Raw genomic sequence first — 57671 nt, 5'->3', positions numbered from 1 at the left:
AACGCTAGCTTCTGCTATTGTTAGAGTATCAATGCAAACTTTTCAAATGCTTGTTTTATTTTCTGTTAGTCCCTTTATTTATGCAACAATGATTTACGATAATGCATATAGATTTAAAATTTGAAAAAACTTATTTATAAGAAATGTTTTGACAATAATGTGTTTTATAATAGGGCTTAGACTCTTTGAATTTTACGTCTTAATTATCAATAAATGAGATTTGAGGTCTTTTCAAGGAATTTTTGACAAAAATATAATTATTAGTCTTTTTATTATAGGCGGACTTATTGCTTCAACGCAATTAAACAAGTTAGTTTATAAATTTACAAATCAAAATTATAAATTAAAACAGCATTTTGTTCAAACTCAAGATTTGTTTAAAAATGCTAAACATTTTGTAACTAATAAACACGAAAATAGTGTTGAAAATTTACAAAATCTTAACAACGAACCAAAGTATCAATTCAATAAAAAACAAGCTTTTCCAGAATTAAATTTGGATTTGTTTGCGAAGTATAATAATCAATTTAACATAGAATGAAACATAGAAAATAAAGACTATAAGACACCAAAATTAGATTTCCAAGACCATAAATTTTTTAAAATGTACAAGGAAATAAATGCTACAACCTAAGTCGATTAAGAAAAATAAAATTCATATTTTTAAAAACTTTTATTTTTCTGATCTTATAGTTTCTTTTTTAATTTTTGTTATTTCAATTTCACTTGGTTGATTTGTTGTACCAGCTAGCGTACCTTATAGAGATTTAATTTCTATTGGTGTAATTATAGTTTTATTTTCTTTATTAGCTATTTTATTAATTTTTGTACCTACATGAAATATGCGGATTTGACAATTTTTAATTTATTTTTTAAAGTATCTTTTAGAAAATAAAAAATATAAATTTAATAGTCCATCTGCTAACACTTCGAAAATCAATATCTATAAATCTATAGAAAAAAACGGAATTATTAAACTCAAAAAGAAAAATTTGTTATTAAAAGTGATCGAATTTGATGGTAAAAATATTTGAATTCAAAATCAAAATGAAAGACAAATTTTCTTAAATAGTTTTGTAAGTATTTTAAATATTTTGGATTTTAAAATTAGTTTTGTAAAAACTAACAAAAACTTTAATTACGAAACTAATATTGAATCATTAAATAAACAAATTGAAGACTTAATCCAACACAAAGATGTTAAAAACGAAGATTATAATGCTTTTTATAACTATCTTTATAAGTCTTGAGAAGAAATTTCATCAATGAATGTTTTTGAAAGTTATGATCAATATTTTGTAGTACTTTATGCAGAAGATGAAGAAAAATTGCTTCAAAATGAAGAAATAATTATTGATGAATTTGAAAAATTATTTATTTATACACAATCTTTAGATCAATTAAAAACGCTTAAATTTTTACAATCTTTTGTTGGTAAATCAACAGAAAAAGAATTAAGTGAAAAAGACTTTGAAAACTTGGATAATTTGTTAAAAGTAAAAAAAGCACAATTTTTCTTCAATAAGTTCAAAATTGATGATGAATTTTACAAAATTAGCACAATTTCTGAATATTCATTAAATTTAAACATTGCTTGAGCAAATTCATTTTTCAATTGCGATTCTTCCTGAGTGATTTGACATTTAAATCCTATTGAAGAAAGTGATTATGAAAAAATTTTAAATAAAGCTGACAATAATATCAAAACTTCTATGTCGTTCAACAACACTTCAATTTATAGAACAAAAAAGGATTTACAACAAGTTGAAGCATTAAATGAGACTATGCATTTAGTTAACTCAGAAGGGCAAAAACTCTTTGATTCTTCTTTATTTTTCTTGACAAAAAAAGAAAATTGAAATCAGTTAAAAAAAGAATTAGATGCTAAATTATATAAAGAAATTAAACTAGAAAAATGCAAGCCAAACCCTTTACTTTTTAGACAAATGGATGCTTTTCAAAATTTACAATTTGGTGCTAATGAAAAACTTAACGAAAATGTTCAATTTGTATCAAGAAATATTTCTTATAGTTGACCTTTTAGTTTTGAAAAAAATATTGACAAAAATTCATTTATCTTAGGGAAAAACAATCAAAAAGCTGCTATTTTAGATATTTGAAAAAGGGATGAAAAACACACCAACTCAAATTGTGTTTTTTTTGGAACCTCAGGTCAAGGAAAAACAAGCTCAATTAAAAAGTTAATTTTAGATAGTTATATTAAACAAAATGCTTCAGTTTTAATACTAGATCCACAAAGAGAATATACTAGTTTTTCTTCATTTTTGAACACTTCTTTAATAGATTTGTCTTCAAATAATATGTCATTAAATCCATTACAAATAAGTGCATCACTTGTTGACAATCAAAAAAACAATAATTTGTTCTTAATTAATTCGCAAATTCAAATGTTCTTACAATGAATCAAAATTCTAAATGGTAATTTGGATGAAGAAAAAGAACTAATTTTAACTATGGCAATTAAAAATATGTACAAAAAATATGGATTTTATGATTCGAATATTAACTTATTGGAACTAAAAAATCATCAATTTCCAATAATTGATCATCTAATCAGAGAAATTAGACTTCTTGAATTTAAAAATGAACAAGAAGAAAAAATTTATTTTGAATCTAAAATTAAAATTCAAAACTGATTTATTACTAATTTTACAAATAACGGACTTTATCAAAAAATGTTTAATAATCATACAACTATTGATTTTTTAAATAATTTTACAATAATAGATACAAAAACTTTTGTTGAAAATAACTCAGTTGAGTTTGTAAATGCTTCATTTTTCTTGATAATTTTTTTAATTCAAAATAAAATTAACAAAAATTTTATTAACAACAAGAAATTTATTTTAGTAATTGATGAACTTCATAAGTTTATCGATTCTAATAACTTAACAACTCTTAATTTTATTTTTCAAACTACTAAAACAATTAGAAAATTTAATGGTTCTATTATACTTTCTACTCAAAATATAAATGACTTTGCATTATCTAAAGATTTAATTAACAAAACACAAGCAATTTTAAAAAATATGCAATATAAATTCTTTTTACATCTTCCAGGTGATGATATTAAAATGATCAATCAAATATTTAATCCTCTTTCAAACGCAGAAAATGAAGAAACCAACTTATTAAATAAATTTGATAGTCAATTTGTTTTAAATGCAAAAAGAGGACAACTATTATTACTAAGTTCTTTTAATGAGAAAAACTTTTTAAGAGTAAACTACAACGAATATGAAAAGGAGGTAATTTTAAATTAAAAAATTTTTAAAAATAAAGTTTTGATTATTATTACTTGTTAGTTTATTTTTTCCTGTTTTCTTTGCAAGCGCAAACATTAAAGTAATAGATAACAAAACTTCTGTAGAATACAATCCTAGCTTACAAACAGATTTTGTTTATAGAGATAGTAGAAGTTTTGTATCACAAGTAAATTCATCTGCTATTGTAGGTGCATACAGATCAGGTCTGAACTTCAATATTCCTAATTCAGAATTTTATCCAACCATTAAATATCGAAATAACACAAGTTGATGATCTAAAAAAACTGCAAACTATCCTTATGTTATCAAAGGTAATACTTGAACTTATACTGGAGATGTAACAGAAATAGTTTCTGGTTTGTATGGAGCTAAAATCAACATAAATCGTGGTTTGAAAAGATATTATGGTAGATATAAATTCACTTGAGATTTACGAGAATATTATGGCTCAAAAGACAAACCAAGAGGTTTAGAACTTGATGATGGTTCATTTGCAGAAATATATTTTTACAACGTGCCGGTAGATGATATAAATGATGCATTTAAAAATGTAGATATTAATTTTGCACTTTTAAACTCAATTAATCAAACTCCTGCGAACACTATATTTTCAGCAGATGGTAGCAACGGAATTCCTTTAAAAACCCATATTTTTCGTTCTGCACAAAATTATATAAATCAAATTCATAGAGAAATAAAAGCTAAAAAACAAACTATAAATTCTTTTAATATTAAAAACTTAGAGGTCGATATTCAATTTTATTTAACAGCACCTCCTTACCATCATAAAACAGATTGGTTTCCTCATGAACAAAAAAATGAGTTAACTTACTTTAAATTTATAACCAGTTTTGATCTCGAATATACAGCAAAGAAAAATATACAAAAACACCGTGAAAACTTTGCACAAATAAAGAAAATTGAAGACTCTTTTAAGAAAACATTTAAAAATAATTACGTAGAAATAAGTACAGACACAGGAGAAATTAATGGAATTTCTAACATAACAGTTTCTTCAAGAGACAAATCTAACAAATATTATTTTGAAAAAGCACTTAGTAGTTGATGAAATGGCTTAAAGCCAAGTCTTAACACTGATTTTTCTTTAAAATATGAGCTTTCTACTGTAAGAAAAAAAGATGATTATTTTGATTTATTAGTTACTTTTAAAGAACCTGATTTTGATCAAAATGTTTATAAATATGTAATTAAAAATGTGAATATTCGCTACAAAAGCACAGATCTTTTTAAGTCTAAAAATCTACAAGAAAGAATTAAAGTTATTCCTGGAAAAACAATTGATAAAAGAAATTTTTCCAATAAATTAATTGATGATGTTCCTGTGAGAGAAGAAAATGACAAACCACTTTCTCGTGAATATGGTGGAACATGAATTTACGATTCTAATGTTAAAGTTATTTTTAACACAACATTAAAAGAAGACGAAATTTTATATGTAAATGATGAAAAAGTTGATGTTTTAAATCAAAAATTTGAATTTGATTTAAAGCTTATGAATCTTGAAAATACTGAAGAAATATATAAAATTAAAGTTTTAAAATTTGACAAAGAAAATGCAAATTTTGAAAACAAAAAAATAATTTCACAATGACAAATGATTATTAAAATTAAAAATAATCAACCTAAAATGGATATAAAGTGATTTGGTTGACAACCAGATTCAAACCCAAAACAACGTTCTAAAATTGAAGAGTTTTTAAAAAATGAAAAAGGAGAATTTATTTTTGACGAATTAGGTCAAAAAATGAAGAATCCTGATTACGACAAATTAATTGATCCTGTAACTGGAACTAAAAATGAATTAGTTTGAATTGATTTTTCAAATAGTTCTTTGCCTTATGGAACACAGTTTTTACAAGATCCACAGTCAAATAAAGGTCATTTAATAAAAGACACAGATCTTTTTGATCTTGGAATTATTGCTCAAGCTAGTGTTATTGAAAAAGGAGCAAACTTCAAATCTTTTTCTTCGAATTCTTTATTTAAAAGATTTAAAGTAAGAAATGATATTAATAATTTTGACTTTGATTACGATCCACTAATTTTTCCTTTATCTAAAAATGGGCACAATTTTAAAATTAGTGAAATTGAAGAAAATTACTTCTCAAGTGAAGGAATTTGATTATTTTCTTACAAAAATACTAGATCAATGAATTTGTTTAAAATTATTTGAGTAGGTAAAAACAAAAATAATCAATTATTTTCTGAAATTTTTCCTAATATAAAAATTTATAACTTTTGAGATTCTACTCATGGTAAACATTTGGCAGAATACTTAACAGAAAAACAAAATTACAATTTAGATCAAATTAAACAACTTAGTTATGATCAAGTTATTTTGAAATGAAAAGACTATATTAATGATTTTATTTGAAATAATCAAGATAGAAACGTGTATGGAACAAAACAAATTTTTTCAATCAATACAGAAGAAGTTGTAAATACAATAAAGAAAAAAAGAAAGGAAAATGAAGAAAAAAGAAGACAATCTAGTTCTTCTCAACAAGATAATAATTCTCAAGACTCAAACAAATTAAATTCTGATAATTCTTCTAATTCATCTAATAACAATCAGAATAATGAACAAAACACTTCTCCAAATAATGACCAAATAAATAATCCTAATGATACTAACCAAGGAAATAATTTAACTTCAGATAATCCGGGAAATTCTACAAACAATGACCCTAATAATAAAATTCCTTTTCCACCTAGTATTGATGACGTAGAACACTCAAATCGTGAAGAAAATTCTTCAAAGAAAAATGGGACAAATACAAATTCAGGTTCAAATGAATTAGGAAACGATAGTAACCAAATATTAAATACTGAAGATTCAAGTTGAACACCAGAAGAAAAGAAAAAATTATTAGAACAAATTATCCTTAATAATCAAAATATAGACAATCAAGAGGTTGAAATTAGTGAAGATATCGACATTCCTGGGCTTTATAAAATAGAAATTTCTAATTCTAAAGAACTTGATGTAGAAGAAGGAAATGTTCAAACTGAATTTGTTATTTTAGATACTCCTTTAGATTCTGAAGCTAAAGAAAATAAAGAAGAAATAATTCCTAATGTTGATTCAAAAGCAATAAAAAACATAGCAAAAAGAACAACTTTTAAAAAATTTATTTACACTGACTTAAATCAATTTATAAATTTTGAAAATAAAGATAAAATCGATTGAAAAGTAAAATATGATTCCAAATTTATTTTATTTGTTTTTGAATTAATGCCTGAATTTGACAAAAACTTTTATATTGAAACCAAAAACAAGCTAATAAAAATCGACTTAAACTTTCTAGAAAATGACAATACAACAATCCAAGAAACAATCAGAAAAAATATTTTTGAAAACTTTAACCTACAAACTTTAAACATCAATGGATTATTTACAAAAGATAAAATACTTACATTTTTAGAAACAAACATCAAAAATCAAATTAATTCAGAATTTAAACTTGATAGAGATTATTTAATTGAAAACAAGGACATAAAACTCAACGAAATTGAAGACTCTCTTGTAAAAGATAAAAGGTTTTTAAATAATTGAGTTTATTTAAAAGTAAAAGATGTTCAAGATTCTTCTAACTTTAGAGTAATTAAAATTATAAATAAAGTAGAAAATCAACACTATCAAAATCAAGAATTAGATTTAAAAACCATTAAATTAAAAGAATTAATTATTGATTATGAAACTACAAAAGAAGACCAGTTTTTAACAACTATTCAGGATAATTTAAGTGGACAATTAAATAGTCATAAGCTTGTTTTAGAAACTGATTTGAATTTTAAACACATTGAAACTTCACTTGAAATGTTAAAGACTTTTAAAGATGAATTTGTAGAGTTTGTACTTTTTTCAAACCAACTCAATATTAAAAATGAGTTAATTTTCAAAGTTAAGCTAATTAATTTTTCTGGAAAAGTTAAACTTGATTTTTCTAAGATAACATTAGATGACTTAAGTATTAAACTCAGTTCTGAAAATCAGATTATTGAAGAAATTAAAAAATGAGTTAGCTTAAAATTAAAGTTTTTTAACCTTGAGTTAGATAAAGATTATTTTATTGTTTCTCTAAAAGAAAAAGGATTTTTAGCTACATTACTGCAAGAAAAAGATTCTAAAAACATCTTAAACATTAAATTAGAAGCTAAACCAGAAAGCAAAAAAATCCAAGGACAAACACAATTTTATGTCTTTAATAAAGTAACTAATCTATCTGATATTGAACAAATTAGTCTTGAAAATCAAGACAATAAACAAAATAATTTAGTTTGAATTATTCCAATTTGTATCATTGTTAGTCCAATAATAATCTTCTTAATTTTGAAATTATTTAGAAAATACTTATCAGCTAAAAGATTTAAATAATGTATAATTTCGCTTATGAACAAAAATTACGTTTTTTCAGACGTTGATGGAACAATTTACGGTACAGAATTTCAGTTCACTAATGAAACTCAAAAGTTTTTTATAGAAAAAAAATCTGAAATGAATTTTGAAATAATCATAACTACTGGTAATCCTTATATGTCTAGAATTAAAAAATTAGCTGAAGAATTACAAGTAAAATACATAATTTCTTCAAATGGAGCACTTTTTACAGATTTAATTGAAAACAAAGAATATATTATTTCTAGTTTTTCAAAAAAAATTCAAAAACAAGTTTTAAATATTGCAAAAAAACATAATTTGCAAGTAAATTTTTGAAACAATAAAGAATATTTTTGCTTCAATTTTATAGAAAACACTAATTTTTTATTTAATTATGCGTTATTAGATAATTCTGTAGTTAAATTTACAAATACTACTCATGATGACATTTTGAAAATGGAACTTTATGGTAGTGCAAAAAGTCTTGATCTAGCTTATTTAGAATGTAAAGATATAGAAGAAATAAATATTTCTTTTTCTGTGGGTTCTCATATTGAATTAACTACTAAACCAACTTCAAAAGGCTATACTTTAGAATATGTTTGCAAAAATATTTTTCAAGAAGACATTCAAAATGTAATGGCGGTTGGAGATAGCGAAAATGATATTTCTATGTTATCTGTTGTAGGTTATTCTTATGCAATGGCAAACTCAATTCAATATGTAAAAACTTTTGCTAAATACCACACAAGTGCTTATAATCAAGAAGGTGTTGTTATGGCTATAAAAGATTTTTTATATAGAAAATCACAAAGATAACAATAAAAAACACGAAGTTATTCGTGTTTTTTATTGTTATTTAAACTTTGGAAATAACATGAAATTGTTCAATAACTTTGTTAAGTTCTAATTGTTTTAGTAAATCTAATAATTTAGAATTTATAGAAATTCTAAGTGCTATTTCAGAAATATCAAAGCTGAATTTAGCATCTGTTTTTAGTGTTGTTAGTTTTTTAAATAAAAGGATGTTATCCTTGTGTTCTTTTAATTTTTCCTTCATTTTTGAAGGTAATTGATCTAAATTATTTACTAAATTCTCTACTGTTTCATACTCTTGAATTAACGATTTGGCTGTTTTTGGACCAATACCTGGAACACCTTTTATATTGTCAGAACTATCTCCAGATAAAGCTTTAAAATCTGGTATTTGTGCTGGAAATAAATTATATAAATCATAAAAATTATCTACTGATTTTATTAAAAACGAATTGTCTTTGTTTTTATCCACGATATATGTTTGATTAGAAACTAATTGCAATAAATCTTGATCTGAAGAAAAAATAAAAACTTTTGAGTTTCTATCGTGTTCTAAAAAGGTTTTATTCATTGAAGCAATTAAGTCATCTGCTTCGTAGTCAAAATCATCAGACCATTTTAAATTTGCTAAAGTCAAAATTTCTTTTAGTAAATTTAACTGTGAAAATAAAGAATCGGGCGCTTTTTTTCTTCCTTGTTTGTAATCAGGAAACAAACTATGTCTTTCTGTTTGCGAACCTTTATCAAAAGCTATGTAAATATGTGTGGGTCTAAGTTCTTTTATTACTTTAAATAAAGAAAGAAAAAATGTGTGAATAGCATTTGTTTCTTGTCCTTCGCTGTTTTGCATATTGTTTCCTTTAAAATTAAAACTAGCATAAAAAGACTTGAAAATCAACAAATTGCCATCTACTAGTAAAACTCTGTTAGTCATATCTTATTTCCTTTAAATGATTTTGTAATACTAATTTATCTTTTAATTTAATTATTTTAAATTCATAATACTCTTTTTCTCTAACTGCTTCAAAAAAGGTTATTTTGCTTCCAAAAAGTCAAACATCTTTATCAGGTGATTGAAAATCAGTTATTGTGATTTTTTTCATTGACACACCAGTTTTTGAAGTTAAATTTGCTACTTTTTTAACATATAAAATCATTTTATATTCAACATTTGGATATATTTCTGAAAGTAAAACTTCATTTTGTAAATCTTTATTAGACTCTGGCAAACTAAATTGCATTCCTAAAAATTTTGCTTCATTTTCCATAGTTAATTTTATATCATCTTCTTTTTTTTCAAGCTCAAACTTGCCTGGAATCAATGAATAATCACAGTATAAATTTTTATTTTCATCTTCTAAAATACAAATTTTATAAGATTCTGCAGTTGATAAATTAGCTAATAAAGTAGGTATGTTTCCAAAATCGCTAAGTGCACCTGAATTTATTAAAAGTGTGATAATTGTATTAGAAATGTTGATGATTTTCATCCTAATTACAAAATCTAGAAAGTCTTTGTAAGTTCCGTTTTTTTCTCTTTCGTCTAAAATCTTTTGACAAGCAACCGCACCTAGTCCTTTAATCAAAATCAAAGGCAGATAAATTGTTTTGCTTTGTAATTCATAAACAGCTGAAGTTGATGAAATATTAATATTTGGTTTTTTAAACTTCATTTGGGATTGAGCTTCTTTTATAAATTTAGCAATATTGGCTTGAGCACCATCTTCGTTAGTTATTAAATAGGAATAAAACTGCAAAGGAAAATGAGTTTTTAAATATGCCATTTTATAAGCAAGAGTTGCATAAGCTACAGCGTGAGATTTGTTAAACCCATATTCAGCAAAATACTCGATTTGTTCAAATATTTTTTCTAAAATATGTTCTGAATAACCCTTTTTAATTCCACCTTGTATAAAAAGTTGTTTAGCTTCATGTAGTTTTTCTGCTTCTTTTTTTGAAATGGCTCTACGTATTAAATCTGATGTTGCAAAATCAAATCCTGCAATAGTTTGACAAATCTGCATAATTTGTTCCTGATAAATAATAATACCGTAAGTTGAACTTAAAATATCATTATATTCTTGTGAAATTCCTTCATAATTTGCTTCATTTTTCTTTCTTTGCGCATATAAAGGAATGTTTTTTATTGGTCCCGGTCTAAATAGCGAAATAACTGCTACAACATCTTCAATTCCATTAACTCCTACTTTTCTTAAAGTGTTAGCCATACCAGGAGATTCTAACTGGAAAATACCAACAGTTTTTCCTTTAGTTAATAATCTGTTAGTTTCTTCATCAAAAATAGGAATCGTGTTGAAATTAAGTAGAAAATTATGTTCTTGATTTACTGAATTTAGAATTCCTTGAACCACAGTTAAATTTTTCAATCCTAATAAATCGATTTTTAATAATGAAAATTGTTCTAAGAATTCTGCACTAAATTGTGTTTGATTATATTTTTCTTTGGATATTAAAGTTGGTACATAATTATAAATTGGTTTATCTGCAATTACAATTCCGGCTGCATGTGTTCCAGATTGGCGTGGCATTCCTTCTAAAAACTTAGCAATTTCAAAAATTTCTTTATATAAAAATTCTCCATTTTTGTCTTGTTTTTCAACAAAAGATCTAAAATTCGCATTTACTTTGTATGCTTCTTCTAATGTATGTCCAGCGGGTATATGTTTTGTTATTGCTAAAACTTCAGAAGCTGCTATATTTTTGAGTTTTTTTGCAACATCAGAAAATGCCATTTTAGCCCCAAAAGTAGAAAAAGTTATTATTAAAGCTGTGTTTTCATAGCCATATTTTTCTTGAATATACTTAATTAATTTATCTCTTTGGTTATCTTGTACATCGATATCAATATCGGGCATTGAAATTCTTTTAGGATTTAAAAAACGTTCAAAAATCAAGTCAAATTTGAGTGGATTGACTTGAGTTATGTTAAGTAAGTATGAAATTAAAGAACCTGAAGAAGAACCTCTTCCTGGACCTATTAAAATATTATTTTTTCTAGCTCATCTTAGAAAATCTCAGATAATTAAAAAGTAGTTTGAAAACTTTAAGTTTTTAATAACATTAAATTCATAAACTAATCTTTCTTTAAAGCTAGGATATTTTTTAAATTCTGCCTTTTTCTTGGCTACTTGTTTTTCTAAAAGTTGTTGCAAAAACTCAGCTGGATTTAAGTTTTCTTGATTTTTAAAATCAGGAAGTATCATTGTAGCTTTAGGAAAATCTATTTTAATATCTTCTACTAATTCATTGGTTCTTTTAATTATTTCGGGGTGAACTTCTTCTTTTCAGTCTTCAAAATCAATAAAATCTACATTAGTTAGTGGCTGTGAACTATCTGATATTTTATGAAGGATTTTTAAGTATTTTTCTTCATTTGCAAACAAAACATTTCTTGTCTGAACATAAACTGCATTAGCAATTTTCGGATCATTTGCATGAACAAAATAATTTTTAAAATTTAGTCTTTGCTTGCTTTTGCTATATAAACCCAGCTTTGGATGATCGATAACAATTATGTTTTCATTGTCTAAATCAGTAATTTTAATTTCTTCAAAAGACATTTTTTTAGAACTTAAAAAAGACAAATGAAGAAAACCTTCATAATTTTTAGCAATTAAAATAAAACGAAAATTTTGAACTTCTAAATCAAGTCCAATAATAGGATTTATGTTGTTAGCTTTACACTCATTATAGAACTTAGCAACCCCAAACATATTGTCTTTATCGGTTATAACCAAGTGTTTGAGTTGATTTTTTTTGGCAAATTCTATTAAAGAATTAACTTTAATTGTCGATTGTAAAAAGCTATATTCAGTGTTTGTATGTAGATTGATTAATTTTTGCATATTATATTAATTTTATAGAAATAAATAAAAAGAATACTAAATTTAAAAATTTAGTAATTTTTGAAGAAAAAGTATTAAAAATATACTACTTAATTGTATGAATGTCAGTTAAAAGTCTGCTTAATGAGTTTGAAATTTCTTCACTAGCCACTTGTTTTGTATCTAAAAGGTAGCGACTAGAATTTGGAAAATTATCTCTAACAATATCTTTGTACTTGTTCAATGCTTCATTAAATAGTTTTTGATTTGCTGGATTGAATTTTGAGCTAAATGAATAAAATTTATCTTTATAAGATACATAAAAAATTATGTTTTTATCTCCGTTACGTAATAACAAACTATCATTAGTTCCAACTTTTTTAGTATATAAGTCATAAATTAATTTATAAAATAACAATTTTAAATCTTCGTTAATTATTAAAAATGGATTTATATCACTTGGTTTAATTTCGTTATTTTTGAAATTATTTACAATTAATTTTTGATTTGCTTTGTCAGAATATTTATAAACTAAAGGAATTAAAGAATTAGTAGCTACAAAGAGAATCTTGGCTTCTTTATTATTAGGATTGCTTAAAAAAGTTCTAATTTTATCTTCATCATTGTTAATGAAAGCAATATCATCACTATTTTGATCAACTTTTACTTTTAAATTAGGATTATTTTTGTTTCAAGAAAGAATTCCAGCTAAAAAACCTAATGTTTTATTCATTTGGTGTTCATCATCACGATTATTATTAAAAATCAAAATTTTTCTTTGTTTTTCTTCTTTATAGTTCTGAGCTAAATAACTAGATGCAAAATAACCTGCAATTCAATTTACATCTTCTGGAAGAAAATTAAAAGAGATTAAGCTGTCATTATTTCCAATTTTTGATAATTGTTTTGAAGCATCAAAGGTTAATATTTTAATATTTTTTTCTTTTAGTGTTTCTTGGTTATTGGGCGCTGTTAATCAAAGGCTAAAAGATGAAACTAATTTTGGTGAGTTAAAAGCAAAAATATTAAATCCTTGGTCAATATAATCGTTAAACATTCTAAAAAAAGTAGCTTCAATGTTTGTATCTTCAATATTTTCTATTCTTAGTGATGGTGTAGCTTCTCCTTCAATGACTGAAAAAACATGCTTAAAACTTTTGCTAAGCGCGTTTGAAAAATCCATATCAGAATTTACATTGAAAATAACCGCCTTTTGCTCTTGAAAATTTTTATTCTCTTTAGTGGTCTTAATTATTTCATTGTGTTTTAGATAAAAATTTTTCTCTTCGACTGCGGCTTGATCGTTGGCTGTATTTTGACAAGAAACTAATGCAATAATTGAAGCAATAGATGAAGAAAAAAGAAGGAAAAATGATTTAAATTGTTTACTTTTACTTATTTTCTTTTTCATGAATTTTTTGAATAATTTTATCTATTTTTTCAACTTGTTTTGCTACTGTATCTAGTTCAAAATGAAGCTCAGGTACTTTGTATGAAGTGGATTGTTGAGCTAATTTACGTTTAATAAAACCTTTTGCATTCTCTAAAAATTCTAGTGATTTTTTGTCATTTTTTAAAAAGGAAAAATATACTTTTAGATGCGAACCATCATTAGATAATTTCACCGCTGTAATTGAAACTTCAAATTTTTCATTAAAATTTTCGTTAATTATTTGTGCTATTAGTTGGTGGTAATGTGATTCTTTTTTTTGAATAGAAATTTTTGGCATAATTTACTCTTTTTCTACAATTTCAACATCTTGATATGCTTTGATTATATCACCTAATTGAATATCATTAAATTTAACTATGTGAGTTCCAAATTCGTTTCCAGCAACTACCTCTTTAACGTCGTTTTTATCTCTTTGTAAAGATTCGATTCTACCTTTGTGAATTAATTTTTTATTTCTGTAAAGTGCAACTTTGGAATTAGCAAGGATTTTTCCTTCCTTCATTGAACATCCAGCAATACTTCCTACTTTTGAGTATCAGAAAATTCTAATAATTTCTGCATATCCAGTTTCTACTTCTTCATATTGAATAGTTCTTAAACCTTTTATTTGTGCTTTTAGTTCTTCAATAATTTTATAAATAATTGTATGTTCACTAATTGTAATTTCTGCTTGCTTTGCTTCTTGTTTTATTTGATTTGGAACTTGAATGTTAAAAGCGAAAATTTTAGCATTAGAGGTTTGAGCCAATAAAATATCTGATTTACTAATTAAACCAACTGCTGAATGCAATACATTTACATGAACTTCTTTTGTAGACATTTTTTCAACTACAGATTGAATTGCCTCAGCTATACCCTGAACATCTGCTTTTATAATTAAGTTAATAACTTTATCTTTGTTTTCTTCTTTTGAAAGACTATTTTTTTGAATTAATTTGCTTTGTTTTTGAAGGAATTTTCTTTCTTCTGCTAACTGTTTAGCAAATTTTTCTTCTGGAAATCCAAAGAACTTATCACCTGCTTGAGGAACATAATTTAAACCAGTAATAATAACAGGTGTTCCAGGTTGAGCTTGCTCAATTTGATGTCCATTTGTATCTTCTAAAGTTCTAATTTTTCCATATTGTGAACCAGCCACAATAAAATCTCTTAATTTTAAAGTTCCATTTTGTACTATTAAAGTTGCAACCGTTCCTTTTCCGTGATGCAATTTAGCTTCAATTACTGTACCTATTGGAAACCTATTTTTATTTGCTTTTAAATCTAAAACTTCTGACTGAACTAAAATAGCTTCAAAAAGATCATCAACTCCTTGTCCTGTTTTTCCTGAACCATAAACAAAAATATTTTTTCCACCTCATTCATCAGGAATAATATTTAAATTTACTAATTCGTTTTTAATTCTGTCTACGTCTTTGTTTGGTTTGTCCATTTTATTAACAAAAACTATTATTGGAACATCAGCAGCTTGTGCATGGTGAATAGCTTCTTTTGTTTGTGGCATAACTCCATCATCAGCTGCAACAACTAAGATAACAATATCAGTAACTTTGGCTCCACGTGCTCTCATTTGAGTAAAAGCTTCATGACCTGGTGTGTCAATAAAGTTGATTAAATTTTTATTGTATTCAACTTGATAAGCACCAGTATGTTGAGTGATTCCTCCAAATTCTGAATCAGTTATTTTTGACTTTCTAATATAATCTAAAAGTGTTGTTTTTCCGTGATCAACATGTCCCATAATTGTGATAATTGGGGGTCTAGTTTGTAGTTCAGCTTCACTATCTACAATTGAAACTTCATCCATAAAATTTGAAGCATTAATTTCTTTTTCTTTTTGAAAATCTAGACCATATTCTAAACAAATTTCTGCTATTTCTTCTTCATTTATAATGTGATTTAGATTATACATTTTTCCTTGCTTGAAAAAATATGTAATGATTTCAGTTGCTGGTTTATTAATTTTTTGTGCAAATTCTGAAATTAGCATTGCTCCTGTAAAAGTAAAAACTCCAGATTGTACTTCTACTTTAACATTATTTAATTGTGATTTGATTTCATTTATATTTGATTTTCTTTTTTCTTTTTTTGCCATTCTAGCTCCATTTCTGCACTTAATTGTTGATAAACTGCTTTATCTATGTTGGTTTTAAAAGCTCTGTTTAAAAGTTTTTTATCTAAAACTTGACGAATTTTATCTTCTTTATTTTCTACATATGCCCCACGACCATGTATTCTTGTTTTAGAATTTAAAAAATCTATTTTGATTTCTTTATTTTGAGTCATTACAAAACGAATTAGTTCATTAACTGGGAATTGCTCTCTTGCAATTATGCATCTTCTTTTGTAAATTTTCAAAACTATTCCTCTTCGTCCTCATCTCAATTAAATTCACCTAAATCAAGGTCTTTAATTCCACTGTATGATAATAAATCATTGTCTTTTTTGAAGAATTTTGCTTCTTTTTTGATTTGTTTGATTTCTTCTTTTGTTAAATCTACTTGTTTTTTAGGTTCTTCTTTTGGTTGTTCTTGAGCAGTCTCAGAAACTTTTTCAAATTCTTCATTTGCTTGATCTAGGAGATTATCAACATCAAATTTGTCTTTGTTTTTCTTTGTTTTTACTGCTGGTTTTGGTTGTTCTATAACTGAAAAGTCTTCATTTTCTTCACTTTCTGACTCTTCATATAAAAGTCTTTCGCTTTGTAAATCTTCTATATATTTTTCAATATCTTTTTCAAATTCAGCCATTATATTTGTATTTGAAAATGATCTTCTAGTATATGTATGAGGCTTGTGATGATGGGTTTTGTGTGAAACTAAACTTGCTTTTTCAATACGTTCTAATTCAGCTTGATTTTCTATATTACCATTTCAATTAGTTATTGTTTTACCTTCATTTATATAGTCTTTATAGGATTTTACATCAATTTTGGTACGTGTTAATTCATTTGCAAGTCTTACATTAATTGCATGCTTTCCTATAGCTTTTGCTTGGTGAGAAGTGGGAACAACTACTAAAAATTTTTGACCTTTAGATTTTTTGATTTCTTCAATAAAAATTACTCTTGAAGGTGATAAAGCATTTATGATATATCTTGTTATATTTGGATCATATTTAACAATATCTATCTTTTCTCCAAGCATTTCTTTATTTATTGTTGCAATTCTACTTCCATTTTTTCCAATTAAAGCACCTATTTCATCAACACCTTGTGATAAGTCATCTTCATTGACTTTTCTGACTGAAACTTTTGATCTATTTCCTGCTTCTCTTGCTACATTTACAATTTCTAAAATACCTGCTTCAACTTCAGGAATTTCTCTTTTTAATTTTTCTTTTAAAATCATTCCTTCTTTTGAAGATAATATAATTTGTGAATCTTTTTGATTATCTAAAACATCTTCAATAAAAACTTCTTGTTCAGAATTTAGAGCAATATTAAAGTTAGAAATATTTGGTTTTGGCATATATGCTGGAATTTCACCTTCAATTAAAAAGTTAAATCCATTTTGTGATTTTTTAATTAAAGTAGCTTTTATAATGGTGTTTTTTAATGGTAAAAATTTTTGGTAAACCAGTTTTCTTGTAAACTCATGAATTTTTTGTTTAAAAGTTTGAATAATAGGAACAAAAATATGTTTATCAAATTCTGAAATATCAATAGGAATATCAAAAACATCTCCAACATTTGCTTTTTTATTAATTTTTGTAGCTATAGATAAAGGAATAAAAGCAATTTTTTCTGCTTGAAATGAAGTGTGTTTATCTGAATTATCAGATATAGCTAAATCAGAAGATTCATTTAACATGTCTTCAAATTCTTGATCAGAAACAATAACTCCATTTTTGTTGATTACACTAAACTCTTGAGGATTTTTTTCATCTATTAACAATTCAATCTCTGCATCTGGATCTAGTTTTGAAATAATTTGTCTTGAAATAGAATCTTGTAATATATCTTTTATTATTTTAAAATCTATTTTTCTAAATTCAGAAATGTCTTGAAGTATTTCTTGAAAATTAAATTTTTTTATTGTTGAAACTTGTTCTTTTTTTGTTCTTTTACTTGTCATATCTTCCTTATTTATTTTTCTTTATTTTTATGTATGAATTTATTTTTTCAATTTGTTGTAATGTTAAAATTTGCTTCTTTTTTCTTCCTTTTATGTTAATTTCTAAAGTAATAATATCTTTACTTTTGTCTAATAAATATCCCAAAACAAAGTCTTCTTTAGATAATCAAACTTGAATGTATTCATTAATGTGATTTTGCAAATCGTCAAAGTTTATATCTGCATCTGTTCCTACTGATACTACATCTAAATAAAATGATGTTTCATCCTCTAAATTATGTTTATCAATAAAATCTGAAATTTGTCTTGTGAGATTTTCGATTTCTTTTAAATCCTTTAGATTTGTTTGTACTCTTAAAAATTTTATGTTGTTTTCAATTTCAAATTTAGCTGAAACAACATTTTCAAAATTTTCAACTATTGAAGTTTCTAAAGTCAAATTGCTCCTTATTAATCTTTTATTATCCTAGTAAAATAAGAAAAGGTTGCAAAACACAACCTTTCTAATATGGTTAATTTTTTATAATTATATATTAAAATAGAATAATTCAACTTAAAAGTTAAATTTATATTTTTATAATGTGGTAAAATTCTAAATACTTTTAAAATTAAAAGATAAATATATGTAGAAAAAATATTTATGAAAAAAATACTTAATAAATTCTTTATTTTTACTAGTTTTTTAACTATTCCGATATATTTTTTAGCTTCTTGTCAAAGTGAAGATTTAAATAGTAATAAAACTCAAGATCCAAATATCGGTGATAAAACTAAAGATCCAAATAATGGTGCCAAAACTCAAGATCCAAATAACGGAGATATTGATTACAAACTTCAAATTGGTCAATTTGATCCAAATAATCCTTCTCCTTCTGTAGAAATTTCAAGACAATTTAAATTTGTAGTTGAACAAAAAATAACTTACAAAGAGTTTAAAGAATTATTTTTTGCTAAACTTAAAGAAGCATTAGAAGTCAATGACGCATTACATTTGGCAAATCCCAATGCTAAAATTGAAGATAATCAATTTTTAAACACAGTTGATCCTCAATATATAAAATTAATTTTAGTAAACTATTTAATTGAAAAAGAACATAAAATTGTTGTAAAAAAAATCGCTAATTATGAATTGCCTTGAAAAAAATTAGATGCTCTTGATAAAGCTTTGCAGCAAAGAATTTCATATCAAGACTGAAAAATAGAATTCGATGATCAAAAACAACAAGTTAAAATAAAAGCTAGCTTTGGACATTATCATTCTAATGTACCTCACATTATAACTTTTGCAAACTTAATAATTGATGATTTTAAAGAAGAAAATTCTAACAAAAATGTATAAAAATAAAGGATTTTATGAAAGATAACATCAAACAAGAACTATTTGAATTAATTTCTCAAACACCTGGAATCGTAGCTTTTGGATTGATAGAAGATTCTACTTTTTCTAAAATAAATAAATCTTTATTATTTTCTGAATCTATCATTAAAATCGAAGAAAAAAATCAAAAAACAGATATTTCTTTTTCCATTTTTATTAGTGTAGGTGTTAATGCAAAAATCTTGATAGAAGGATTAAGAACTCAAATTAAATTTTTTTTAAAAGAACGTAATGAGGATTTGAGAAACTTAAATATACAAATCAGAGGAGTAATGTAATGAATACCAAGACTTTAAATGCTCAAATGTTTAAATTTGCGCTTGAATCTGGAGTTAATAATTTAGCAAATAATGTTGAAAAAATTAATTCTTTAAATGTTTTTCCTGTGCCAGATGGAGATACTGGTTCTAATATGTTAGCAACTATAAATTCTGCATATGAGGCTATTAAAAACATGGATTCTGTTACTTTATCTGATGTTGTAAAAGAAACTTCAAAAGCTATGTTATTTGGAGCAAGAGGTAATTCAGGAGTTATTCTTTCACAAATTTTTAGAGGTTTGAGCGAAATTTTAGAAACCAAAAAAGAAGCAAATGTTATCGATTTAGTAAAGGCTTTTGAAAATGCACAAAAAAAAGCTTATCAATCTGTGCTAAAACCTGTTGAAGGGACAATTTTAACATTCATTCGTGAAGTTGCACAAGCTCTTAAAGAAAATATAACTGAATCAAACTCTATCGAAGACTGCTTTAAGTTAGTTGTAGAACAAGGAAAAAAAACAACTATTAATAGCCCTAATCTATTAAAAATTTTAAAAGAATCTGGTGTAACTGATTCAGGTTCTGAAGGAATTTTGTTGATTTTTGAAGGATTTAATTCATTTTTTTCTGGCATACCAATACAAAGACTAAAAATAGAAGAAAAAGAAAAAGACCTTATCTTTAATTTAGAACACAACAAAGAGGAAGAATTTGGTTATTGTACAGAGTGTATTGTTGATTTAAAAAATCCAAATAAATTTAATAAAAATAAAATAATTAATGACTTAGAAAAGCACGTAAAATCTATAGTTATTGTAGAACAAGAAGGTTATTTAAAAATTCATGGTCACACTTTAAAACCAGGATCTATGTTGAATTATTTACAAAAATATGGTGAATTTGTCAAGATAAAATCAGAAAATATGACACTTCAATCCAATCAAAATTCAACTACTGAAAGTGACAATTCTACTAATTCTGAAAACTCAAATCCTTCATTATCCGGGCTAGTTTCTTGCAATAATGGACAAGGAATTATTTCTCTAATGAAGCAAAATGGAACAGATTTTATCATCGAAGGTGGTCAAACTGATAATCCTTCCACACAAGATATTGTCACTGCAATAAATTCTGTAAATGCTAAATCTGTTTTTGTTCTTCCGAATAATTCCAACATTATTTTAGCGGCTCAACAAGCTGCAAAAATTGTAACTAACAAAAAAGTTATTGTAATTCCTACAAAAAATCAAGTACAAGGAATTGAAGCTTCTTTAAATTTCAACAAAGATACTAAATGGCAAGATAATAAAGAACTAATTGAAGAATCTTTAGGAACTTTACGTGTTTTGGAAGTTTTTCAAGCTAGCAAAGATGCTAAAATTAATAACGTAAAAGTAAAAAAAGATCAGTTTGTTGCTATGGAAAACAACAAATTATTAAAAGCTAAAGCAAGTGCATATGACGTCATTATAGACACTATCGAATCTTTAATTACTCAAGATTCTGAGATGATTTATATTTATTATGGTGATTTAGCAACAGAATCTGAAGCTTTAGAAATTCAAAATTACTTAGAACAAAATTATGATTTAGAAATTGTAATTAAAAATGGTCAACAAAAAATATTTAACTTTTTAATTGGGGTGGTTTAATGAAATACAGCATTGCATTTGATGTTCAAAACAGTGACAATTCATTAGTTGCTGCTACTGAAGCAGCTTTTTATTTTGCTCAAAAAAATCCAACAATCAAAATTTGACTAGTAGGAGATGCAAACAAAATAAACTCTGCTATGCCAAAAAATAAACCTGAAAATATCATTGTTTTACAAGAACCTAACATTGCACTAAAAAAAGAAAAACTTTCAAAAGATATAGCAAAAGAAGAAAATTCAATGAATACAGCGTTAAATTTATTAGCTAATAATGAAGTAGATGCTGTTTTATCAGCTGGTGAATCATCTCTACTTCTAGCTAGTTCGATGTTAAAACTTAAAAGACTTGCAAGTGTATCACGTCCAGCTTTTATGCCAATGATTCCTACACTAGAAAAAGATAAATCCTTCTTGATGCTTGATGTTGGCGCTAATATTGAAGTAAAACCTGAATATTTTCTTCAATGAGCTAAACTAGCAAAAGTGTTTTATCAAACACTTTTTAAAGTCAAAAATCCTGCTATTGGGCTAGTAAATATTGGAACTGAAGATTACAAAGGTTTTGATTTTCACAGAGAAGCAAATATTCTTCTAAAATTGGAAAAAGACTTGAATTATAAAGGATTTATTGAAACAAAAAATATTTTAAACGGAAGTATTGACATAGTTTTAAGTGATGGTTATGCTGGAAATTTAGTGTTAAAAACAATGGAAGGCACAGTGTTAAATTTTGTTAAATTGCTCAAACAAGAATTTACAAAAACAGCAACAAGACAATTAGGTTCTTTACTTTTAAAACCAGCATTTTCTGAAATTAAAGAAAGATTTGACTACAGAAATGTTGGAGCAGCTTGAATAATTGGTCTTAATGGAATTGTTTTAAAAGCTCATGGTTCTTCAGATAAAAAAGCTTTTGAAGGTGCTTTAGAGCAAATAAAACTCGCAGTAGAATCTAATGTGTTTAGCAAGTTAAAAGAAGCAATAATAGAGTAAAGTTTATGGCAAGTATTAAAGAATTATTATTAAATTTAGACATAGTTCCTAATGATATTAGTATTTTTGAACAAGCATTTACACATAAATCTTATCATCATGTGCGACCAAATAAACCACACTATGAAATGCTTGAATTTTTAGGTGATTCTTTGTTGAATTTGCAAACCTCTTTGTATATTTTTCAAAACATTGATGCCAAAAACGAAGGAAATGCAACAATTTTAAGATCACAAATAATTAGTTCTGTTTCTTTTGCGAAAATTTCTGACAAATTGCAATTGAGTAAATATTTAAAAGTAGCAAAAGGTTCTGAAGAGATTTTAAATAACACTAAAATAAAAGCTGATATTCTAGAATCTTTAACCGCTGCTATCTATTTAGACCAAGACAAAAAAACTTTTGAAAATTTTGTAAAAAAAATCCTTCATTCTTTAGTAAAAAAACACTCAAAGAAAGTAAGTAAAGATCCAAAATCAGAGTTTCAAGAAATTATTCAATCATTTTCAAAAACTTCTATCAAGTACAACACAAAAAAAGTCGATAATGTTTTTGAAAGCGAATTGATTTGAGATAACAAAATTTATGGCTATGGTAAGGGAAATAGCATTAAAGAAGCTGAATTAGAAGCTGCAAAAAAATCTCTTAGAAAACTTAAAAAAGAATTTAATATAAAAAAATAAAATAATTCTTTTTTAATAAGTTGTTTTACTTTAAAATTTAATTTAAATTCTACAAAAACAAGGAATATTATGTTAAAGCTTATTAAAATTGAAATCGAAGGTTTTAAGTCATTTGCTGATCCTATTAGCATTAATTTTGATGGTTCAGTAGTGGGTATTGTAGGACCAAATGGTTCAGGAAAATCTAATATTAATGATGCAATTCGTTGAGTATTAGGAGAACAATCTGCAAAACAACTTCGTGGTTTAAATATGGACGATGTTATTTTTGCAGGTTCTAAAACCGTTAAACCACAAGATAAAGCAATGGTTAAATTAACCTTCAAAAATGAAGACGCGGTAGAAGAAACTGAACAAATTTTTACCATTTCTCGTGTACTAAAAAGAGGACAAGGATCTAACGAATATTTTTACAACGATCAACCAGTTAGATACAAAGATATTAAAAACTTAGCAGTTGAATCTGGAATTTCTAAATCTTCACTTGCTATTATTTCACAAGGTACAATTTCAGAAATCGCTGAAGCTACACCAGAACAAAGAAAAGCAGTTATCGAAGAAGCAGCAGGAACTTCTAAATATAAATTAGACAAAGAAGAAGCACAAAAAAAATTAATTAGAACTACAGACGCAATCGACAAGCTCCAAGGAGCTATCAAAGAACTTGAAAGACAAGTAAATTCTTTAGAAAAACAATCGTCAAAAGCTAAAATTTATATAGAAAAAAGTAAAGCTCTTGAATCAGTCGAAGTGGGTTTAATTGTTAATGATTTAAACTTTTTTACAGATAAATTAAACACTTTGAGCACATCACTAGCTGAAGTTGAACAAGAAAGAAACGAACTAGAAATCAATATTCAAACTCATGAATCAACCATTACACAAAATGTTGGATTTAAAACAGAAGTAGAACAAACAATTCAACAAATTGGTTCCAAAATTGAAAACTTAAAAGATAAATTAAACAAAATTAATGTTCAAGAAGCCGAAATCGAAGCGCGTAGAAAATTAATTATTAGTGGTGAAATTGTAGTTGACCAAAAAACTAAAATCGAAGAAATTAAAAAACAAGTCGAATCTTTAAAAATACAAATAAATGCTTCAAAAGAAAGAGAAGTTGAACTTGATAGACAACTTACTGCTTTAAATGCAAAATTAAACACACTAAGATCTCAAGAAACTGATATTTCAAAAGAAATTGGAGTATTTATCGAGAAAAAATCTTCTGCTTCTACTCAAATTAACTTTTTAAAACAACAATTCGAAAATAGAAATTTTTTATCTAAAGGAATTAAAGCGATTAAAGATAATTCCTTCTTATTTGAAGGATATTTAGGTCTTACTTCTGAACTTTTTAAAGTTAATCAAGAATTTGCAATTGCCATTGAAACTGTTTTAGGAGCAGCTTTAAATCAAATAGTTGTAAAAACATCTGAAGATGCGCTTGAAGCTATTAATTTTTTAAAGAAAAATTTATCTGGAAAAGCAACATTTATTCCGTTAAGTTCTATTAGAGAAAGAGAAGTAAGAGAAGATCATTTACTTGTTTTAAAAGGTCAAAAAAGCTTTTTAGGTATAGGTAAAGATTTAGTGGAATTTGATAATCAATTTAATAAACTTTTTGGCTTTTTATTAGGAAACATTATTGTTGTTGATAATGTCGATAATGCAAACAGAATAGCTAAAATACTTGATCAAAAATACACAATTGTTACTTTAGAAGGTGATTTGTTTAGACCTGGTGGAACAATTACCGGTGGAACAAAGCAAGAGTCTACTTCTATATTGAACTACGAAATTAAAATTAAGGAACTTACTAATAATTTAAAATTCGCTGAAGACCAAATCCTTGATTTAAAAACAAAACAAAGCGCTAAAAACAACGAAATTCAAGAAGCTAATTCAACTATTCAACAAGTAAAAATTGAAGCAAATTCTATTAGCACCAAACTTGATAGTTTAAACAATGAACTAAATAATTTAAAATTAACAGCAAGTGAAATTTTTAAAGAACAGCAAGAGGATCAAGAAAGCTTAAATTTAAGTTTTGATTCTGAAAAATTAAACTTAGAAAAAGAAATTTCTACTTTAAACATTGAACTTAATGCTAAAAAAGATCGTTTAACAAATCTTATTACAGAAATTGGAAAAGAAGAGTCTAAAAAACAAGAATTAGATTCTAGATTAAGAAAATTAAATACACAACACTCAAGTAGTATTACTGAACAAGATAGAGCAAGATTTTTAGTAGAACAAAATCAAAAGAGATTATCTGAGCACTACAGGCTAACATTAGAAGCTGCTAGCCAACAATATTCTTTAGATTTAGACATTGAAGAAGCAAGACATTTTGTAGATAATCTTAAAAAAGAACTAAAAGAACTTGGAAGTGTTAATTTAGAATCTATTCAAGAATTTGAAGAAGTTAACCAACGTTATCAAGAGAAAAAAGAACACATTGAAGAACTTTCTACTGCAAAGTCCAAAATTGAAGAAGCAATTTCTGATTTAGATAAAATTATTATTAATAAAACTACTGAAGTTGTTAACTTAGTAAATAACGAATTTAATATGGTATTTCAAAAAATGTTTGGTGGAGGAAAAGCAGAAATTCACTTTACAGATAAAAATGATGTATTAAATTCAGGTGTTGAAATTTCAGCACAACCTCCTGGAAAAACTATTAAAAACTTACGTCTTTTCTCAGGTGGAGAAAAAGCAATTATAGCAATTTCGCTTCTTTTTGCTATCTTAAAAGCAAGGCCAATTCCATTGTGTATCTTAGACGAGGTTGAAGCTGCATTAGATGAATCAAACGTTATTCGTTATGTAGAGTTTTTAAAATTATTAAAAGAAAACACTCAATTCTTGATTATTACTCACCGTTCTGGTACTATGTCTAGAGTTGATCAGCTACTTGGAGTAACAATGCAAAAACGTGGTGTAACTTCAATATTCTCAGTTGAATTAAGCAAAGCAAAAGAAATGCTAAAAGACGAATTAAAATAGTATAAATTAGAAAAAAAGCAGAGTGTAAATTCTGCTTTTTTTGTTCAAACTATTAGTGAACTTTTGAAGCTTAATTTCCTATTTTTTTATATTTTTTAAATTATTTTTATCACAGATAACATACAAAAATCCTTCTAAAAAGAAGGGTTTTAATAAAAAAGTGAACTTTTTTTGATACTCTGGACTAAGTTGTTGTATAATTTTAAAACTTTATATCAATTTATGGTATTTAACAAAATTAAAGAAAGGATAAAAAATGCCAACACAATCTCAGTTAGTTAATGGGGCGAGAGTTAATAAAGTAAGAAAAATTAACGCTCCTGCATTAAACAAATCTTTTAACTCATTAAAGAAAAAAGAGCATGCATTACCTGCACCTTTTAAAAGAGGTGTATGTACAAGGGTAGGAACAATGACTCCTAAAAAACCTAACTCAGCTCTTAGAAAATACGCAAGGGTAAAATTATCAAATGGAATGGAAGTAAATGCTTATATTCCAGGTGAAGGACACAACTTGCAAGAACACTCTGTTGTTTTAATTAGAGGTGGAAAAGTTAAAGATTTACCAGGTATGAGATACCACATTGTTCGTGGAACTCAAGATACAGCTGGTGTAGCTAAAAGAAATCAAGGTCGTTCAAAATACGGTGCTAAAAAACCAAAAGAGAAAAAATAATCAATAAACAAAAGGAGAAATTATGTCACGTAGAAAACAAGCCCCTATAAGACAAGTGCTAGCAGATCCAGTATTTAATTCAAAATTAATTACTAAAGCTATCAACACAATTATGTTAGATGGTAAAAAATCTACAGCACAAAACATTTTATATTCAGCTTTTAAAATAGTTGCTGAAAAAACAGGAAAAGACGCTTTAGAAGTATTTCACGAAGCTATTAAAAACATAACACCTGAATTAGAAGTACGTTCAAGAAGAGTTGGTGGTTCAAACTACCAAGTTCCAGTTGAAGTTTCTAAAAGAAGAAAACAAACACTATCATTACGTTGATTAATCAACTATGCTAGATTACGTAATGAAAAAACTATGGAATTAAGATTAGCAAACGAAATTATCGATGCTTTCAACAAAACTGGTGGATCAGTTAAGAAAAAAGACGATACACATAAAATGGCAGAAGCTAATAGAGCATTTGCTCACTACAGGTGATAATTATGGCAAGAAAATTTGACTTAAAAGACTATAGAAATATAGGAATTATGGCTCATATTGATGCCGGGAAAACAACTACAACTGAAAGAATCTTATTCCATACAGGTAAAATTCATAAAATTGGAGAAACACACGATGGTGGTTCACAAATGGACTGAATGGAGCAAGAAAAAGAACGTGGAATTACTATAACTTCAGCCGCTACAACAGCCTTTTGAAAAGGAAAAAGAATTAATATTATTGATACTCCGGGACACGTTGACTTTACTGTTGAGGTTGAACGTTCATTACGTGTTTTAGACGGTGCTGTAGCTGTTTTAGATGCTCAATCTGGAGTAGAACCTCAAACTGAAACTGTTTGAAGACAAGCTACAAACTACAACGTTCCTAGAATAGTTTATGTTAATAAAATGGATAAAGCTGGAGCAAATTTTGAAGCTTCAGTAAAATCTGTTAGAGATAAATTAGGTGGAAACGCTGTTGCTATTCAATTAAACATTGGATCTGAAAATGATTTTATTGGTTTAATTGACTTAGTAGAAATGAAAGCTTTTAAATACAACGGAGAAAAAGAAGAAGAAGAATTTGAAATCGAAATTCCTTCAGAATTAAAGGAAAAAGCAGAAATGATGCGTATGGAATTAGCAGAAGCAGTTGCTGATTTTGACGAAGATTTAATGCATTTATTACTTGAAGGAAATACTCCAACTGTAGAACAATTAAAACATGCAATTAGAAAAGCTACTATTTCAGGTCAATTCTTTCCAGCTGTTTGTGGAACTAGTTTCAAAAACAAAGGTGTTAAAAAAATGATCGACGCTGTTATCGAGTATCTACCTTCACCTTTAGATGTTCCAGCAATTAAAGCATACTCAGATGATGAAGAATTTTCTGTACAAGCTTCAGATGATGAAGAATTTTCAGCTCTAGCTTTTAAAATTATGAATGACCCATTTGTTGGTTCATTAACATTTTTTAGAGTGTACTCAGGAGTTTTAAGTAAAGGAACATATATCTTAAACTCAACTAAAAATAAAAAAGAAAGAGTTGGTAGAATTCTAGAAATGCATGCTAACTCTAGAGAAGAAATTAACGAGGTTAGAACCGGAGATATTGGAGCTTTAGTTGGTCTAAAAGAAACAACAACTGGAGATACTTTAATTTCTGAAAAAGCAAAACCTTTTGTTTTAGAAAAAATGGTTTTCCCAGAACCTGTTATTTCTCAAGCTTTAGAACCTGCGACAAAAGCTGCTGTAGAAAAACTCTCAATCGGTCTTCAAAAACTAGCAAATGAAGATCCTACCTTCAAAACCTGAACAGATAATGAAACAGGACAAACAATTATCGCAGGTATGGGTGAGCTTCACTTAGACATCATCGTTGATCGTTTAAAAAGAGAATTTGGTGTAGAAGCTAAAGTTGGAAAACCACAAGTTAGCTACCGTGAAACTATTACTAAAGCAGCAGAAGTTGAAGGAAAACACATCAAACAATCTGGTGGACGTGGACAATATGGACATGTTTGAATTAAATTCGAACCAAATGAAGAAGGTGGATTTAAGTTCATTGACAAAATTGTTGGTGGTAAAATTCCTAAAGAATACATTAAATCAATCCAAAAAGGACTTGAAGAAAAAATGCAAATGGGAATTCTTGCAGGTTATCCAATGATCGACGTCCAAGCAACACTTTATGATGGTTCTTACCACGAAGTTGACTCCTCTGAAATGGCTTATAAAATAGCAGCTTCTAAAGCACTTACAAAAGCAAAAGATGCAATTGGAACTGTTTTATTAGAACCTATTATGGATGTTTCTGTTTTTGTTCCAGCTGAATACTCAGGAGATGTTATGGGTGACTTATCTCGTCGTCGTGGACAAGTTAAAGAACAAGAAACAAGATCCGATGGAGCTAACACCATTAGAGCAAATGTTCCTTTAGCAGAAATGTTTGGATACTCAACACAATTAAGATCTATGACATCAGGTCGTGGAACTTACCAAATGCAATTTGATCACTACGAAATTACACCAAAACAAATTTCAGATCAAATAGTAAAAGAAAGAGCAATTAAAGCTGACGAAGATTAATATTAATTAAAAATACTTTTTATGGCAAATGCTCAAAAAAATCAACAAAATAATTTAGACTCATCTTCAAATCAAAGACAAAATCCTTCATTTTTGAAGCCAAAATTTTGAATTGAGTGAAAAAAAGAACAAAGAATCAATTTTGTTTTTGCTTTATTTGCAATTATTTCTACTTTTGTAATAATTGCAAGAAATATAGCAGTAAATTATATTGAATTTTCTTTACCCAAATTTTATTTTGTTTCATTCGTTTATTATTTTCAGAATATTTCTAGTTTATTTTATTTTACTTATCAAACTAATATTATTTTTGCAATTGCACTTTTAATTTATGTTCTAAATCCAAGCAGAAAAAAATTTCAATGGCTATTTTCTTCAATTGTTTTACTAACTATCACATTTATAGTGTTTTGAACTTTAATAGCTTGACATTTTAATTTCAAAGAAAATCTTTTAGATACTTTACAGACATTGATAGTCCATTTAGTTAATCCAATATTATCTTTTATCTGTCTTTATCATTTAAAACGTGCATATGCTATTAAAAAATATACTTTTATTTATCCAATACTATATTCGTTTTGTTATTACCTATTTTGTTGTTTATTGTTCTTTTTTAGCGTAAGGCAATATACTAACCCTGATTTTAGTAATGAAAATAAAATTGTTTATTTTTATACAGGATTGACAATTTATCCATTTTTAAATTTCTATCATCCTTTTTTCTACTCAGGTAATTCAAACACTATAGTTATAATATTAAATTTAATTACTTTATTATCAATTGCTATAGTTCCGTTTTTAGTTAGTTGGTTTTGAATAAAAGTGTTTAAAATTAAATACCATTCATTGAAAATTAGAAATAAAATAAAATATTTATATAGAAAAATAAAGCATTTTATTCTAGAATTTAAAACTAAACACTGAACAAAATAAACTTGTAAATAACCAATTTAACGAAGCTAAGTAAAAACACTTAGCTTCGTTTTTTTAAAAAAAGTAAATAAAAACTAGAAGAAAATTTCTTCTAGTTTTTATTATTGTTGTTATCTTAGAAAGTAAATTCAACTATTTTGTCGTTTTCTACCACTAAAAATTTATCACCTGGCTCAGCTCCATATGTGCTTAAAACTCTTCTTGCATGAGCAAAGTCAGCTTTAATTTCGTTAAATAATTCAAGTGATTCACTAGCTACAAATACTGAAGAAGTTACTCCAAAACCACCGATTAATTTTTCATCATTGATAATTCCGATAACTGCAGTATTTGGTCTAAATTTAGCTATTGTTGATAGTAATTGACCTGTTCTTGATAAAACCACTGCAAATTTAACATCGTGTTCTAAAGTATAATGTGCTATTTTGTGAGCTATGTAAGCTCTTTTTCCAAATGAATTTTTTGCCATAACTGAAAGTTGTTTTTTATAAAATAACTTGTTATAAAACTCTCTTTCAGCTCTTTTGTTAATAGTTGCCATAACTTTTACTGATTCATAAGGGAATTGACCTTGTGCTGATTCTCCTGAAAGCATTGTTGCATCTGCTCCAAGCTCAGTTGCTCAATAAACGTCGGTTACTTCTGCTCTTGTAGGTTGTGCAGATTTTTCCATAGAATCTAACATTTGTGTTGCAACTATTACAGTTTTTCCTGCGAATCTACATTTTCTAATAATATTTTTTTGATGGAATGGTACGTCATAATAAGGAACTTCTAATCCAAGATCTCCACGAGCTATCATAATTCCGTCTGAAACTTCAATAATCTCATCAATTTTTACAATCCCAACATGAGATTCAATTTTAGAAATTATTTGGATATGCTCTCCGCCATTTTCATCTAATAATTGTCTTAATTCTCTAACATTTTCCGCTGAATTAACAAATGAAGCAGCAATGTAATTTACGCCTTGTTCTATTCCGAAAATAACATCTCTTTTATCTTTTTCTGATAAAAATGGAAGTGAAAATTCTACACCAGGTAGATTAATTCTTTTATTAGATTTTAAAACGTGAGCATTTTTTGTTAAAACAGTAATTTTATTTGGTTCAATTTCTATAACTGTTGATTGTAATTTACCATCATCAAATAAAACTTGATCTCCAATTTTTAAATCACGATCCATTTCATAGGAAACTGTAACTACATCTGAAGTTCCTAAAAAGTTTTCGTAATCTTCTTTTGAAGTTAAAATAACAACTTTAGAATTTGATTCAATTAATTGTGAACCATTAGTCATTTTTCCAACTCTAATTTCAGGTCCTTTTGTATCTAACAAAATTGAAACTGGAATATTTAAATCTTTTGAAATTTTCTTTGCATTATCAAATTTTGCTTTTTGTTCTTCATAATCACCATGAGAAAAATTAGCTCTTATTGTGGTAACTCCTGCTTGAATTAATCTTTTTAATAAATTATAATCCTGAGTTGAAGGACCAATTGTTGCGATTATTTTTGTTCTTTTTTCAATAAAATCTTTCATTTAATTACCTTTTTATATATAAATTAAATTTTGTTTAAAAATTCTTACAAATTATAATATGTTTTTAGTAATTTTATACTATTTTTAAGCTAGTTTTTAAGTCTTTTTTAGAAATTAATTTAAATTCTAATTTAGTATCTAGGTCCATTTTTTCAACATAAAACTCTAAAACTTCAACAGATTTAGAATTATTGTTTTCAATAGTAAGTTTTTGAACATTATCTATAACAAGTGATTTTAAAAAATTAGATAGTTTTAAATTATCAACTGTCATTTTTACTTCATTTTCATAGTCAGAAAAGTGATCTAAAAAGTAAAATATCATTTTTTTATAATCATATTTGTTTGTATCTTCTAATAACCGAAAGTTAGATTTTAAAACAATATTTTTTATATTATCGTTATTAAAAAAAGCATTTTTAATTTCTTTATTTTTAAAGTCTTCGATTATTAATTCTTCAATTTTGTTGTTGTAAAATAAATCATTTTCTAAAGTTGTTAAGAAACTAGGAATATGAAGGGTTTTAATGCTATTCATAGCAAATGCTGATTCTTCAATAACCTTTATACTAGAAGGAATTTGAAGTACTTCCAAATAATTACTTTCAAAACAAGCAAAAGAAATGTGTTCTATTTTATCGTTTCAGACAATTTGCTTTATTTTATTGTACATAAAAGCAGATTGTCCAATTCTTTTTAGATTTGGAGGCAAAATTACTTTGTGAAGATTTTTTTTAATGCCTGAAAAAGCAAAGCTTTCAATTTCTTCTACTTGATCTAGACTTTTTAAATCTAAAATATTATTTTTATAAAAATTTTCATTATTTAAAATATCGATTACATCTTGTTTAGTGATGTTTTTTTTGTTCATAATTTCCTAATTTTTTCCTTTTTTTAAAGTTTTTTGCAATTTCAAGAAAAATAAGTCTGAAAGGAGGTAAATGAATAGCAAACTAGTTAAATTAACAGAAGAAGAAAAGTATAATATTTCAGGTGCTGGAATTGGTGCAGTTGCTACTGCTACACTTACTGCTTTACCATCAGTTATTAATACTTTAATGAACCTAGTTGGGATGTTTAAAGGAGCAACATCTCATTCAGGGGAATTAAAAACAAAAGAAAATACCATAAAATGAGATAATTCTGAAGCTAAAAGTTCAGCAAGTAAAACACCTATTTATTTCGTTTACTAATCACAATAAAAGGCAGTTTAACTGCCTTTTATTTAATCTAATTTAATATTGTGAAAAACATTTTGAATATCATCATCGTCTAAAAAAGTGTCGATTTTATTTAAAAGATCTTCTGTGTCTTTTTCAGTTAATTCTACTTTTTCATTTGGAAAGTAATTAACTTCTACACTTAAGAATTCTATATCTTTGTATTCTGATTCAAGAGCTGCTTTTAGTGAAGTTAATGAAGAAGGTTCACAAAATACTTCATAAGACTCTGAATCAACAAGAAAATCTGTTGCTCCATTATCTAAAACAAAAAGCATAAGTTCATCTTCTGAAAGGTCTTTTTTAGCTATTTCAATATACCCTTTTTGTTCAAACATATAGGGAATTGAATTTTGTTTTCCAATTTGACCGTTAGCTCTTTTAAATAATGCTTGTAAATTAGAAATTGCTCTGTTTACATTATCTGTTAAGATTTCAACAATTACTGAAACTCCGTGAGGTAAATTTCCTGAATAAAAAAATTCTTTGAAATTCGCTCCTTCTTGACCAGCGCCTGTAGCTTTAGCAATTGCTTTATCAATATTTGCTTTTGGCATTGATTTTGCTTTTGCTTTTGCCACAACTAATCTAAGTGCTGAATTAGAGTTTAAATCGGGTCCACCTTTGGAAGCAGCCACCATTATTTCTTTTGAAAATTTAGCGAAAATTTTTGATCTTAGCGCATCTTGTGCACCTTTTCTATGCTTAATATTTGCTCACTTGGAATGTCCTGCCATATTAAAAATCCTTTAATGTTTTTCTTGGTCTTGGTATTTTATTTCTTTTATGTTGACTGATTTTATGTAAATACTCGATTCTGTCAACAACTGATTTTTTTAATTTTGATTTATCTTCTAAAAATTGATCAAAGTCTTTGTATGTGAATTTCATTTCGTCTTCATCTTTTTGATTTTCTCATAAACCAGCAGATGGAGCTTTTTTTAAAATTTCTTCGTTTATTCCTAATTCTTTTGCTAATTGATAAACTTCGGTTTTAGTTAAATGAACGATGGGAAGAAGATCTACTCCTCCATCACCGTATTTTGTAAAGTATCCAATATACATCTCTACTAAATTATCTGTTCCAAGAACTAAATAGTCTTTTTCTTGTGCAATTGCATATAAAGTTGACATTCTTAATCTTGGTTGAATGTTTGCTAATGACATTTTATCTTCAATTTTCAATGTTTTAACAAATTCTTCATATATGTTAGATAAATTAATTTTTCTTGTTGATATATCAAATTTATTTACTAACTTTTCTATATGCGACAAATCTTTATCCATATTTTTGATTTGCATAATTAAACCTAAAGAATCTTTTGGAAATGCTTTTTTTGCTAGAACTGCTACTAAAGCTGAATCTATTCCACCTGAAATCCCTACTATAACACCTGACTTATTAGCTTTTTTAACTTGGTTTTTAATTCAATTAACCAAATAATTTATATATTTTTCATTTGAAGTCATAGTCTTATTATTTTACCATATTTTAGTAATTTTGGGCATTTTACTTTATGATAAAGTTAAGTAAAATTTTCATTTTACCTTCAAAAATCAAGGATTTTGTTTGATTTTTTATTAAAAAGACGTCACCAAATTTTACCTCAAAATTATCTACTTTTCCTTGTCCTTCAATTACTGTTGCCTCTACTCAATAAAAATCTTTTTTAAAATATTTTATTTTTTTGCCATTGATTTCTTCTTTTTCTAAATAAAAATATTTATTGTTAACAAGAAGTTGTTTGTTTTTGATAATTTTAGGTTTTAGCTTAGTTTTTAAAGACTTAAAAGCCAAATCTAAATGTAATTCTCTTAATTGATTGTTTTTATCTCTTCTTTCATAATCATAAAATCTATAAGTTATATCTGAAGATTGCTGAAGTTCAAAAACAAATGTATCAGCAGGAATTCCATGTAGCATTCCAGATTTTATGTATGTAAAATCATTAGATTGCAAATGAACTAAGTTTAAAAAATCAAAATTTTTGCTTTGAATTTGTTGTTTTATCTTTGTTTTTGAAGGTTCGTTGGTTCCTATTACAAAAGGTTTAGATGAAGGTTTTAATACATACCAACATTCATCTTTTCCAAAACTGTTGTGTAATTTTCGAGCGTTTTTGTCATCTGGATGCACTTGAATGCTTAAAGCTGTTTTTGCATCAATAAACTTAGTTAAATTAGGATAATCACCTGAATAATTTCCAAAAAAATCTTTATTGTTTTTAAAGAACAAGTATAAATTTTTCTCTTTTATTTCTTCATTTATTATCAAACTTGGAGTTTTTTCAAAAGCAGAAATTAATCAAGCTTCGCCTGCTGAGTATGATAAATTGTAAAGTTTTTTTAAATTATCATTTGCTCATAAAACTTCTTTAAAATAAGGTTTCAAAAAAACTAATTTGGGCATCGAATCTCCTTGGCTAAATGTATAAATTATAAAATTTTTTTAAATTTTAGTATTATTTAATAACAATGTTTTTAACTATAACTTTTTCTCCTTCTGTTGATTTAGTAATACAGACTGAAGTCTTCGAAATAAACTCTTTAAATAGATATAAAAATTTTAATCTTTTTCCTGGTGGTAAAGGAATAAATGCTTCTGTAGTTCTAAGTAGGATGGGATTTGAAAACACTGCCATAACATTCTTTGATAAACACACATTTAATAACTTGAATAGCTTTTGAAAAAAAGAACAATTAAATATTTTAAACATTACAAATGCTGGTGTTTTGCCTACAAGATATAATGTTAAAATGTTTAGTAAAACTTCAGATTTTTTTGAGCTAAATGGACCAAGAAATCAAATTAATGAGGCACAAAAAAATAAATTATTTAAGCTGTTGCAAAAATTAACTGATAAGGATTTTGTTTATATTTTAGGTGTTGTAGAAGAAAATTTATTAGTTGAAATTTTAGAGATTTTAAACAAACAAAAAGTTAAATTCGGTCTGGATATTGATACTAAAAATATTATGAAATTTATTGATTTTAAACCTTATTTTTATAAGCCTAATTTAGATGAATTAAACATAAATTTTAAAATTAATTCAAAAAAAGATATTTTTGATACACTTAAATACATTCAACAAAAGGGTGCTAACAATATACTTTTATCTTTAGGTGATCGAGGTTCGATTTTGCTTGATAATAAAGGAATTTTTTATAAAAGTACTTTAAATATCAAGGTAAATATAAAATCTACAGTAGGCGCAGGAGATACACTAGGCTCTATTTTTATAGCGAATTTTTTAAAAACTAATAATGTTGAAAAATCTTTAATTTTGGCAACAGCAACAGCTACCTCTACTGTATCACAATGATGACTTGCAAAGAAAAAAGAAGCATTTTCGTTTAAAAAATTTGTAAAAGTTGAGAAATTTAATGATATTAAAACAAACTAAAATTATCTTTTATAACCAAAAAGGTCAGGGTGCTGGTTATTATAATAATAAAATTATTTATCTAGATTTTGTAATTTTAAACGAGGTTGTTGAATTCGAAATTCTAGCAGAGTTTAAAAATTACTATAAAGGAAAAGTAACTAAAATAATTGAAGCTAGCCCAAATCGTAATTACGATTTGCCACTTAATTATGAACTAATTGGTGGTTATGAGCTTATTCATATGAATCTAGAAGCTGAAGCTGAATATAAAAAATATGTTGTTAAAAATGACTATAAAAACATAGCAAAATTCGATGTTAATAAAGAACTAGAATTAAATTATTTTCAAGGTAAAAAAGAATTTAGATATAGAAATAAAATTACTTTATTTGATGGTGCTTTGTATCAAAAAGCTTCTCATAAGAAGATTTTTTTAAATGACTTTTTACTTACTGATATAAAACCAAAAACTAATTTAAAAGGGAAGGTAATTTTAAGAAAATTAGATAAATTAGTTGTTGGAACAAAAAAAGATGTTGAATTATTTAATACAGATAATTTATTAGGTTTAATGTTTAGAATAAACATTAATTCTTTTTATCAAATTAATAAAGAAGTAGCTGAAAAAGCATATTTAGAAATTATAAATTTAGTAGATACAAATGATATTGTCTTAGATCTTTATAGTGGGATTGGGACAATTTCATTATTGGTGGCTCAAAAAGCTAAAAAAGTTATTGCTGTAGAGCAAAATAAGTTTGCTCATATTGACGCTTTATTTAATAAAAAACAAAATAAAATTGAAAATATATCTTTTAATAATCAAGAAGTGTCCTTGTTTTTGAAGGATTTTAATGAAAAAATTGATACTATTATTGTAGACCCTGCAAGAGAAGGGATGGGCAAAAAAGTAGTAGAAGAAATTTTGAGATTAAAACCTAAGAAAATTATTTATTTATCTTGCAATCCAGCAACTCAAGCCTATGATTTTTCTTTATTAAAAAACAATTACAAAATTAGTTTTATGCAAATTTTTAATATGTTTGTAAAAACTTTTCATATTGAAACTTTAATCTGTTTGGAAAGAATTTAATAATTTTTTTTTGCTTTTTTTAAAAAATTTTATATAATACAAACTTAATTATTCAAATCTATCAAAAATCATTAAAAAGTTTTAAATTTATTAAAGGAGTAAAATGGACGGATTAGATATTTTTATGCAAGTACTTTCTTATGGAGGAGCAATTGGTGTAGCTGTTTTTTCCATACCTGAAGTTATTAATATTGCAAGATTTAAAAGAACTCATCACTTAAACAAAATTTTATTTATTATTTTATTTTTAGCTGCTTTATTTTTCTTTGTTTCAGGAGTTTATTTCTGTAAAAAATATGCAGATTTAGGTAGTGATATTGCTTTCCAAGCAGCGGTTACTGCAGCTAACGGTGTTTCTATGATATGTTCAGGATTTATTTTAATTCAAAAATTCTACAACATTTCAAATGCTAACAAATTAGGAATTACAGAAGCTGAATTTGCTAAAAAACGACTAAAATATGATTTATAATTCTTAATTATATTTTAAAAAAACCGGAATAAATTCCGGTTTTTTTAAATAATTGTAGTTAAATGATTATTTTTTAAGTTTGTTTAATTTAGCAACTGCATTTCTAGCAGCTTCTCAAACTATTTCTGAATAAGTAGGATGTGGGTGAATTGCATCAGCGATTTCGTAAACAGTTGTTTCTAAATCAACAGCTACTACTAATTCACTAATAATATCTGTTGCAACTGCTCCTAAAACATGAACACCAATGATTTCTCCAAATTCTTTGTCAACTAATAATTTTGCAAAACCTTGTGTTTCGTTTGTGGCAATAGCTTTTCCAATGTGTCCGTATGAAGCTTTTCCAACAATAAAGTCAATACCTTTTGCTTTAGCTTGTTCTTCTGTTAAACCAATTGAAGCAATTTCTGGGTGTGTATAAATACATGCTGGAACAGTTTTGTCTGAGTATCTTTCTTTTTTACCAACAATATTAGCAACAGCTACAACAGCGTGTCTATAAGCCACATGAGCTAACATAGATTTTCCGCTAACATCACCAATTCCGTAAACACCTTCAACGTTAGTTTTACAAAATTCATCTGTTACTAATTCTGATCTTTGACCTAATTCAAGACCTACTTCTTTTAGTCCTTGAGTATTTGGAATTCTACCAACTGAAACTAAAGTAATATCTGATTTGATTCTTTCTTCTTTACCGTCTACTGAATAAACTACTTCGTCATTTTCAAATCTTTGAGTTGTAGCATTTGTAATTATTTTTACACCAAGTTTTTCTAAATTAGCACTTACTTGTTTTGAAATTTCGCTATCTAAGTTAGCTAAAATTAAAGGTAAATTTTGTAAGATGGTAACTTTTGTTCCTGCTGTGGCAAAAATTTGTGCAAATTCAACTCCAATTACTCCACCACCTACTATAGTAATAGATTTTGGTTGTTTTTCTAAGTTGATTGCTTCTTTTGATGTAATTACTTCACCTGATTCATAAGCTTGTGCAAAACCTGGTAGGTCAATTTTTCTATCAGTTGATCCGGTAGCAATAATTAAGTTTTTACCACGATAAACTTTTCCATTTACTTTAATTACATGACTTGCTAAAAATTCTGCTTGTCCAATTTCTGATTTAGCTTTTGCAGCTCTTACTATTCCTTGAACTCCGCCTACTAGTTTAGCAACAACGCCTCTTTTACGTTCATGCATTTTTTCTCAGCTTAATTTAAATGGAACTGTGTGTCCTATTACACCGTATTCTGAAGCGTGGTTAACTAATTCTAATACTTCTGCACTTTTTAGCATTGCTTTAGTTGGAATACATCCAACATTTAAACAAACTCCACCTCAGAATTCTTTTTCAACAATTAAAGTTTTTAGACCATTTTGTCCTGCTTCAGATGCAGCAAGATAACCACCAGGACCTGAACCGATTACTATTACATCAAATTCTTCATCAACTGTTCCTGAATATGTTGTGCCTTTAGATTTTGCTTCTGCTTGTTGTGCTAAAACTTTTTCACGCATTGCTGCTCTTCTGCTTAATGCACTTTCAGGTTTTGCTTCAGTAGTTGTAGCTGGTTTTGGTTTTGCAAATGCACTTAAATCAAATAATTCGTTAGATACTTTAACTTCACCAACAACTGATGCTCCACCTTCTTCTTGTGCTTCTTCTTTTTTAGGAGCTTCTGGTGCAGGTGCTGGTGTTTCTTCAGCTGGAGCTGAATCTCCAGAATCACCTTTTCCATCATCAATGTGGAAAATTTCTTGTCCAACGTGGATAGTATCACCTTGTGCCATTAAGATTTTAACAATTTTACCAGTTGCAGGAGAAGGAATTTCAGAAGCCATTTTATCAGTTTCAACTGAAAATAATGAATCTCCTTCTTTTACCATATCTCCTTCTTTGACAAAGATTTCGCCTACAACTCCTTCGTGTAGACCCTCACCTATATCGGCGAATTTGAACTTAAACATATTTCTCCGTTTTTTTTTAATTCTTTAACATATTTAAACTTTGCAACCAAAAAGTTGCAAAGTTTAAAAAATGAAAATGTGATTAATTATTTATTGTGAAATTATATTATACCCAAAATTTCTGGTTTTTCAAGCAATTCTTTTACTCTTGAAATAAATCTTCCAATTGTTCCACCATCTACTCAACGGTGATCAGCTGCTACTGTAAGATGCATAACTTTACCTTCAGTTGCTTGTCCGTTTACTCAACGAACATTAGATTGAATAGCTCCAACTCCAGCAATTGCAATTTCTGGGTAGTTGATAACTGGAACTCCATATAATGCTCCCACTGATCCGTAGTTTGTAATTGTAAATGAACCACCTGACATTTCAGCTGCTTTGATTTTTCTATCTCTTGCAGCTTTAGCTAAACGATTGATTTCTTGTCCAATTTGCACCATTGATAAATTTTGTGCATCTTTAATAACTGGAACCATTAAACCTGCTTCTGTATCTACTGCGATTCCTAAATTAATTGTAGATGGATAAACAAGTGATTCAGTAGCTTCATCGTATTTAGCAGCTAGAATTGGGAACTCTTGTAATGCGATTAAAATTGCTTTAGAAATGAAGGATAAAAAAGTAATTTTTAGTCCTGTTGTTTTTTGAATATCATCAACTACTTTTTTTCTTAAATTCCATAAGTTAGTAACATCGATTTCGTTTACTAAGTTAACATAAGCAACTGAAGCTCATGAAGTTTTCATTGCTTTTGCGATTGCTTTTCTAATAGGTGCAACTTTTTCAACTTTCCCTGTAAGTCCTTGTGAAGTAGCAACTGTTGCGGCTGGCGCAGGTGTAGCTGGCGCAGGTGCTGGTGTTGCTACTTGAGCAGGTGCAGGTTGTGTTGGTTGTGGATTTTTAGAAAATGCAAGAACATCTTCTCTTAAAACTCTACCTGCTGGACCTGAACCTTTTACTAAATCAATGTTAATACCTAATTTTTCCGCTAGCGCTTTTGCTAGTGGGGTTACAAATCTTTTTTCCATTTTTAAATTCCTTAAATTTCTTAACCTTCGAAGCTCATTACTTCTTTAATTTTGGTAAGAATTTTTTTGTTGTCGATTGCGTGGAATCCTTCTCCTCTAGCTAAAGGAACTGTGATGTCATATCCTGTTAATCTTGCTGGAGGTGCTAATAAGAATTCAAATGCTTTTTCATTTACTCTTGTAATAATTTCAGCTGAAACTGAAAATGATTTAACAGCTTCGTGAACAACTAAAAGTCTTCCTGTTTTTTTAACAGAGTTAATAACTGTATCTGTATCTAAAGGAGAAATTGTTCTTAAGTCAATTATTTCAACTGAGTATTGACCATTTAATTCTTTTAAAGCTGCTAATGCTTCATGCACTTGAGCTCCATATGTTACTAGTGTTAAATCAGAACCTTCTACTAAAACATTTGCTTTTCCGATTTCAACTTCGTAGATTCCTTCTGGAACTTCTTGTTTAAATGAACGATAAATTTTCTTTGGTTCTAAGAAAATAACTGGATCTGGGTCGTTAATAGCTGCAATTAATAAACCTTTTGTATCATAAGGTGTTGAAGGCATAACAACTTTTAGACCTGGAACGTGAGCAAATAAAGCCTCGATTGCTTCTGAGTGGTGTTCTAGAGCTCTAACTCCTCCAGCCATTGGCATTCTTACTACCATAGGAACAGTAAATCTACCTCTTGTACGGTTTCTATATCTAGCAGCGTGGGTCATAATTTGTTGGAATGCTGGATATGAGAATCCTTGGAATTGCATTTCAACTACTGGTTTTAAACCATAAAGTGCAGCACCAACACCAATTCCAGCGATTGTTGCTTCAGCAATAGGAGCGTCGAATACACGTGAGATTCCAAATTTTTTCTGTAATCCTTCAGTTGCTCTAAAAACTCCACCTTCAAATCCTGCATCTTCTCCTCAAAGAACAACAGTTGGGTCTTTTTCCATCATTAATGCTAGTGCATCAGTAACTGCACCAATATTATTTAATGCTTTTGTTGACATAAATTATTTACCTTCCTTTGCATAGTATTCTTTAGCTTGTTGTTTTTGTTCTTTTAACTCTTGAGTTAATGTTGCATATGTATGATCAAAGATTTCATCTAATTGAGTGTCTAATTCTTTTAATGATTCTTCATAAGTTGCTTTAACTTTATCTAAAGAAGTTTCTCAAATTTTCTTGATTTCTTCATCAGTAATAAAGTTTTTGTCTTTTAAGTATTTTTCTATTCTGTGGAATGGTTCTCATTTTTCATGTTCTTTTTCTTCTTCTTCTGTACGATAAATTCTTGGATTATCTGAAGAAGTATGAACACCTTGTCTTCATGTTAAAAATTCAACTAAAACTGGTCCATTTCCTTGACGTGCTCATTCTACAGCTTCTTTAATTACTGCATATGAAGCTAGCAAGTCGTTTCCATCTACTATAACACCTGGGATTCCTACAGCTTCTGCTTTTTGTGAAATAGTTTTTGATCCTGATCCATATTTAAATGGAGTTGAAATTGCTCATTGGTTGTTGTTTACAGTAAATACAGCTGGTCATTGTCAAATACTTGCTATATTCATAGCTTCGTAAAATTCACCTTCTCCTGTACCACCGTTTCCTACTATTGACATAGCAACGATTTTTTTACCTTGTAATTTTGCTGCATAAGCAATTCCAGCAGCATGTGAGTATTGAGTTGCTATTGGAATGTTAACTGGTAAAACGTTAACACCTACTGGTGTAACTGAACCTCTTTCTTGTCCATTTCAGTATAGTAATTGGTTTTTGATTGGCACACCTAATGCTAACATTGTTGCATTTGATCTAAAAGCTGGTGCAAATCAGTCGTCTTTTGTAAGTGCAAAAGCACTAGCTACTTGTAAAGCCTCTTCTCCAAAGTTTGGCGCGAATGAAAGCATTCTACCTTGTTTTTGTAGTTGAGTCATATAAGTATCTTGTTGACGTGATAAAACCATTCATTTATAAGCTTCTAATAGCTGTTCTTTAGTTAATTCAGTATCAACTTTTTTGTCAATTAAATTACCATCAATGTCTAAAAATCTTACTTGTTCATCATAAGAACGCATTACATGGTCTTTTTTAATGTATTTAAAATTCATTTTGCTCCTTTTGTAGTTTTTACTATATTGGTTTAATTATACTATATTATGTTTTTTTTATTTTAATTTATGAATTAAATCTGTTTTTAAAAAAAATAAAAAAAGCAAAAACAAATTTTGCTTTTTTAAGACATATTATTATATAAATATAAAAATATTAAATTAAACCTTTTTTTCTAAGTGTTTTTTTAGTTTTTGCACTTACTTTTAAAGTTTGTTTTACTCCGTTAACTTCGATTACAACTTTTTGTAAGTTTAGGTTAAATTTTCTTTTAGTTGCATTTAAAGCGTGTGAACGGTTATTTCCACTTAAAGGACCTTTGCCTGTGATATCATCTTTTCTTGCCATATTATTATCCTTTATTTATTGTGTTTTTTACTTGTTCTACTATTTTAGCAAATGTTTCAGGTTCATTAATTGCAAGTTCTGAAAGCATTTTTCTGTTGATTTCTATATTAGCTTTTTTAAGTCCGTTGATTAATTGTGAATAACTTAAACCAAGTGGTCTTGAAGCAGCGTTAATTCTGCTAATTCATAATTTACGAAAATCTCTTTTTACTTGTTTTCTATCTCTAAATGCATAAGTTCATGATTTAACAACTGCTTGTTTAGCAACTTTGTAACCTATGGATTTATGTCCTCAGTATCCTTTAGCTAATTTTAATCATTTTTTTCTTCTAGCTCTTGTGACAGTTCCGCCTTTTACTCTCATTGGTAAAATCTCCTTTTAATATTAAATAAAATTATTAATAAATCTATTAAATTAAGTCTTTTATTCTTTTGTAATCAGAAGATGACATTGTTGTTGCGTGTCTGGACTGTCTTTTTTGTTTTGTAGATTTATTTTGTGCTAAGTGAGAACGATATGCATGTTTGTGCTTAATTTTTCCAGAAGCAGTTACTTTAATTCTCTTTTTTAGTGCTGATTTTGTCTTTGCTTTAGGCATTATTTGGTTCTTCTTCCTTTAATGTTTTTTCAAAATCAATTAATTCTTTTATCTGTTTTGAAGAAGTAAATTTAGGTAGTTTCTTTTTATCTCTTTCGAGGTGTAAAGTTATAAAATTACCAGCTAATTGCATTTCTTTACTTAATTTTGCAATTGATTTTACTTCATCAAAAAAGGAATTTAAAATTAATTTTCCTTGTTCAGGTCTTGTGTTTTCACGCCCTCTTAGTCTTAGAGCTACTTTAACTCTGTCATTGTCTAGTAAAAATTCTTTAGCTTTTTTTGCTTTGATTTTTATGTCGTTTATGTTTATTCCAAAAGAAAGTCTAATTTCTCTGTTGTTGGTAAAAGATTGTTTTTCTTTTTCAACTTTTTGTTTTTTCTTTCTTTCGTACTTGAATTTTCCGTAGTCTAAAATTTTGGCAATAGGTCTTGGTGTACCTGTTGAGTTGTCAACAGAAAGAACTACTACATCTAGTTTTTGTTCTTTTGCCATTTCAATTGCTTGTTTTGTTTCAATTATTCCTATTTTTTCGTTATCTGATCCGATAAGAAAAACTTTTACAAATGGAATGTTTTTGTTAACTCAATGTTCTTGTGTAGGTTTTGAACGTGAAAAGGCTTTAGGATTTGGTTTGGAAATAATTTTTCCTCCTTGAGATTAAATAAAAAAAGTGGTAAATCCACTTTCTCAGCAAAACAAAAATTATTATTAAAAAATAATAACAAATTAGTATTTTGTAGCCTTTACCTATGAACACGTATTCATCAGGTGAGAGTGAATCTTCTTTCTGCAATAATTTCTAATTGCCACTATATTTTACACAAATTTATAAAAAAACAAATAAAAAACAAATTAATTCGATAAAAATCGAACTAATTTGTTTGAGAAATTTACATAATGTCATATATAAAATATGACAAGAAAATTATACACTATTTTTTATATTTTTGAATTTCTTCTTCTAATTCGTTAAAGTCTATTTGTTGATGCACATCAGAATTTGCACTAACTTTTAAAACTTTTCCTTGCGTATCTAGAATTAAGTATCCTCTATTTAATAAGAAAATTTCATCAATGAGAAAACCTATTTCACCAAATGTTCTTTGTCTGTGATCTGAATAAAATTCAATGTTATCTGCTCCATTCATACCTAATCATTGACCAATGGCGCTAGGTAAATCAACTGATACTGAAATAAATCTTACATTTGGATGTTTTTTTGATAATTCAATAATACCTTTTGTTTGTTCATCACAAACTGATGTATTTATTGAAGGAAACACTGATATAACTGCTAATTTATATTTATCATTTCCTTTTAAATCCTTACCAAAATCTACAATTTCAATAGGCTCGAAAGTTTTATCTGTTAATTTTAGTTTTAAAGTTGTGCCAGCTGTTATTAATTCTTTGGTTGTTTGATATTCTTTATTTTTGAATTTTGTAACTTGTTTTGTGCTCATTTTGTTCCTTTTTGCTATTTTTTACTTTTAATAATTTTTTTAAGTTTTTTGAAAAACTTCTTATCTTCTTTGTTGGCTTGTCTTACTCAATAAGAAATTTTACACAACTTATTAACATTATTATAAGAAATAATTAATTTATTTTCTCAACTATTTTTGTTGTAGTCGAAAATTAAAAAATTACTAAAGTACTGATTAGGTTCTAAAATGTTATCTATAAACTTAATTCGACGAAAACTAGAAATTCTAGATTCTAATTGATGAAGATCTTTTACAGTATATGCGCTATATTCTCAATAATGTGTATTTTGAGTTTTTGCTAAAAAGGACTTGAAAATTTTTGAATAATGAATTTTTTCTTGTTCAATTTTGTTATTAATAAACTCTAATAAATGTAAAAAAATGTAGATATTTGAAGAAAAATTATCAATTATTTCTGGCGAATAATTAATTTGTTGATCTAAACTAATATTTAGATTTTCTTTTTCATTATTATTTATTAATGTTTCATCTTGTGAATAGTAAAAATTTACATTTTCAAAATTAAAGTTTTCAAAAATTTGTAAAGGTAATTGTGTGTTTATATTTAAAATGTTTTGTACATAATTTTCACTAGGGTTAGTGGTAGCAGCAAAAACAGATTTTTTTGAGTAAATATCTAATAATATTAAAAAGATATCTCAGGATCTTAATTGTGTATATTTTCATTTATTACGAAGATAAAACTTGACATCTTCTAAGTTTATTGCATCTATCACAAAGTGGTATTTTTTTCTAAAACTAAGAAAAATTCATGAAAACAACAAGGAAAATGAAGACTTTTTGATATTAAAGTCAAGTTTTGTAAAAATATCAAAAAAACTTTCTTTTAGCTTAATTTTCAAAAGTGTTTTTACTTTGCTTTCTGTCTGAGAATTCAAAGAGTATTTATTTTTTACTTCTTCGACTAAGTTGGCTAGCTGATTATCTAATAATACATTTTTTTCAAAATCTTTTTTGTTTAGTTTAGCGAATTTTTTGTAATTACTTTCAAATATTAATTGTTGTGATAATTCAGACAGTGTTTCATAAAATTCTTGATCTAAAAAGTAAAAGAATCTATTTCTAATTTCTAAAATTACTTTATTTGAATGTGGATCATTGTAAAAATAAAAAATTAAAATTGGTTTATCTTCAGCACCATCTACTATATTTTTTTCTAATCAGTACTTGAGTGTTTCTTTGTCAATATTTTCTTGTCTATTTGTCTTTTTTACTCAAAGTGTCTCTAATTTATAATGTTTAAAACTTCTGTAGAAAGTTTTAAAAATATCTTTTTGTGAAATTAAATTATGAGCAAAAATAATAGGTCTTTCTCTAAATTTAATTTCTTTAATGCTTACTTCATTATTTCTTAGTGCTTCTTCGTATAGTGTTTCTAATCCAGCTAAAATAGTTTTAGCAAAATTATGAAGTGAAATATTGTTGATTTTATTATATCCTAAACCTTTTTCTAAGTAAATAAAATTAGACTCGGAAGAGAAAAAAGGTTTAAAAAATTCTGCATTGGAATTTTGGAAATCCACTTTTTTGAGTTGTTTTTTCTTTGAAGGTTTAAATTTCAAGAATTTTTGTCATTTTTGTGATTCCTGCTTTACAGAAAAATATTTTGGAACATCACCTTGTGTAGTATTAGAAGTATTTTGTTGATTATTGATGTACTGTTGAGTTGGAGCAATTGTTGATTGTGGATTTGTAGAATAATTCTGTAATGGATGGTTTTGATAGTTGTTGTTATTTGGGACATTATATTGATTAGGATTTGCTGGATTGTAATTTTGGTTTGGAAATTGAGGATTTTGTTGTTGAGGATTATTATAGTTTTGGTTAGAAAATGAAGGATTTTGAGGATTTGGAAACTGTGGATATTGTTGATTTTGTGGATTAGGTATTGGTTGATTTTGTGGGTTTGGATTGTTGTAATTTTGGTTAGGGAATTGAGGATTTTGTTGTTGAGGATTCTTGTAATTTTGGTTTGGAAATGAAGGATTTTGAGGATTTGAAAATTGTGAGTATTGTTGATTCTGAGGAATAGGAATTGGTTGATTTTGTGGGTTAGGATTGTTGTAATTTCGGTTAGGAAATTGTGGATTTGTCTGGTTATAGCCGTTATAGTTTTGATTAGGAAAACCATATTGATTAGGTTTTTGTGCGTTTGGATTGTTGTGATTTTGGTTTGGGAATTGAGGATTTTGTGGATTAGATCTAAAATTATCAGAACCACCATAAGGTTGTTCTGAAAACTTAGAAGGTTGTTGAAAGTTATTTAAATTTTGTGTTGAATTTTCTATAAATTCTGATTCATTTGGTTGTTTAAAATTATTAAATGGAGATTGATTTTTAAATCTGGAATCTGAAGCAGAATTTAAAGATGAATCTGATTTTTGTGTTGTATTTCCTTGTTGAAAATTTTGTTTATTTGCAAAAGGATTAGAAAAAGATGTGTTTCTATTTGTAGACTTTGAATTTTGATTTTGAAAGTTTTGTGAATTAAATGGATTGGTGTTGTTTTTCATAGTGCAATTACATATGGCGAGGGTTAAAGGATTCGAACCTTTACTAACGGGTTTGGAGTCCGTGGTACTGCCGTTATACTAAACCCCCTGACTTTTTGATTTTGTTTTTGAATTTTAATATTATATATTTATTTTCCAAATTTAAAATTACAGATGTCTCCATCTTGTACAAGGTAATTTTTACCTTCTAGTCTTTGTTTTCCTTGTTCTTTTGCGTTTTTTTCGCCTTTAGATTCTATAAAGTCATTATAAGATATTATCTCAACTTTGATGAATTTTTTTTCAAAATCTGAGTGAATTATTCCACCACATTGAGGAGCTGTATAACCTTTTTTGAAAGTTCAAGCTCTTACTTCTTTTACTCCTGCAGTAAAATAATTAGCTAGATTTAATAAAGAAAAAGCTTCTCTTGTTAAAATATCTAAACCTGGTTCTTTGAGATTGTACTCTTGTAAAAATTCTTCTTTTTCTTCTGTGTTTAACAAACTGATTTCATATTCGATTTGTACTGAAATAGGAATAATTTTATTATTTTCCTGTTTTGCAATTTTTTCTAATTCAACATAATATTTATTAATTGTTGGATTTTTAATCGATTCTTGATCAATGTTTGCTACATATAAAACTGGTTTAAGACTTAATAGTTGTCAGCTTTGTAAAAGCTTTTTTTCTTCATCTGAATAATCTAAAGTTCTTGCTGGTTGTCCCAATTTAAGTACTTTTTCAATTTTTTGAGCTAATTCATATTCTAACTTAGCTGTTTTATCTGGTGTGTTTTGTGCTCTTTTGGCTACTCTTTTTAAGACATTTTCAATAACTGATAAATCAGATAAAATTAATTCTAAATTTATTACTTCAACATCTGCTTTTGGATCAATTTTGTTAGAAACATGAATAATTTTGTTGTCTTCAAAGCAACGAACAACATGAATAATAGCATCTACATCTCTGATGTTGGCTAAAAATTTATTTCCTAGTCCTTCTCCTTTTGAAGCACCCGCTATTAAACCAGCTATATCAACAAAAGAGAAGGTAGCATAAACTACTTTTTCAGGATTTACAATTTTTGCTATTTCATTTAATCTTTTGTCTTTAATTTCTACAATTGCAACAGTTGGATCTATAGTTGCAAAAGGATAATTTGCAATTTCAACTGTTGAAGATGTAAGTGCAGAAAAAAGACTTGATTTTCCTACATTAGGAAGTCCTACAATACCGGCTTTTAATGACATAATTTTAATTATAATAAAAAAATTTTTAGATTAACTAAAAATTTTTTTATTTTCTTTTTTTACCTTCTAACTCTTTCACCAACAAATGCCATTAAGGCTATCATTCTTGCTCTTTTAATTGCTAATGAAACTTGTCTTTGGTGTTTTGAACAACTTCCTGTAATTCTAGAAGGTTGAATTTTTCCATGAGGATTAACAAATTTTTCCAATACTTCAACATTTTTATAATCTATATAAACTGTTTGTGTTTCGCAAAAGTGGCAAGGTTTTTTCTTTAATTTTTTCTTATTTTTCTTGTTCATAATAATTCCTTTACTCATCCATAGAATTAAAATTTCAATCTATGAATATATCATCGTCATCGTCGTCAGTTTCATCATTAGTTGCTTGTAGATTTTCTGAAATTGTTTCAGCTTTTGAAGTGTTTGCATTGACAAAAGTAGGCTCGTTTACTGAAGATGGTGTTGAAGCTTTAAATGAAGGCTGATGTGATTCAGAAATATTTTTTTTCTTTCTTAATTCTAATTGCTCTTTAGTTTCTAAAGCTCTAAAGGTGTCTACTACAACATCAAGAGTGTAGACATTGGAACCATCTTCTTTTTGATACCTTCCTGATGAAAGATAACCTTCAATTAAAATTAAAGAGCCTTTAGTAGAAAGTGAATAAATATTTATTGCATTAAATCTTCAAGCTACAATTGGAATAAAATCTGTAATATCTTCAGCATCAGAGCTAAATTTTCTTCTTTCAATTGCTAAATTAAATCTAAGATAATCAAGACCTGACTTTGTTCTATTTAAAGTTAAGTCATTGACTATTCTGCCAACTAATATGACTTTATTCATAAAATTTACTCTTTATTTTCTGCTGTTTTTTCTACTTTTTTTGCTGTAGATGCTACTTTTGATTCTTTTACTTCTTTAGTTTTTATAGTTCTTGGTTGTCTTGGTTTTTTTTCGTGTTCTGTTGTTTTAGAAGTATCAGTTTCTTCAGATTTTTTTGAAAAGGATTTTTTAGCAAATGGCTTTGTAAATCCTTTATTTTCTTCTGTTGAAGCTGTTGTTTTTTTGCTGGAGAAAAATCTTTGTTTATCGTTTTTTATTGCTTTGAAGGTTTTGTTAATTCCTCTTTCTGAATCAAGATTAATTACTAAAAATCTTAGAATTTGTTTTTTTAAAATATTAGCTCTTCTAACAAATTCTTCAATTAAACTTTCTTCAGCTTTAACGTTAGCTAAAACGAAAATTCCTTGTTTATGTTTTTTAATTTCGTATGCTAACTCAGTTCTTTCAAGTTTTTCGAATTTTTCGATGTTTTTTGCACTAAAAACTGATTTTAAAATGTCTTCAATGACTTTTAATTCAGTTCCTGGAGCTAAAACAGTCATAATTTCGTATTTTGACATGATGTCTCCTTTTGGTCAAATTGGATCTATTTAATATAGATCAAGGATTAATGTGTTGTGTTGTAATTATAGGCAATAATTATAACATAAAATTGAAGTTTGAAAAGAAATGATTATTCAACTCTGATTAATGAACTAACATCATAATTTTTTAATTTTTCAATTCCGTTAAGAGCTACTAATTCTAATAAAAATACTATTTTGTGAACAACAGCTCCTTGAGATTCAATTAAATCTGTGATGGCTTTCATTGTTCCACCAGTAGCTAAAACGTCATCGATAATTGCTACTTTTTGACCTGGTTTTAGCATGTTTGTTTGGATTTCTAAAGTAGAAGTTCCGTATTCTAGTTCGTATTCGAAACTAATTACATCGCCTGGTAATTTTTTAGGCTTTCTTACCATGATAAAAGGTTTTTTTAAAAAAGCAGCTGTTGGAGTACCAAACAAGAAACCTCTTGCATCTGGTCCAATAATAACATCTGCATCTTTTGCTAATTCTGCCATTTTGTGAATTGTGCAGTGTAGTGCTTTTCCATTAGCTAAAAGTGGTGAAATATCTTTAAATATAATTCCTTCGATTGGGAAATCTTTTACGTCTCTAATAAATTTTTCTAAGTTAATTTGTTTTGATTGCATTTCTTTTAAATAGTACTATATTTTAAAAAAAAACGAAAATTATTTTTTAATTTTCTTTTTTAAGTACTTTTTCTTCAAAGATTCGAAGAAAATCGGAAAAGCTGAAATTGCAAAAAAAGCAAACAAAATCAAGACTTTTACTAATCTTGGAACTAATACATCTTTTGTATCTTTTATTCAAAATAAAGCTAATAAATCAAAAATTGGAATTGCAATTGAGAAAATTAAAATTAGTCAAGTAACAACTAAGGAAATTACTGAAAATAACACAAAGTGCTTGAATTTTGTTACTTTTACTTTATTTGTTTTTCTATTTTTTAACCCTCCAAAAATCGCAATAGCTATAAAAGCAAAAGAAATTAAAGCCGATCAATTACCTAAAATATCAGCAAGCGAGTATAGACTATCTAATTTTGATCCATAATTATCGTATTTACTATCATCTATAAAAGCAAAGGTTCCAATTAAGAACAAAATTATGATTAAAAATGTAGAAAAAACAAGTGTTATTATAGTTCCAACAACTGGTTTTTCTATGTTGAGTTTATGTTTATATTTTTGTAAAAATTTAAAATCTCCATGAAGAATTAGCTCTTCAACCAATCTTGGACCTCACATAGTAAAAGCATTTAATATTCCTAAAATTCCTAAAGCAATAAAAATATTTGTAAAACCAAGAAGATAAGAAATTATTTGTTCATTTCAATTTAAGTCATTTTTTAAAACACTAATAAAAGAAGAAATAGAACCATCACCTACTATTGACATTGCAATGGCTAAAAGTAGGTAGATTGCTGTTACTATTAATAACCCAAACAAAATTGCTAATGGTGTTTTTTTTGGTTCTTTCATTTCAGTTTGAATACCTGTAGCTGCAAAAAATCCTTCATACGTAAAGAAAATAGCGGCTAAAGATAAAATTCAGCCAATTCCTGGAATTGTGTATTTTAAACTTTCTTTGTTTTCAACTATTTCTTTAATATCTAAAAATGTAGGTTTAGAATTAAGTTTTGCTGCACCTCCTGAAAAAAACATAACAAAAGAAAGTACAACTACAATAATTATAGGAAGGAATTTGAAGACTAAAATGATTTTATTATGTCAATTTGCTAGTTTGGAACTTAATCCTACAATAGAAAAATAGTAAAGAAAAACAAGAACAATTATCAAGACTATTAATCAATCTAAATTAAAATTAAAATCTGCATTCGTAGCTAAAGAAAATGCTTGATATGCATCTTGAAGTGTCTGCACAAAATAGAGAGGCATTGAAAAATATGTAAGTGGCAAATAAATAAAGACCATAAAATTTCTTGATAGTTTATAAATAAATTGTGAATTAAATTTTTTATTTCAATCTATCAAAGAAGTATTAGAATGAGTAGAAACTGAAGAAATTTCCAACAAAGAAAATGCCATAGAAATAATAGCAAATGAAGATAAAACTCAAGCAAAAATCGCCAAGGTTAGATAGTGCCCTGAACCTTCAAGTACTGATCTTGACTTAAAAAATATTCCAGCACCTATACAAGAACCTAAAACTATTAGTAAAGCACTAGCAAAACTAATTTTTTGTCGCTTTATAGACTTTTCTTCTTTGCTCACTTGCATACAAATTCCTCTTTTTGTTGTTTTCTTGTTTTTTTGTTAGTTAGTAATATAATTATATATACTAAACAAAGCCATCATAGCTCAGTAGGTAGAGCACATCCATGGTAAGGATGGGGTCGCAGGTTCAATTCCTGTTGTTGGCACCATATCGATTATTCGTTTATTAATAAAAACACAAAAAATTAATTTTTGTGTTTTTATTTTTCTTCAATTTTGAAGAAAAATAAACTAAATTAGTTTTAAAACTTCTTTTCCGATCGCATCTGAATTGCAATCACCAATAACTTTTGTTGCTACTTTTATTAAATCTTCGGTAGCATTTTTCATTGCAAAACCTATATTGGCATTTTTAATCATTAAAAAATCATTAGAAGAATCACCAAAGGCTACTACATTGTCTAATTTTAAATTATTTTGTTTTAAAATGAACTCAATCCCATTAAATTTATCAACATTTAGTGGATTAATGTCAACGAATATTCTATTAGTGATAGTTACTTTGTATTTATTTTTTAATTTTGTAGCTAAAATAGAATAAATTTCTTTGATGGTTTCTTGTGAATTTCTAAAGGCAAATTGTGAAATTGTGCTATTAGTTTCAATGAGTTTTTCAAGTTGTTCATATGAAATTAAATTATAGGCATTTAAGTCCATTTCCGCTTGTGAATTTAGTCAAGTGTAGTTATTTTGTGAAGAATATAAATAAGAATCTTCTGGTGTTGAGATTGCAATTAAAGATTTAAATTCTAGTGATGTTTGTACTAATAATCTTAAAGTTTCTTTGTCAATAAAACCATTTAGGTGTACTTTATGATTTAGAATGTCATAAATAATTGTTCCATTGTTAGAAACTAAATAATCAAAATAAGGATAAGAATCTGAAATTATTTTTGTAGTTTGTAGACCTCTTCCGGTTGCAATTATATTTATATGACCTGATTCTTTTGCTTTTTTGATTGCTTCTAAAGTAAAGGAATTTATAGTATTTTGGTGTGTTAGTAATGTTCCATCTAAATCGAAAACAAATATTTTTTTCATTATTTTTTAGCCTTTAATTGAGGAAATAAGATTACTTCTCTAATTGATGTTTTTGATGTTAAAAGCATCACTAATCTATCAATTCCTATACCACAACCACCTGCTGGGGGCATTCCATATTTTAGAGAATCTACAAAATCGTAATCTATTTCATTTGCTTCATCGTTACCTAAATCTTTTTCTTTAATTTGGTTTTCAAAACGTTGTAGTTGATCTTCTGGATCATTTAATTCATTAAACATATTAGCAAATTCTTTTTTAGCTATAAATAGTTCAGCTCTTTGTGTAAATCTTGGATCTTTTGGATCTTTTTTAGCTAATGGAGAAATTTCGATCGGATGACCGTAAACGAAAGTTGGTTGAATTAAAGTAGGTTCAACAAATTCTTCAAATAGAGCATTTATAATATGTCCTGATTGATAAAATTTTTCAATTTTAATTTTATGTTTTTCAGCTAAAGTTTTTAGTTGTTCAAAAGATTGTTGTTTTAAATCAACACCTAAAATTTCAGATGTTTTATCTACAAGATTGAATTTGTTAAAAGGTAAATTAAAATCAATTTCATACTCTCCGAAAACAACTTTTTTATTTGGAATATTGAGTTTGTCAACTAAATATTTAAAAATTGCTTCAGTTCTTTCCATCATTATTTCTAAATTTGCATATGCTTCATAAAATTCTATAGAAGTAAATTCTGGATTATGAGTAGTATCAACTCCTTCATTTCTAAAGATTTTTCCTATTTCATAAACTCTATCTAAACCACCAACTAGCAATTTTTTTAACGGTAATTCTGTTGCAATTCTTAAATAAAAATCAGAATGCAATGAGTTATAAAATGTTGTAAAAGGTCTTGCACTTGCTCCGGTTAAAAGTGATTGTAAAATTGGAGTGCTAACTTCCATATAATTTAAATTATCTAAGAATTGTCTAATTAAACTTATGATTTTTGTTCTAGTTAAGAAAACTTGTTTTGTTTCTGGATTTGAAATTAAATCTAAGTAACGTTTTCTATATTTTTCATCAATATCCGAAATTCCATGAAACTTATCTGGTAAGGGTTTTAATGCTTTAGTTAAAAGTTGTAAAGTATGCACTTTAAGAGATAATTCACCTGTTTTTGTTTTAAAAACAACCCCTCTTACTTGAATGATATCTCCTAAATCTAGTAATTCATATAGATCTTTATTTTCTTTAATTTCAAGTAATTTTTTATCATAATACAACTGAATTTTGTCAAAAAAACTATTTATTATAATAAATGGTCCTCGCATTGCCACAATTCTTCCTGAAAGATTTATATTATGATTTCTTTGCTCTAGTTCCTCTTTAGAAATTGCTGAAAATTCAGATACAATATTTTTTCACTGATCATTTTCATATTTAGTTTCTGAATAAGGTTGAATGTTTTTTTCATGTAATAATTCTAATTTTTTTAACCTTACTTGTTCTTGTTCTGTTAATTTATTTATTGACATTTTTTCCCCTTACATAAAAAGAACATTAAATTATAAAAATTTAATGTTATAAAACAGATTTATTTGACAAATTTTATAAATTTACTTGTTTTTGTTATTTTATTTATCTTCAAAATTTTCTTCATTTTTAAAGGATTCTGAAGATGATTTTTCATCTTTTTCTTCTTTTTTCAGTTCTTTTGTTTTTGATTCTAAAATTATTTCATCAAGAATTTTATCTGGTGATTTTTTATTAATTTCTTCTTTAGGTTTCGTTTCTAAAGGTTTCATATGTTTTACTAAATAATCTATTTCTTCGGCAACAATTGTTTCTTTTTCAAGTAGTGTATCTTTAATCAATTCTAATAAGTCGAGATTATTTTGAATTATTTCTAAGGCTTGAGTATAAGCTTTTGAAATAATTTCTCTAACTTGAATATCTATTTCATGTGCTACATTTGAAGAAAATAAAGTATTTTTTGCATAATCACGACCTAGGAAAGGACTTCCTGTGTTTTCTTCATATTGAATAGGACCTAATGAAGACATACCATATTCTGTAACCATTTTTCTAGCAATTTTTGTTGCTTTTTCTATATCGTTAGCTGCTCCTGTAGAAATTTCGTTTTTTCCGTATTTAATTTCTTCGGAAGCTCTACCTCCCATAAAAGTTGCAATTGTTGCTAAAAGTTCTGATTTAGTAGAATTGTATTTTTCTTCTTCAGGAAGAATTAAATTATAACCACCTGCTTGACCTCTAGGAATTATAGTAATTTTTTGAACTTTAGCTCCTGCTCTCATCTTAACTCCGACAACAGCGTGTCCTGCTTCATGATAAGCAACCATTTTTCTTTCTGCTTCAGTAATAACTCTATTTTTCTTAGCTGGCCCACCTATTACTCTATCTATTGCTTCATCAATTTGTTCATTTGTAATAACATCTGTTTTTTCTCTAACAGAGAGTAAAGTGGCTTCATTAATAACATTTTCTAATTGAGCACCTGAAAATCCTGGTGTTCTTTTTGCTACATTTGAGAAGTGAACGCTAGAAGAAATTCTTTTTCCTTTAGCATGTAGTTTTAAAATCTCTTCTCTTTCTTTAATATCAGGATAATTTACAATAACAGTTCTATCAAATCTTCCTGGACGCATAAGGGCTGGATCTAAAACATCTGTTCTATTGGTTGCGGCAATTATTAATAATCCACTATTTTCAACCATACCATCCATTTCAACAAGTAGTTGGTTAAGAGTTTGTTCTCTTTCATCATTACCTCCACCAATACCTGAACCTCTTGAACGTCCGATAGCATCTAACTCATCTATAAAAATAATTGCAGGAGATTCTGCACGAGCATCTTTAAATAATTCTCTAACTCTTTTTGCTCCAACTCCTACATATAACTCAACAAAATTAGAAGCAGAAATAAAGAAAAATGGAACATTTGCTTCACCAGCTGTTGCTTTAGCGATTAAAGTTTTTCCTGTTCCTGGAGGACCACCTAATAAGATACCTTTTGGTATTTTTGCACCAGCTGCTGCATATTTTTTAGGATTTCTTAGATAGTCTACAAACTCTTCAATTTCTTCTTTTACTTCTGCATTTCCAGCAACATCTGAAAATCTTTTATCTGAAGTAATTTTAATAGCTTGGTTTTTCCCTGGATTAAAGAATGAACCAGCTCCTGAGTTGGAAGATCTGTAGCTTCTTCAGATCATATAGAACATAAAAATAAAGAATATGCAAGGTAATAAAGGTAAAATGTAAGCAACAAAAAAGTTTGGTCTTACTTTATCTGTATTTACAATTCCAAAATTTCCACCTAAAATGTTGTAAACTGAAGATAAAGTCTCTTTATAGTTTTGAGCTAAAGTAAGATTATTTGCAGAAGCTGTTACTTCTATATGTTTAATAAAATTATTAAAATTATCTACATTTTGTAGCACATAAGGGCTTTTTGTAGCTTCTACTACTTCTACACTCAATGGTAATTTACTATCAACTGGAGTAACTAAAGTACCAATATACTTATTTATAGTATAAGGGTTTGCAACAACCTGATAAATCTCAGGAGCAAAGTTAGCATTTCCAGGATTATTTACAACTTTAATTCTAAAATTTTCTACATCATATGTTACAGATCAAAAGAATTTATTATCCATTGTAGATGAAGCATTTGTTTTAATTTGTTCATCGAAATAGCTAATAGATCTGATTGTCGGGGATGGCAAAAGAAAACGATAAAGAAGAACAGCTACTACAATTCCTAAAATTATCGCTCCTAAAATGTATCTAAAATAGCTTTTGTTAAAAGTTTTTTTCGCCATGATTTCCTTTCCTGATTAGTCATAATATTATAAATTAAAAAGAGGTTTTTTTGCTTATAAAATGACTTTATATTGTTTTTTGACTAAATATTTTCCATTTTTTAGCAAATATTTT

At 27.1% G+C, this 57671-nt stretch carries 51 protein-coding genes and 2 tRNA genes (2 of these 53 cut by a window edge); 19 read left to right on the top strand and 34 right to left on the bottom strand.

The window, feature by feature from the left end; genetic code table 4:
- The 4 genes from HF996_RS01270 to HF996_RS01255 form a co-directional block, all read left to right on the top strand.
- On the top strand, positions 1–634 hold the 3' portion of the coding sequence (locus HF996_RS01270; protein ID WP_168910278.1) for an Mbov_0396 family ICE element transmembrane protein. The gene continues 605 nt to the left of window position 1, outside the view; 634 of the gene's 1239 nt are visible here — the last part of the coding sequence; its start codon lies beyond the left edge, outside the window; it ends in the stop codon at positions 632–634.
- Positions 621–3284 carry an Mbov_0397 family ICE element conjugal transfer ATPase gene (locus HF996_RS01265; RefSeq protein ID WP_168910277.1) on the top strand — a complete coding sequence of 888 codons (2664 nt, stop codon included), beginning with the start codon at positions 621–623 and terminating at the stop codon, positions 3282–3284. Before HF996_RS01270 ends, HF996_RS01265 begins: the two co-directional genes overlap by 14 nt.
- A 361-nt stretch (positions 3285–3645) precedes the next feature.
- Positions 3646–7686, top strand: coding sequence for an Mbov_0399 family ICE element protein (locus HF996_RS01260; RefSeq protein WP_254427737.1), 4041 nt, complete (start codon positions 3646–3648; stop codon positions 7684–7686).
- Between the two features lie 15 nt (positions 7687–7701).
- A complete protein-coding gene (locus HF996_RS01255) occupies positions 7702–8508 on the top strand; it encodes an HAD-IIB family hydrolase (RefSeq protein WP_168910276.1) in 807 nt (268 codons plus the stop codon).
- Between the two features lie 40 nt (positions 8509–8548).
- Here HF996_RS01255 and HF996_RS01250 read toward each other — a convergent pair whose 3' ends face one another.
- The 8 genes from HF996_RS01250 to HF996_RS01215 all read right to left on the bottom strand — a co-directional run bounded on the left by HF996_RS01250 (position 8549) and on the right by HF996_RS01215 (position 18318).
- Positions 8549–9439, bottom strand: coding sequence for a 5'-3' exonuclease (locus HF996_RS01250; RefSeq protein WP_168910275.1), 891 nt, complete (start codon positions 9437–9439; stop codon positions 8549–8551).
- The gene (locus tag HF996_RS01245) at positions 9432–12371 is read right to left on the bottom strand and encodes a DNA polymerase III subunit alpha (protein ID WP_168910274.1); all 2940 of its coding nucleotides are present in this window, start codon (positions 12369–12371) and stop codon (positions 9432–9434) included. Before HF996_RS01245 ends, HF996_RS01250 begins: the two co-directional genes overlap by 8 nt.
- 85 nt (positions 12372–12456) lie before the next feature.
- Entirely contained in the window at positions 12457–13761 is a 1305-nt protein-coding gene (locus HF996_RS01240; protein ID WP_168910273.1) for a sugar ABC transporter substrate-binding protein, read from the bottom strand.
- Positions 13742–14080, bottom strand: coding sequence for a 30S ribosome-binding factor RbfA (rbfA, locus tag HF996_RS01235; protein ID WP_168910272.1), 339 nt, complete (start codon positions 14078–14080; stop codon positions 13742–13744). Before rbfA ends, HF996_RS01240 begins: the two co-directional genes overlap by 20 nt.
- A 3-nt stretch (positions 14081–14083) precedes the next feature.
- Positions 14084–15898, bottom strand: a complete 1815-nt coding sequence (gene infB, locus HF996_RS01230; protein ID WP_168910271.1) for a translation initiation factor IF-2 — start codon at positions 15896–15898, stop codon at positions 14084–14086.
- Positions 15865–16161 carry a YlxR family protein gene (locus HF996_RS01225; protein WP_168910270.1) on the bottom strand — a complete coding sequence of 99 codons (297 nt, stop codon included), beginning with the start codon at positions 16159–16161 and terminating at the stop codon, positions 15865–15867. The genes infB and HF996_RS01225 overlap by 34 nt, the downstream gene beginning before the upstream one ends.
- Before the next feature lie 2 nt (positions 16162–16163).
- Complete coding sequence (nusA, locus tag HF996_RS01220; protein ID WP_168910269.1) at positions 16164–17879, bottom strand: transcription termination/antitermination protein NusA; 1716 nt, start codon at positions 17877–17879, stop codon at positions 16164–16166.
- A gap of 7 nt (positions 17880–17886) precedes the next feature.
- On the bottom strand, positions 17887–18318 hold the full coding sequence (locus HF996_RS01215) for a ribosome assembly cofactor RimP (RefSeq protein ID WP_168910268.1): 432 nt from the start codon (positions 18316–18318) through the stop codon (positions 17887–17889).
- A 201-nt stretch (positions 18319–18519) separates the two neighbouring features.
- Here HF996_RS01215 and HF996_RS01210 point away from each other — a divergent pair, with 201 nt between their 5' ends.
- The 10 genes from HF996_RS01210 to HF996_RS01165 all read left to right on the top strand — a co-directional run bounded on the left by HF996_RS01210 (position 18520) and on the right by HF996_RS01165 (position 30051).
- Positions 18520–19218, top strand: coding sequence for a hypothetical protein (locus tag HF996_RS01210; protein ID WP_168910267.1), 699 nt, complete (start codon positions 18520–18522; stop codon positions 19216–19218).
- A 14-nt stretch (positions 19219–19232) separates the two neighbouring features.
- Complete coding sequence (locus HF996_RS01205) at positions 19233–19535, top strand: hypothetical protein (RefSeq protein WP_168910266.1); 303 nt, start codon at positions 19233–19235, stop codon at positions 19533–19535.
- Entirely contained in the window at positions 19535–21169 is a 1635-nt protein-coding gene (locus HF996_RS01200) for a DAK2 domain-containing protein (protein ID WP_168910265.1), read from the top strand. The genes HF996_RS01205 and HF996_RS01200 overlap by 1 nt, the downstream gene beginning before the upstream one ends.
- Positions 21169–22164, top strand: coding sequence for a phosphate acyltransferase PlsX (gene plsX, locus HF996_RS01195; RefSeq protein WP_168910264.1), 996 nt, complete (start codon positions 21169–21171; stop codon positions 22162–22164). Before HF996_RS01200 ends, plsX begins: the two co-directional genes overlap by 1 nt.
- A 5-nt stretch (positions 22165–22169) precedes the next feature.
- Complete coding sequence (gene rnc, locus HF996_RS01190; protein WP_168910263.1) at positions 22170–22847, top strand: ribonuclease III; 678 nt, start codon at positions 22170–22172, stop codon at positions 22845–22847.
- Between the two features lie 69 nt (positions 22848–22916).
- Complete coding sequence (locus tag HF996_RS01185; RefSeq protein WP_168910262.1) at positions 22917–25856, top strand: chromosome segregation protein SMC; 2940 nt, start codon at positions 22917–22919, stop codon at positions 25854–25856.
- Between the two features lie 256 nt (positions 25857–26112).
- Entirely contained in the window at positions 26113–26532 is a 420-nt protein-coding gene (rpsL, locus tag HF996_RS01180) for a 30S ribosomal protein S12 (protein ID WP_168910261.1), read from the top strand.
- Between the two features lie 22 nt (positions 26533–26554).
- Complete coding sequence (gene rpsG / locus HF996_RS01175) at positions 26555–27025, top strand: 30S ribosomal protein S7 (RefSeq protein ID WP_168910260.1); 471 nt, start codon at positions 26555–26557, stop codon at positions 27023–27025.
- 2 nt (positions 27026–27027) lie between these two features.
- Entirely contained in the window at positions 27028–29115 is a 2088-nt protein-coding gene (fusA, locus tag HF996_RS01170; protein ID WP_168910259.1) for an elongation factor G, read from the top strand.
- A 21-nt stretch (positions 29116–29136) separates the two neighbouring features.
- Positions 29137–30051, top strand: a complete 915-nt coding sequence (locus HF996_RS01165) for an MAGa3780 family membrane protein (protein WP_168910258.1) — start codon at positions 29137–29139, stop codon at positions 30049–30051.
- Positions 30052–30166: 115 nt separating this feature from the next.
- Here HF996_RS01165 and pyk read toward each other — a convergent pair whose 3' ends face one another.
- Positions 30167–31594, bottom strand: coding sequence for a pyruvate kinase (pyk, locus tag HF996_RS01160; RefSeq protein ID WP_168910257.1), 1428 nt, complete (start codon positions 31592–31594; stop codon positions 30167–30169).
- Between the two features lie 73 nt (positions 31595–31667).
- A complete protein-coding gene (locus HF996_RS01155; protein WP_168910256.1) occupies positions 31668–32465 on the bottom strand; it encodes a leucine-rich repeat domain-containing protein in 798 nt (265 codons plus the stop codon).
- A gap of 70 nt (positions 32466–32535) precedes the next feature.
- On the opposite strand from HF996_RS01155, the gene HF996_RS01150 reads away from it, so the two are divergent.
- Positions 32536–32787, top strand: coding sequence for a hypothetical protein (locus tag HF996_RS01150; RefSeq protein WP_168910255.1), 252 nt, complete (start codon positions 32536–32538; stop codon positions 32785–32787).
- A 32-nt stretch (positions 32788–32819) separates the two neighbouring features.
- Here the strand turns inward: HF996_RS01150 and HF996_RS01145 are convergent, their stop codons facing one another.
- From HF996_RS01145 to HF996_RS01135, 3 genes are read right to left on the bottom strand one after another with little or no spacing between them, the layout of a single operon-like run.
- Positions 32820–33551: a YebC/PmpR family DNA-binding transcriptional regulator gene (locus HF996_RS01145; protein WP_168910254.1), complete on the bottom strand. Its 732-nt coding sequence runs from the start codon at positions 33549–33551 to the stop codon at positions 32820–32822.
- A gap of 1 nt (position 33552) precedes the next feature.
- Positions 33553–34284 carry an NAD(+) synthase gene (nadE, locus tag HF996_RS01140; RefSeq protein ID WP_168910253.1) on the bottom strand — a complete coding sequence of 244 codons (732 nt, stop codon included), beginning with the start codon at positions 34282–34284 and terminating at the stop codon, positions 33553–33555.
- Between the two features lie 40 nt (positions 34285–34324).
- Positions 34325–35224, bottom strand: a complete 900-nt coding sequence (locus tag HF996_RS01135) for a type I phosphomannose isomerase catalytic subunit (protein ID WP_168910252.1) — start codon at positions 35222–35224, stop codon at positions 34325–34327.
- 65 nt (positions 35225–35289) lie between these two features.
- Between HF996_RS01135 and HF996_RS01130 the strand changes: the two genes are divergently transcribed.
- The 3 genes from HF996_RS01130 (at position 35290) to HF996_RS01120 (ending at position 37766) form a co-directional block, all read left to right on the top strand.
- Positions 35290–36219 carry a PfkB family carbohydrate kinase gene (locus tag HF996_RS01130; protein ID WP_168910251.1) on the top strand — a complete coding sequence of 310 codons (930 nt, stop codon included), beginning with the start codon at positions 35290–35292 and terminating at the stop codon, positions 36217–36219.
- Positions 36200–37294, top strand: coding sequence for a class I SAM-dependent RNA methyltransferase (locus HF996_RS01125; protein ID WP_254427736.1), 1095 nt, complete (start codon positions 36200–36202; stop codon positions 37292–37294). The genes HF996_RS01130 and HF996_RS01125 overlap by 20 nt, the downstream gene beginning before the upstream one ends.
- Positions 37295–37397: 103 nt before the next feature.
- On the top strand, positions 37398–37766 hold the full coding sequence (locus tag HF996_RS01120) for a hypothetical protein (RefSeq protein WP_168910250.1): 369 nt from the start codon (positions 37398–37400) through the stop codon (positions 37764–37766).
- A 66-nt stretch (positions 37767–37832) separates the two neighbouring features.
- Here HF996_RS01120 and lpdA read toward each other — a convergent pair whose 3' ends face one another.
- From lpdA to HF996_RS01035, 17 genes are all read right to left on the bottom strand, one after another.
- Positions 37833–39734 carry a dihydrolipoyl dehydrogenase gene (lpdA, locus tag HF996_RS01115; protein ID WP_168910249.1) on the bottom strand — a complete coding sequence of 634 codons (1902 nt, stop codon included), beginning with the start codon at positions 39732–39734 and terminating at the stop codon, positions 37833–37835.
- Positions 39735–39835: 101 nt separating this feature from the next.
- Positions 39836–40765 (bottom strand): 2-oxo acid dehydrogenase subunit E2, encoded by a 930-nt coding sequence (locus HF996_RS01110; RefSeq protein ID WP_168910248.1) that lies wholly within the window; start codon positions 40763–40765, stop codon positions 39836–39838.
- Between the two features lie 20 nt (positions 40766–40785).
- On the bottom strand, positions 40786–41772 hold the full coding sequence (locus tag HF996_RS01105) for an alpha-ketoacid dehydrogenase subunit beta (RefSeq protein ID WP_168910247.1): 987 nt from the start codon (positions 41770–41772) through the stop codon (positions 40786–40788).
- Positions 41773–41775: 3 nt separating this feature from the next.
- Positions 41776–42876: a pyruvate dehydrogenase (acetyl-transferring) E1 component subunit alpha gene (pdhA, locus tag HF996_RS01100; RefSeq protein ID WP_168910246.1), complete on the bottom strand. Its 1101-nt coding sequence runs from the start codon at positions 42874–42876 to the stop codon at positions 41776–41778.
- 157 nt (positions 42877–43033) lie between these two features.
- Positions 43034–43225, bottom strand: coding sequence for a 50S ribosomal protein L28 (rpmB, locus tag HF996_RS01095; RefSeq protein ID WP_168910245.1), 192 nt, complete (start codon positions 43223–43225; stop codon positions 43034–43036).
- Between the two features lie 4 nt (positions 43226–43229).
- Positions 43230–43589 (bottom strand): 50S ribosomal protein L20, encoded by a 360-nt coding sequence (gene rplT, locus HF996_RS01090; protein ID WP_168910244.1) that lies wholly within the window; start codon positions 43587–43589, stop codon positions 43230–43232.
- A 46-nt stretch (positions 43590–43635) separates the two neighbouring features.
- Positions 43636–43824: a 50S ribosomal protein L35 gene (gene rpmI, locus HF996_RS01085; RefSeq protein WP_168910243.1), complete on the bottom strand. Its 189-nt coding sequence runs from the start codon at positions 43822–43824 to the stop codon at positions 43636–43638.
- The gene (gene infC, locus HF996_RS01080; RefSeq protein WP_254427743.1) at positions 43817–44398 is read right to left on the bottom strand and encodes a translation initiation factor IF-3; all 582 of its coding nucleotides are present in this window, start codon (positions 44396–44398) and stop codon (positions 43817–43819) included. Before infC ends, rpmI begins: the two co-directional genes overlap by 8 nt.
- 362 nt (positions 44399–44760) lie before the next feature.
- Entirely contained in the window at positions 44761–45291 is a 531-nt protein-coding gene (locus HF996_RS01075; RefSeq protein WP_168910242.1) for a redoxin domain-containing protein, read from the bottom strand.
- Positions 45292–45305: 14 nt separating this feature from the next.
- On the bottom strand, positions 45306–47846 hold the full coding sequence (locus HF996_RS01070; protein ID WP_168910241.1) for a hypothetical protein: 2541 nt from the start codon (positions 47844–47846) through the stop codon (positions 45306–45308).
- A gap of 14 nt (positions 47847–47860) precedes the next feature.
- Positions 47861–47934 (bottom strand) — tRNA-Trp (locus HF996_RS01065).
- 40 nt (positions 47935–47974) lie between these two features.
- Positions 47975–49078: a redox-regulated ATPase YchF gene (ychF, locus tag HF996_RS01060; protein ID WP_168910240.1), complete on the bottom strand. Its 1104-nt coding sequence runs from the start codon at positions 49076–49078 to the stop codon at positions 47975–47977.
- A gap of 59 nt (positions 49079–49137) precedes the next feature.
- Positions 49138–49380, bottom strand: a complete 243-nt coding sequence (gene rpsR, locus HF996_RS01055) for a 30S ribosomal protein S18 (RefSeq protein ID WP_013302345.1) — start codon at positions 49378–49380, stop codon at positions 49138–49140.
- A gap of 10 nt (positions 49381–49390) precedes the next feature.
- On the bottom strand, positions 49391–49924 hold the full coding sequence (locus HF996_RS01050; protein WP_168910239.1) for a single-stranded DNA-binding protein: 534 nt from the start codon (positions 49922–49924) through the stop codon (positions 49391–49393).
- Between the two features lie 5 nt (positions 49925–49929).
- The gene (gene rpsF, locus HF996_RS01045; protein ID WP_168910238.1) at positions 49930–50484 is read right to left on the bottom strand and encodes a 30S ribosomal protein S6; all 555 of its coding nucleotides are present in this window, start codon (positions 50482–50484) and stop codon (positions 49930–49932) included.
- 113 nt (positions 50485–50597) lie between these two features.
- On the bottom strand, positions 50598–51122 hold the full coding sequence (locus HF996_RS01040) for an adenine phosphoribosyltransferase (RefSeq protein WP_168910237.1): 525 nt from the start codon (positions 51120–51122) through the stop codon (positions 50598–50600).
- 39 nt (positions 51123–51161) lie between these two features.
- Entirely contained in the window at positions 51162–52733 is a 1572-nt protein-coding gene (locus HF996_RS01035; protein WP_168910236.1) for an APC family permease, read from the bottom strand.
- Positions 52734–52803: 70 nt separating this feature from the next.
- Between HF996_RS01035 and HF996_RS01030 the strand changes: the two genes are divergently transcribed.
- Positions 52804–52879 (top strand) — tRNA-Thr (locus HF996_RS01030).
- A gap of 82 nt (positions 52880–52961) precedes the next feature.
- Here HF996_RS01030 and HF996_RS01025 read toward each other — a convergent pair.
- The 4 genes from HF996_RS01025 to tilS form a co-directional block, all read right to left on the bottom strand.
- The gene (locus HF996_RS01025; protein ID WP_168910235.1) at positions 52962–53771 is read right to left on the bottom strand and encodes an HAD family hydrolase; all 810 of its coding nucleotides are present in this window, start codon (positions 53769–53771) and stop codon (positions 52962–52964) included.
- Entirely contained in the window at positions 53771–55249 is a 1479-nt protein-coding gene (gene lysS, locus HF996_RS01020; protein WP_168910234.1) for a lysine--tRNA ligase, read from the bottom strand. Before lysS ends, HF996_RS01025 begins: the two co-directional genes overlap by 1 nt.
- Positions 55250–55348: 99 nt before the next feature.
- Positions 55349–57556 (bottom strand): ATP-dependent zinc metalloprotease FtsH, encoded by a 2208-nt coding sequence (gene ftsH, locus HF996_RS01015; RefSeq protein ID WP_168910233.1) that lies wholly within the window; start codon positions 57554–57556, stop codon positions 55349–55351.
- A 54-nt stretch (positions 57557–57610) separates the two neighbouring features.
- Positions 57611–57671, bottom strand: partial view of a tRNA lysidine(34) synthetase TilS gene (gene tilS, locus HF996_RS01010; protein ID WP_168910232.1) — the end only. 818 nt of this gene lie beyond the right edge of the window; the window shows 61 of its 879 coding nt (coding positions 819–879); its start codon lies off the right edge, out of view; the stop codon is at positions 57611–57613.

The sequence above is a fragment of the Mycoplasma sp. 1654_15 genome, assembly GCF_012516495.1.
Taxonomy (GTDB): Bacteria; Bacillota_I; Bacilli_A; order Mycoplasmatales; family Metamycoplasmataceae; genus Mesomycoplasma.
The sequence above is the reverse complement of the archived record's forward strand: the minus strand, read 5'-3'. Positions and strand labels throughout refer to the sequence as shown.